47 protein-coding genes, 1 pseudogene and 1 CRISPR repeat array are annotated in these 53598 nt (G+C 64.1%); of the genes and pseudogenes, 29 read left to right on the forward strand and 19 right to left on the reverse strand.

The genetic code is table 11. The annotated features are described in order from the left end of the window. Window positions 1-227 precede the first annotated feature (227 nt). From hemW to M2320_RS19005, 3 genes are all read left to right on the forward strand, one after another. Window positions 228-1394, forward strand: a complete 1167-nt coding sequence (gene hemW, locus M2320_RS18995; RefSeq protein ID WP_264598632.1) for a radical SAM family heme chaperone HemW — start codon at window positions 228-230, stop codon at window positions 1392-1394. 67 nt (window positions 1395-1461) lie between these two features. Further along, on the forward strand, window positions 1462-2820 hold the full coding sequence (locus tag M2320_RS19000; RefSeq protein ID WP_264598633.1) for a TAXI family TRAP transporter solute-binding subunit: 1359 nt from the start codon (window positions 1462-1464) through the stop codon (window positions 2818-2820). 69 nt (window positions 2821-2889) lie between these two features. Continuing rightward, complete coding sequence (locus tag M2320_RS19005) at window positions 2890-4368, forward strand: amino acid permease (protein WP_264598634.1); 1479 nt, start codon at window positions 2890-2892, stop codon at window positions 4366-4368. A 20-nt stretch (window positions 4369-4388) separates the two neighbouring features. On the opposite strand, the gene M2320_RS19010 is transcribed toward M2320_RS19005, so the two are convergent. Next, entirely contained in the window at window positions 4389-4844 is a 456-nt protein-coding gene (locus M2320_RS19010; RefSeq protein WP_264598635.1) for a YaiI/YqxD family protein, read from the reverse strand. A gap of 325 nt (window positions 4845-5169) precedes the next feature. On the opposite strand from M2320_RS19010, the gene M2320_RS19015 reads away from it, so the two are divergent. Next, a complete protein-coding gene (locus tag M2320_RS19015; protein ID WP_264598636.1) occupies window positions 5170-5694 on the forward strand; it encodes a CYTH domain-containing protein in 525 nt (174 codons plus the stop codon). Between the two features lie 161 nt (window positions 5695-5855). On the opposite strand, the gene M2320_RS19020 is transcribed toward M2320_RS19015, so the two are convergent. Continuing rightward, window positions 5856-6593 (reverse strand): DUF2076 domain-containing protein, encoded by a 738-nt coding sequence (locus M2320_RS19020; protein ID WP_319801452.1) that lies wholly within the window; start codon window positions 6591-6593, stop codon window positions 5856-5858. A 42-nt stretch (window positions 6594-6635) separates the two neighbouring features. On the opposite strand from M2320_RS19020, the gene M2320_RS19025 reads away from it, so the two are divergent. After that, the gene (locus M2320_RS19025) at window positions 6636-6797 is read left to right on the forward strand and encodes a hypothetical protein (RefSeq protein ID WP_264598637.1); all 162 of its coding nucleotides are present in this window, start codon (window positions 6636-6638) and stop codon (window positions 6795-6797) included. Window positions 6798-6938: 141 nt separating this feature from the next. Here the strand turns inward: M2320_RS19025 and M2320_RS19030 are convergent, their stop codons facing one another. Further along, window positions 6939-7256, reverse strand: coding sequence for a hypothetical protein (locus M2320_RS19030; protein ID WP_264598638.1), 318 nt, complete (start codon window positions 7254-7256; stop codon window positions 6939-6941). Between M2320_RS19030 and M2320_RS19035 the strand changes: the two genes are divergently transcribed. After that, window positions 7228-8283, forward strand: coding sequence for a L,D-transpeptidase family protein (locus M2320_RS19035; RefSeq protein WP_264598639.1), 1056 nt, complete (start codon window positions 7228-7230; stop codon window positions 8281-8283). The genes M2320_RS19030 and M2320_RS19035 overlap by 29 nt on opposite strands. Before the next feature lie 80 nt (window positions 8284-8363). On the opposite strand, the gene dnaA is transcribed toward M2320_RS19035, so the two are convergent. After that, on the reverse strand, window positions 8364-9791 hold the full coding sequence (gene dnaA / locus M2320_RS19040; protein WP_264598640.1) for a chromosomal replication initiator protein DnaA: 1428 nt from the start codon (window positions 9789-9791) through the stop codon (window positions 8364-8366). Between the two features lie 741 nt (window positions 9792-10532). Further along, window positions 10533-11042: an iron response transcriptional regulator IrrA gene (irrA, locus tag M2320_RS19045; RefSeq protein WP_264598673.1), complete on the reverse strand. Its 510-nt coding sequence runs from the start codon at window positions 11040-11042 to the stop codon at window positions 10533-10535. A gap of 182 nt (window positions 11043-11224) precedes the next feature. Here irrA and fabA point away from each other — a divergent pair, with 182 nt between their 5' ends. The 4 genes from fabA (at window position 11225) to M2320_RS19065 (ending at window position 14909) form a co-directional block, all read left to right on the forward strand. Next, the gene (gene fabA / locus M2320_RS19050) at window positions 11225-11737 is read left to right on the forward strand and encodes a 3-hydroxyacyl-[acyl-carrier-protein] dehydratase FabA (RefSeq protein WP_184427033.1); all 513 of its coding nucleotides are present in this window, start codon (window positions 11225-11227) and stop codon (window positions 11735-11737) included. Between the two features lie 87 nt (window positions 11738-11824). After that, window positions 11825-13045 carry a beta-ketoacyl-ACP synthase I gene (fabB, locus tag M2320_RS19055; protein WP_264598641.1) on the forward strand — a complete coding sequence of 407 codons (1221 nt, stop codon included), beginning with the start codon at window positions 11825-11827 and terminating at the stop codon, window positions 13043-13045. A 9-nt stretch (window positions 13046-13054) separates the two neighbouring features. Beyond that, window positions 13055-13876 carry an enoyl-ACP reductase FabI gene (gene fabI / locus M2320_RS19060; protein WP_184427035.1) on the forward strand — a complete coding sequence of 274 codons (822 nt, stop codon included), beginning with the start codon at window positions 13055-13057 and terminating at the stop codon, window positions 13874-13876. Between the two features lies 1 nt (window position 13877). Then, window positions 13878-14909: an NAD-dependent epimerase/dehydratase family protein gene (locus M2320_RS19065; RefSeq protein ID WP_264598642.1), complete on the forward strand. Its 1032-nt coding sequence runs from the start codon at window positions 13878-13880 to the stop codon at window positions 14907-14909. A gap of 2 nt (window positions 14910-14911) precedes the next feature. Here the strand turns inward: M2320_RS19065 and polA are convergent, their stop codons facing one another. Continuing rightward, window positions 14912-17866 (reverse strand): DNA polymerase I, encoded by a 2955-nt coding sequence (polA, locus tag M2320_RS19070; protein WP_264598643.1) that lies wholly within the window; start codon window positions 17864-17866, stop codon window positions 14912-14914. Window positions 17867-18005: 139 nt separating this feature from the next. Beyond that, window positions 18006-20579: an outer membrane beta-barrel protein gene (locus M2320_RS19075; RefSeq protein WP_264598644.1), complete on the reverse strand. Its 2574-nt coding sequence runs from the start codon at window positions 20577-20579 to the stop codon at window positions 18006-18008. 480 nt (window positions 20580-21059) lie between these two features. On the opposite strand from M2320_RS19075, the gene M2320_RS19080 reads away from it, so the two are divergent. Both M2320_RS19080 and M2320_RS19085 read left to right on the forward strand, forming a co-directional pair. Then, window positions 21060-21506, forward strand: coding sequence for a response regulator (locus M2320_RS19080; protein ID WP_264598645.1), 447 nt, complete (start codon window positions 21060-21062; stop codon window positions 21504-21506). Beyond that, window positions 21452-22192, forward strand: a complete 741-nt coding sequence (locus M2320_RS19085; RefSeq protein WP_264598646.1) for an HD-GYP domain-containing protein — start codon at window positions 21452-21454, stop codon at window positions 22190-22192. Before M2320_RS19080 ends, M2320_RS19085 begins: the two co-directional genes overlap by 55 nt. 114 nt (window positions 22193-22306) lie before the next feature. Here the strand turns inward: M2320_RS19085 and M2320_RS19090 are convergent, their stop codons facing one another. The 9 genes from M2320_RS19090 to M2320_RS19130 all read right to left on the reverse strand — a co-directional run bounded on the left by M2320_RS19090 (window position 22307) and on the right by M2320_RS19130 (window position 31928). Beyond that, the gene (locus M2320_RS19090; RefSeq protein ID WP_264598647.1) at window positions 22307-23413 is read right to left on the reverse strand and encodes a protein-glutamate methylesterase/protein-glutamine glutaminase; all 1107 of its coding nucleotides are present in this window, start codon (window positions 23411-23413) and stop codon (window positions 22307-22309) included. A 7-nt stretch (window positions 23414-23420) separates the two neighbouring features. Continuing rightward, the gene (locus tag M2320_RS19095) at window positions 23421-24260 is read right to left on the reverse strand and encodes a CheR family methyltransferase (RefSeq protein ID WP_264598648.1); all 840 of its coding nucleotides are present in this window, start codon (window positions 24258-24260) and stop codon (window positions 23421-23423) included. 43 nt (window positions 24261-24303) lie between these two features. Beyond that, the gene (locus M2320_RS19100; RefSeq protein WP_264598649.1) at window positions 24304-24795 is read right to left on the reverse strand and encodes a chemotaxis protein CheW; all 492 of its coding nucleotides are present in this window, start codon (window positions 24793-24795) and stop codon (window positions 24304-24306) included. 2 nt (window positions 24796-24797) lie between these two features. Next, complete coding sequence (locus M2320_RS19105) at window positions 24798-26636, reverse strand: methyl-accepting chemotaxis protein (protein WP_264598650.1); 1839 nt, start codon at window positions 26634-26636, stop codon at window positions 24798-24800. Between the two features lie 39 nt (window positions 26637-26675). Next, entirely contained in the window at window positions 26676-27194 is a 519-nt protein-coding gene (locus M2320_RS19110) for a chemotaxis protein CheW (RefSeq protein WP_264598651.1), read from the reverse strand. Then, window positions 27191-29275 (reverse strand): chemotaxis protein CheA, encoded by a 2085-nt coding sequence (locus tag M2320_RS19115; protein ID WP_264598652.1) that lies wholly within the window; start codon window positions 29273-29275, stop codon window positions 27191-27193. The genes M2320_RS19110 and M2320_RS19115 overlap by 4 nt, the downstream gene beginning before the upstream one ends. Further along, window positions 29272-29640 carry a response regulator gene (locus M2320_RS19120; RefSeq protein WP_184427042.1) on the reverse strand — a complete coding sequence of 123 codons (369 nt, stop codon included), beginning with the start codon at window positions 29638-29640 and terminating at the stop codon, window positions 29272-29274. The genes M2320_RS19115 and M2320_RS19120 overlap by 4 nt, the downstream gene beginning before the upstream one ends. Then, the gene (locus M2320_RS19125) at window positions 29640-29957 is read right to left on the reverse strand and encodes an STAS domain-containing protein (RefSeq protein ID WP_264598653.1); all 318 of its coding nucleotides are present in this window, start codon (window positions 29955-29957) and stop codon (window positions 29640-29642) included. The genes M2320_RS19120 and M2320_RS19125 overlap by 1 nt, the downstream gene beginning before the upstream one ends. A 228-nt stretch (window positions 29958-30185) precedes the next feature. Then, the gene (locus M2320_RS19130; protein ID WP_264598654.1) at window positions 30186-31928 is read right to left on the reverse strand and encodes a hypothetical protein; all 1743 of its coding nucleotides are present in this window, start codon (window positions 31926-31928) and stop codon (window positions 30186-30188) included. Between the two features lie 548 nt (window positions 31929-32476). Here M2320_RS19130 and M2320_RS19135 point away from each other — a divergent pair. Then, entirely contained in the window at window positions 32477-32908 is a 432-nt protein-coding gene (locus M2320_RS19135) for a hypothetical protein (protein ID WP_184427039.1), read from the forward strand. A 235-nt stretch (window positions 32909-33143) separates the two neighbouring features. After that, the gene (locus M2320_RS19140) at window positions 33144-35336 is read left to right on the forward strand and encodes a hypothetical protein (protein ID WP_264598655.1); all 2193 of its coding nucleotides are present in this window, start codon (window positions 33144-33146) and stop codon (window positions 35334-35336) included. A 275-nt stretch (window positions 35337-35611) separates the two neighbouring features. Here M2320_RS19140 and M2320_RS19145 read toward each other — a convergent pair. Beyond that, window positions 35612-35914: pseudogene (locus tag M2320_RS19145) on the reverse strand (transposase); the annotation flags it as partial. A 291-nt stretch (window positions 35915-36205) separates the two neighbouring features. On the opposite strand from M2320_RS19145, the gene M2320_RS19150 reads away from it, so the two are divergent. The 12 genes from M2320_RS19150 (at window position 36206) to M2320_RS19205 (ending at window position 48274) form a co-directional block, all read left to right on the forward strand. Beyond that, window positions 36206-36622 carry a hypothetical protein gene (locus M2320_RS19150; RefSeq protein WP_264598656.1) on the forward strand — a complete coding sequence of 139 codons (417 nt, stop codon included), beginning with the start codon at window positions 36206-36208 and terminating at the stop codon, window positions 36620-36622. Window positions 36623-36914: 292 nt separating this feature from the next. Then, the gene (locus M2320_RS19155) at window positions 36915-37436 is read left to right on the forward strand and encodes a terminase small subunit (RefSeq protein WP_264598657.1); all 522 of its coding nucleotides are present in this window, start codon (window positions 36915-36917) and stop codon (window positions 37434-37436) included. A gap of 39 nt (window positions 37437-37475) precedes the next feature. Then, window positions 37476-37811, forward strand: a complete 336-nt coding sequence (locus M2320_RS23395) for a hypothetical protein (protein ID WP_425540694.1) — start codon at window positions 37476-37478, stop codon at window positions 37809-37811. After that, on the forward strand, window positions 37748-40231 hold the full coding sequence (cas3, locus tag M2320_RS19165; protein ID WP_425540695.1) for a CRISPR-associated helicase Cas3': 2484 nt from the start codon (window positions 37748-37750) through the stop codon (window positions 40229-40231). The genes M2320_RS23395 and cas3 overlap by 64 nt, the downstream gene beginning before the upstream one ends. Beyond that, window positions 40228-41835 carry a hypothetical protein gene (locus M2320_RS19170; RefSeq protein WP_264598659.1) on the forward strand — a complete coding sequence of 536 codons (1608 nt, stop codon included), beginning with the start codon at window positions 40228-40230 and terminating at the stop codon, window positions 41833-41835. The genes cas3 and M2320_RS19170 overlap by 4 nt, the downstream gene beginning before the upstream one ends. Further along, a complete protein-coding gene (locus M2320_RS19175; protein WP_264598660.1) occupies window positions 41825-42385 on the forward strand; it encodes a type I-E CRISPR-associated protein Cse2/CasB in 561 nt (186 codons plus the stop codon). Before M2320_RS19170 ends, M2320_RS19175 begins: the two co-directional genes overlap by 11 nt. Continuing rightward, on the forward strand, window positions 42382-43509 hold the full coding sequence (cas7e, locus tag M2320_RS19180; RefSeq protein WP_264598661.1) for a type I-E CRISPR-associated protein Cas7/Cse4/CasC: 1128 nt from the start codon (window positions 42382-42384) through the stop codon (window positions 43507-43509). The genes M2320_RS19175 and cas7e overlap by 4 nt, the downstream gene beginning before the upstream one ends. After that, window positions 43502-44224, forward strand: a complete 723-nt coding sequence (gene cas5e, locus M2320_RS19185) for a type I-E CRISPR-associated protein Cas5/CasD (RefSeq protein ID WP_264598662.1) — start codon at window positions 43502-43504, stop codon at window positions 44222-44224. The genes cas7e and cas5e overlap by 8 nt, the downstream gene beginning before the upstream one ends. Then, a complete protein-coding gene (locus M2320_RS19190; protein WP_264598663.1) occupies window positions 44221-44940 on the forward strand; it encodes a type I-E CRISPR-associated protein Cas6/Cse3/CasE in 720 nt (239 codons plus the stop codon). Before cas5e ends, M2320_RS19190 begins: the two co-directional genes overlap by 4 nt. Window positions 44941-44952: 12 nt before the next feature. After that, window positions 44953-45843, forward strand: coding sequence for a type I-E CRISPR-associated endonuclease Cas1e (cas1e, locus tag M2320_RS19195; RefSeq protein WP_264598664.1), 891 nt, complete (start codon window positions 44953-44955; stop codon window positions 45841-45843). Further along, on the forward strand, window positions 45843-46154 hold the full coding sequence (gene cas2e, locus M2320_RS19200; protein ID WP_264598665.1) for a type I-E CRISPR-associated endoribonuclease Cas2e: 312 nt from the start codon (window positions 45843-45845) through the stop codon (window positions 46152-46154). The genes cas1e and cas2e overlap by 1 nt, the downstream gene beginning before the upstream one ends. A gap of 53 nt (window positions 46155-46207) precedes the next feature. Next, window positions 46208-47822: direct repeats of the CRISPR family, unit length 29 nt; unit sequence GGTTCCCCCGCACACGCGGGGATAGGCCC. Window positions 47823-47896: 74 nt separating this feature from the next. Continuing rightward, on the forward strand, window positions 47897-48274 hold the full coding sequence (locus tag M2320_RS19205; RefSeq protein ID WP_264598666.1) for a hypothetical protein: 378 nt from the start codon (window positions 47897-47899) through the stop codon (window positions 48272-48274). 400 nt (window positions 48275-48674) lie between these two features. Here M2320_RS19205 and M2320_RS19210 read toward each other — a convergent pair whose 3' ends face one another. Beyond that, window positions 48675-49793 carry a hypothetical protein gene (locus M2320_RS19210; RefSeq protein ID WP_264598667.1) on the reverse strand — a complete coding sequence of 373 codons (1119 nt, stop codon included), beginning with the start codon at window positions 49791-49793 and terminating at the stop codon, window positions 48675-48677. On the opposite strand from M2320_RS19210, the gene M2320_RS19215 reads away from it, so the two are divergent. Further along, window positions 49776-50069, forward strand: coding sequence for a hypothetical protein (locus tag M2320_RS19215; RefSeq protein ID WP_264598668.1), 294 nt, complete (start codon window positions 49776-49778; stop codon window positions 50067-50069). The two genes, M2320_RS19210 and M2320_RS19215, sit on opposite strands and share 18 nt — an antisense overlap. A 1008-nt stretch (window positions 50070-51077) precedes the next feature. On the opposite strand, the gene M2320_RS19220 is transcribed toward M2320_RS19215, so the two are convergent. Further along, window positions 51078-51548, reverse strand: a complete 471-nt coding sequence (locus M2320_RS19220) for a MarR family winged helix-turn-helix transcriptional regulator (protein ID WP_264598669.1) — start codon at window positions 51546-51548, stop codon at window positions 51078-51080. A gap of 146 nt (window positions 51549-51694) precedes the next feature. On the opposite strand from M2320_RS19220, the gene M2320_RS19225 reads away from it, so the two are divergent. Together M2320_RS19225 and M2320_RS19230 are read left to right on the forward strand one after the other, a co-directional pair. Then, entirely contained in the window at window positions 51695-52486 is a 792-nt protein-coding gene (locus tag M2320_RS19225) for a DUF3450 domain-containing protein (RefSeq protein ID WP_264598670.1), read from the forward strand. Window positions 52487-52917: 431 nt separating this feature from the next. Further along, complete coding sequence (locus tag M2320_RS19230; protein ID WP_264598671.1) at window positions 52918-53355, forward strand: hypothetical protein; 438 nt, start codon at window positions 52918-52920, stop codon at window positions 53353-53355. The last annotated feature ends 243 nt before the right edge of the window (window positions 53356-53598 follow it).

Consider the following 53598-nt stretch of genomic DNA (forward strand, 5'->3'; position numbering starts at 1 on the left):
GACAAGAGGGACCCCGCAAGCACGCTGGTTGTCCCCACACCCAACTCATCAGACAAGCGAAGGGACAGAGATTAAGTCACAGCCTCTGAGGAGGCGCGAAGCGCCGTCTCGAAGGGCGAGGGCGGCCCATGGGCGTCTCACCGATCGCGTTAACCCCTTCGCAAGCAAGGTGAACAATTCGTAAAGCCTGCGCGTGACCGGGGCGGCGCTCCATGGCATAAGACGGCATGGCTTCGATCGCACCTCAGGACCCCGGATTCGGCGTTTACGTCCATTGGCCCTTCTGTCTGGCCAAATGCCCCTATTGCGACTTCAACAGCCATGTGCGGCGCGGCTCCTACGAGGAAGACCGCTATCTCAACGCGATTCTCATCGAGCTGAAACATCGCGCCGCCCTGACCAAGGGGCGCGTGGTGCGCTCGATCTTTTTTGGCGGCGGCACGCCTTCGCTGATGTCGCCCGACACCGTCGCGCGGATCATCGAGGCGATCGGAAAGAACTGGAAGCTCGATCCCCAGGCGGAAATCACCCTGGAGGCCAATCCGACCAGCGTCGAGGCCAGCCGATTCGCCGGCTATCGGGCGGCCGGGGTCAATCGCGTCTCCGTGGGCGTGCAGGCCCTCAACGACGCCGATCTGAAGATGCTGGGGCGGATGCACAGCGTCGACGAGGCGATGCGCGCGCTCGATGTCGCCACCAAGACTTTTTCGCGCGCTTCGTTCGACCTGATTTACGCTCGGCCCGGCCAGAGCCCGCAGGCCTGGGCCGCCGAACTCACCGAGGCCTTGAGGCGCGCGCCCGAACATTTGTCGCTCTATCAGCTCACCATCGAGCCCGACACGATGTTCGAGCGGCTGTTCGAGGCGGGCAAGCTGAAAACGCCCACGCCCGACGCCGCCCGCGCTTTGTGGGACGTGACCCAGGAATTGACGGAGAAGGCGGGAATGCCCGCTTATGAAATCTCCAATCACGCGCGGCCCGGCTGCGAGAGCCGCCACAATCTGATCTACTGGCGCTATGGCGAATATGCCGGCGTCGGCCCCGGCGCCCATGGCCGCATCGTTTCGGCGCGCGGCGGCCGGCGCGCCCAGGCCACCGAGCCGCATCCGGAAATGTGGCTTACCGTGGTCGAAGCCGAGGGAAACGGACTCATCGAGGACGAGGCGCTTTCGACCGAAGCGCAGGGCGACGAATTCCTGCTGATGGGCCTGCGGCTCGCCGAGGGCATCGATCCCGCGCGCTTCCAAACCCTGACGGGCAAGCGTTTCGAAGCCTCGCGCGTCGCCGACCTGATCGCCCATGGCATGGTCGAATATACCCGCCAGGGCCGCATCCGCGTGACTTCAGAAGGATTTCCGGTGCTGGACGCCGTGGTCGCCGACCTCGCCGCGTAATCCTTCGCTTTGGACTTCGACGCGTTCTTAACGAAGCGCGTCCATGCTCAGGCGAAAGGAGACGCGCATGTTTGGCTTGTTCCGTTTCCGGCCGGTCGCCCTGGCGGCGGCGGGGCTGCTGCTCATCGCCGGCGTGATTCTTTCCGCGCTCTATGTCTGGTCGCCCCAGGCGACGCTGCGCATCACCACGGGCGTGTCGGGAACCCCGGCGAACCGCTTCGTCGGGGCTTTCGCCAAGGTTCTGACCGCCAAACATCCGCGCGTGCGCTTCGACTTCGTTCCCGTCAGCAGCCTCGCCGAGAGCGCCCAGGCGATGGAGAACGGCAAGGTCGATCTCGCGTTGGTGCGCAGCGACGTGTCGCCCCCGACCAATGGGCGCACCATCGCCATCATGCGCCGCGACGTTCTCGCCATTTTCCTGCCGGATGGATCGCCGATCGACGATGTCTCGAAACTCGTCGGCAAGACCGTGGCGATTCCGCAGGGGCCGACGCAGGAGAACAATTCAAAGGCGCTCGACGCCATCCTCACCTATTTCGACATTGCGCCGGACAAGGTGAAGCGCCTCTTCCTCCCCGTCGACGCGATCGGTCCGGCCATCCATCGCAAACAGGCGTCGGCGGCGCTCGCCGTGGGGCCGATCGGGCCCGGCGACGCCGTTGCGGTCGCCGCCTCGATCTACCGGGCGACCAAGGCCGCGCCCGATCTGCTGGCGATCGATCAGGCCGACGCGATCGTCAAGCGTTTTCCCGGTTTCGAATCCATCGACGTTCCCGAGGGCGCGTTCAAGGGCAAGCCGCCGACTCCCGACGATTCCACCACCTGCCTCGCCGTGACCTACCGGCTGGTCGTTCCCGAAACCATGCTCAATGTGGTCGCGGGCCTGATCGGCCGCGCCGTGCTCAACACCAAGGAAAAACTGATCACGGCCGATCCGCTGGCCAGCCAGATTGAAACGCCCGACGCCGACGACACCAGTCCGGTCCTGCCGATCCATCCCGGCTTCTCCGCCTATCTCAGCAGCGGCGACCAGAGCCTGCTCGATGCGCTCCAGCAATATCTCTACGTGATCGGCATTCCCGCGAGCCTGTTGGGATCGCTGATCGCCCTCGGGTGGAGTCGGTGGCGCAACCGCAAGCTGGTGGATGTCGAGCAGCAGGCCTACCAGCTGCTGGTCATCGCCGACGCGGCGCGCCGGGCCGACAGCGCGGAATTGGAGCGGCTGGACGACGAACTCGACGAGTTGATCCGTATCTGCGTCAATCATATGACCGCCGGGACGGCCGATGTCGCGCAGGCGCCGATCACGACCCTGGCGATCGATCACGCGCGCCGCGCCATCGAACGGCGGCGCAAGGACCTGGCCGCGGCGCCGCCGCCGCAGAGCCCAGGCCCCGCCGAGGCGCCCGCCGCGCTGTCGAATTAGGCTTTTGCACGGGATATGCGCATCCTTTGAGCGCGCGCCGGCTTGATGGTCCTTCGCGGCGCACATACGATGACGCCGGAAGACATCGGCGAGGCCGCCTTGACCCAGAGCTATCTCACGCGAAAAACCATTGATGACGCCAATGGCGACGCGCCCAACGAAACCTTTCGCAGGAGCCTCGGGCCGTTCTCGCTGACGGCGCTCGGCGTGGGGGCGATCATCGGCGCCGGCATTTTCGTCCTCACCGGCGCGGCGGCGGCGCGCTATGCCGGGCCCGCCGTCATCCTGTCCTTCGCGCTCGCCGGTCTCGCCTGCGCCATTGTCGCGCTGTGCTATGCGGAGCTGGCGGCGCTGATCCCTGTTTCCGGCAGCACCTATTCCTATGTCTATATCGCGCTCGGTGAGATTTTCGCCTGGGTCATCGGCTGGGATCTGGTGCTGGAATACGCCATGGGCGCGGCGACCGTCGCGGTGGGATGGTCGGGTTATCTGACGAGCCTGCTGGCGAGCCTCGGGCTGCATCTGCCGGCCGAGCTGACGGCGCCGTCCGGGGCCGTCCTTCGACTATTGGACGCGCCCGGCGCGGCGACCGCCACCGGGCTGTTCAACGCGCCGGCGGCGGCGGTGGTGCTGGTCATCACCGGCCTGCTCATGCTCGGCACCCGCGAATCCGCGCGGGTTAACAATGTCATGGTCGGCTTCAAGCTCGCCGTGGTGGCGGTGGTGATCGTCGCCGGCGGGCTGCATGTCGTCCCCGCCAACTGGACGCCCTTTTTACCGGAAAATGCCGGGGAATTCGGCCATTTCGGCTGGAGCGGGGTTTTACGCGGGGCCGCCGTGGTGTTTTTCGCTTACATAGGCTTTGACGCGGTGTCGACGGCGGCGCAGGAGGCGCACGAGCCGCGGCGCACCATTCCGATCGGCCTGATCGCTTCGCTCACCATCTGCACCGCGCTTTATATCGGGGTCTCCGCGGTGCTGACCGGCGTCGTGCCGTTTGAAAAACTCGACCGGCCCGATCCGATTTCGGCGGTGATCGACGCCATCGGCCTGCCCTGGCTGGCGGTGGTGGTGAAATTCGCGGCGCTCGCCGGCCTGACCACGGTCATTCTGGTGCTGCTGTTCGGCCAGGCGCGCATCATGTTCGCCATGGCCAAGGACGGCTTGCTGCCGGGCTTTTTCGGCCGGATCAGCGCGCGCTCGCGCACGCCCGCCCTGAGCCAGGGGCTGATCGGCCTCATCGTCGCGACCATCGCCGCCGTGTTCCCCATCGACGTGCTCGGCGAAATGGTGAGCATCGGCACGCTCGCCGCCTTCGCGCTGGTCTGCGTCGCCGTCATGTATCTGCGCCACAGCCATCCGGAGACCCCGCGCCCGTTCCGCGTGCCCGGCTCGCCGGCGCTGCCGACTCTCGGCGTGGTCGCCTGCCTCGGCTTGATGGCCGGCCTGCCCTGGGAAACCTGGGCGCGGCTGCTGCTCTGGCTGGTGCTGGGCATGGGCTTTTATTTCGTCTACGGCCACCGCAACGCCCGCAAGGTCGGGCGCTGACGCGCTCAGGCGCTGACACGCTAGTCTTGGCGCCGGCGCGCCTGCTGGACGCCGCGCTCCAGCGCCGAGAGGAAGGCCGAGCGGTCGCGCGGCGAAAACCCCTTGGGTCCGCCCGACACGGCGCCCGTGGCGCGCAAATCCTCCATCAGGTCGCGCATGGCCAGCGCCATGCCGATCGAGGCGTCGTCGAAAACCTTGCCATTGGGCGCGACGACGAAGGCGCCCGCCTTGACGCAGCGCGCCGCCAGCGGAATGTCCGCGGTCACCACGATGGTTCCGGGTTCGGCGCGCTCGGCGATCCAGTCGTCGGCCGCATCCGGCCCCTGCGGCACGAGGACGCGCTCGATCATCGGGTGGCGCGGCGCCTGCAGCAGCCGATTGGCGACGACGAACACCTTGAGATCGTGCCGGGCGGCGACCTTGTAGCATTCGTCCTTCACCGGACAGGCGTCGGCGTCGATCAGGATTTTCGGCATGCGTCCTCCGGCGCGACCGGTCGCGGTCGTGGCGCCGAGTTTCGCAGGCCGCGCGCATCGGGGGCAAGGAGGATGGCGCGGGCGCCGAGCGGAATCCTTAAAATTCCTGACGAAGATCACAGATTGATGACACAGGGGCGTTTTCCCCCGCCTTCGCCTCCCGGCTGCGATCAGGCGGCATGGAAAGCGGGCAGGGTGACTATAAAATGACCAAAAGGCGTATGCGCCGGTTTCGCGTGATCCCGCGATACTGCGTCAACCCATTGAAACCCTCGGCAATACAGTTTATCAATCCCAGACTACTCCGGTGGCCCGAGCCTGTTGCATGAACATCGAGATCGAACGCAAATTCCTGCTTCGGAACGAGGGCTGGCGTGACGAGGCGCTGGGCGTTGAACGCTTGCGCGACGGCCTGGTCAGCGAGTCCGGCGGCGGCAAGGTTCGCGTGCGGCTGGGGGAGAGGCAGGCCTCGCTGGCCGTGAAGACCAATTCCGTCGGCCTCGCGCGCTGGGAGTTCGAATATTGCATTCCGCCCGCCGACGCCGAGATGATGTTGGCGACCATGTGCGGCGACATGGTGGTGGAGAAATTGCGCTATCGCGTGGTGCACGCCGGTTTCGAATGGGCGGTCGATCTCTATGAGAAGCGTCTGGCCGGCATCGCCATTGCGGAGATCGAACTCGCCCATGCCGACCAGCGCGTTCCGCTTCCGCCCTGGGTCGGCCGCGAAGTGACGGCGGACGAGCGGTTTCGCAAGCGCAATATGGCGCGCCTGTCGCTGGCGTCGGAGGCGCCGCTCACCGTGGCGCACCTGCTGGCCTTGCCCGTTCGCGAGTTCGCGTCCGTCTGACCGTCTCATTGAAAAGCCGCCCCACGGGGGCGCGTGGGGCGGCTTGAGTCGATGATTAAGGCTTGCGTTTCGAGGCCATGGTTCGAAACGGCCCTCTTCACCACATGTGGTTATTATGTCCGGGCCGTCCCGCGCGGGCGCGGGACGGCGATTGTCTGGGATCAGGCGTCGTAACTGTCGTCGCCGGAATAGCCGTCGTCCTGGTAGTCGGCGTCCTGATAGCCGGGGTCCGGGTCATTGCCGCCGCCGCGCTGCTGGTCGTCGCCGTAATAATTGTTGACGATGGTCTCGCCGCCGCCGCCGAGTCCGGCATTGCCAAACCCGCCGGCGCCAAGACCGCCCGCTCCGCCGCCGTGACCGCCGCCGAACACGCCCTTCAGCGTGTCCGCGAGCAGCACGCCGCCGGCGACGCCGGCCGCCGCGCCGAGCGCGCCCTTAAGAAAACTGTTGCCGCCGCCCTGGGCCTGAGGTGCGCCGCCCCAGGGCCCGGGCTGCTGCGGGGCCTGCTGGCCCCAGGGGCCGCCCTGCTGCGGCGGGGGCGCAGGCTGATTGGCCTGGCCCCACGGCGAGGGCGGGGCCTGGCGCGGCGCGGGAGCGCCGGCGCCGCCGAACAGGCCCCCGAGGAAGCCGCCGCTGCGCGGCTGCTCCTGCGCGGCCTGAGCCGCCTGTTCGGCCTGGGCGAGACGGCTCTCGAGCTCGCGAATCCTCTGGTCGGCGCCCTTGAGCGCCTGTTCCTGGACCAGGACGGCCTGGGCGAGGAGATAGGGGGCGTAGGGCTGGGCGCGGACGGCGTCCGCGATCAATGCTTCCGCATCTTGTTCGCGCGGCGCGCCGGCCTGGCTGCGCACGCGTTCGAACAATTGGGTCAGCATCTGACGTTCTTCGGGCGACATAGGCATGACGCTTTATTCCTTGGTTGTCGTCGGCGCTGGGCCGGACGCATGGAATATGTGCTCGGGCTGCGACAAAGCAAAGACCGCTTCTGCATGAAATTTCCGTCATCTTGCGGCAAGGCGCCGCCGCAAAAAGGTCACAGCGGCGCCGGAAAGGTTTTTGCGCGCGACAAACATCTGGTGTTCCGCGCGGCAGCGGCTTTAAGCTGAACATTAAGGTTTGGAAGGATCGGGATTGGCGATTATGCGCATTGGCTGGATGGGACTGTTGACCTTGGCGGCCCTGGCCGTTCCGCTGGAGGCGACCGCGCAGGTCGCGGAGCCGAGCCCGCTGTCGCCGGCGCCGACCCTTCAGACGCCGCCCGCCGCGCCCGCAAGTCCCACGTCAGCAAGTCCCACGCCCGCAAGCCCGGCGCCGGCGAGTCCTGCGCCCGCAAGCCCCGCGCCGGCCAGCCCCGCGCCTTCCAGCTCGGCGCCAGCCCCCGTGTCTCCCGCGCCGGCCGCATCCGCGCCAGCGCCCGCCGATCCCGCGGCGACGCCCGCGCCGGCCGCGAGCGCGACGCCTGCGCCCGCGCCGAAGCCAAAGCCCAAGCCGGTGGCGCCGCCGCGCGAAATGGCCCTGTCGGACGATCCGACGCCGGTGCTGCAGCCCGAGACCTTCTTCGCCACGGCGCTGGCCTCCGAACGCTATGCGGCGATCGCCGACGCCGGCGGCTGGCCGAGTGTTTCGGCGCTTTCGCCCGGCGCCAAGGGCCCTGCCGTCGCCGCGCTGCGCAAGCGGCTGTCGCTCGAGGGCGATCTGGTCGGCGCCGAGGCGAGCGGGACCAATTGGAGCCCGGCGCTCACCGCCGGGATCAAGCGTTTCCAATTCCGCAACGGCCTGCGCCAGACCGGCGTGGTCGCGGGCGCCACGCTCAAGGCGCTGAACGTGCCGGCGCGCATGCGCTTCAAGCAATTGGCCTCCTCGGCCAACAGGCTCGCCGGCCTGTCCTTCCCCTTCGGCGACAAATATGTGGTGGTCAACCTGCCTTCGACCGCCGTGGACGCCGTGGAAAATGGCCATGTCGCGCATCGTTATGTGGCGATCGTCGGCGGCCCCGACCATCATTCGCCGCAGATCTCGGCGAAAATCGTCGCCGTCAATCTCAACCCGACCTGGACCGTACCGGAATCGATCATCAAGAACGAGATCATTCCGAAAATGCGCTCCCAGCCCAATTATCTGTCGCGCGCAAGAATCCGAATCCTCAACAACAAGGGCCAGGAAATCAATCCCGGCTCGATCAACTGGAATTCCGAGCAGGCCAAGAATTACACGCTGCGGCAGGATTCCGGCGCCGGCAATTCGCTCGGCCTGATCCGCATCGCCATGCCCAATCCCGACGCGGTCTATATGCACGACACGCCGTCGCGCAACCTGTTCGCCAATGATTACCGCTTCCTGTCGCATGGCTGCGTGCGCGTGCAGGGCGTCTACGATCTCGCCGCCTGGCTGCTGCGCGAGACGCCCGCGCCGAACGGCGGCGTCTGGACCGGCCAGCTGATCCAGGACCGGATCAAGACCGGCGCGCGCGAGGACGTCAAGCTGACCGCGCCCGTGCCGGTGATCTGGGTCTATATGACCGGCTGGGCCTCGGCCGACGGCACCGTGCATTTCCGCGACGACGTCTACAATGTCGACACCGTGGGCGATTGAGCGCCTGAAGGCCTGAACGGATAAAAAAAGTCCGGCGAACTTCTGGTTCGCCGGACTTTTTTGATGCGGTGGCCTCGGCCTCAATCCTCGAGCAATTGCTTCAGCAGCTCCAGCTCGCGCTTGAGCGCGCCGTCCTTCGCCACCAGCGCGTCGATCTTGCGCACCGCATGCAGGACGGTAGTGTGATCGCGGCCGCCAAAGCGCCGGCCGATCTCCGGAAGCGAGCGCGGCGTCAGGATTTTCGCCAGATACATGGCGATCTGGCGCGGCTTCACCACATTGGCGGTGCGGCGCGAGGACAGGATGTCGGCGCGGCTCACATTGAAATGGGTCGCCACCAGCTTCTGAATGTCTTCGATCTTGATGCGCTTGGCTTCGCGGTGGCGGATCAGGTCGCGGATGGCGTTTTCCGCCTGTTCGACCGTCAGGACGGAGCCGACCAGCGTGGTGTGGGCCAGCAGGCGGTTGACGGCGCCGTCGAGGTCGCGGCCATTGGTGCGGATCATGCTCGCCACCATGGAGACGACGGAGGGCGCGACCTCGAAGCTCGGCTGCACGATCTGGGTGGCGGCGATGCGCGCCTCGACGATCCGCAGCCGCAACTCCTCGTCCAGTGGATGGATTTCGACGCACAGGCCGCCAGCGAGCCGCGAGCGGATCCGCTCGTCGAGATTTTCCAGATCGTTCGGCACGCGGTCGCAGGCGATGACCACCTGGCGCCCATTGTCGATCAGCGCGTTGATCGTGTGGCAGAACTCCTGCTGAACCGCCTTGCCCTGCAGGAATTGCACGTCGTCGACAATGAGGAGGTCGATGCCGCGCAGGGAATCCTTGAAGGACAGGGAATTCTGCGACTTCAGCGCCGAAACGAAGCTGTACATGAACTTTTCGGCGGTGAGATAGAGCGCGTTGCGCCCCGCCGCCGTCGCGGCCTGGGCGATGGCCTGGACCAGATGCGTCTTGCCGAGGCCGACGCCGGCATGGATGTAGAGCGGATTGTAGATCGACGAGGACCGGCTGATTTCCTGGGCGGCGGAAAAGGCCAGCTGGTTGGACTTGCTGACCAGGAAGCTCGCGAAGGTCATGCGCGTGTCGAGCGCCGAGGTCTCGACGCCAGCGCCTGAAACCTCGCGCGGCGCGGCCGCGACGGGCGCGGGGCCCCGGGGGGCGGCGCGGGCCTCGGTCGCAGGCTCGGTTTCGGCGGCGACGACGCTGAACGAGGCGCTGCGCACGGACAGGCAGATCTCGGAAACGCCAGGCAATTGCGCCACGGCGATCGCCCGGAGCTTTTCGTAATAATGCGCGCAGATCCAGCTCTTCAGGAACTTGGTCGGGACGGACAGATAGGCGCAGCCGTCGGCGATACGGTCAAGCTCAAGGCGGGTGAACCAGGACGAATAGATGGCGTCACCCAGTTCAGCCCGCAGCACCGTGCAGAATTTCACCAATTCATCCGCGCGTGAATAGGCGTCGCCGTTCAGAGCTTTCTGAGTGTTCGCTTTTGACATTTCTTGTCTTCTTGTCTTTTGCCGGGTTTTCGTTGTCGATTTTCTTGTTTTGTCGAATTCACGACCGTTGGGAACGCGAACGCATACTTCTGGCGATTTGGATCGCCAGACCGTCAGGCGCGACATCGAAGACATTTAGAGAGGCACAGCGCTGCTCCGGTCACGTGGTTTCTTGGACAAAAACGCATTTATCTAGTAACAAATTCGCCCAAAAAAAGCAACCGAAATTTTATCATTTCGCGCCAACGAGCAACGCTTATCGCTGGGGCAGGTATCGGCGTCAATTAATTTATTTATCGAACATTCTATAGTTAGTCTTTTCGTGGTTAAGTCCGATTTATACATTATTCTTAACCTGATGCCCGACGATACACGCCAGCGGTTGGCCGTGCAATGGCCAAACTACGATTTTTGGGCGGCGCAACGGCGGCGCCGGGCGGCGCGATTTCTACCTTGGACGGAGGCGCCCGGGATGCCGATGAGTCAGAGCAAAAACTGAAACCGCGTCCGGTGCGAAAAAAAATACGTCCGTGAATTTTGCCTCGATTCGGAGCCTGCCAGGAGGCGAGTCAAGCGCATACCGATGCGCTTCCCCAGCGCATTTTGCGCCTAACCGACGAAAAACAATGGAGATCGGCCAACCGCGGGTTTTGGCGCCCACGAAAATTTTGTCGGGATGTGCGCTTGGGCCACAGTCGCGCCGCAACGCCTGGGGCGACCGCCGGTCGTGTGTTGCGCGCGTCAGTTGGAGGGGGCGGCGTCCTTCCGGCGCAGCCGCACCACCACGTCGATGCGCGCGATCTCCATGCCTTCGGGCGGCTCGGGAAGGGCGCGGAAGTCGATCAGCTCCTTGGGGAGATCAACCAGAAGATGCGCCTCCTCGGTGAGGAAATGCTGATGGTCGTCAATATTGGTGTCGAAATAGGTGCGGGTCCCGTCGATCGTCACCTCGCGCAGCATCCCGGCGGATTTGAACTGGTTGAGCGTGTTATAGACGGTGGCCAGCGACACATGGGCGCCCGCCGCCTGCGCTTCCTCGAACAGTTTTTCCGCGGTGACGTGGCGGTCGCCGCGCCCGAACAGCAGCCAGCCCAGGCGCATGCGCTGCTTGGTCGGCCGCAGGCCCGCGGCGTCGAGCTTTTCGCGCAGATCATGCAACGGGCAGCCGCTCAGATCACTGCTCAAATCGCCGCTCTGGTCGCCGCTTTTGCGCGCGGCGCGGGATTTCGCGGATGCTTGTGATTTCTCCATATGTCCTAAAACCCCCGCGATGTCGCGCTCAATATAGGATTTTGCCGGCGCGGCGACAACCGAGGCGGGCTGCGTCAGCTTGCCCATGACGCACAGTCTTTCGGCGCCGTTTGCGCTATGTTAGAAGGCGCGGTTTCTGAATCGCGGCGAAAGCCGCAAGGCAACCGGGGGAACGGCCTAAGATGGGCGAACGGCGCAACAGTTTCGATTATGAGGACCTGCTCTCCTGCGGGCGCGGCGAATTGTTCGGCCCCGGCAATGCGCAATTGCCGCTGCCGCCCATGCTGATGTTCGACCGCATTGTCGAGATCACCGAAGAGGGCGGCGCCAATGGCAAGGGCCATGTCCGCGCCGAATTCGACATCAAGCCCGATCTTTGGTTCTTCGGCTGCCATTTCCAGGGCGATCCCGTCATGCCTGGCTGCCTCGGCCTCGATGCGCTCTGGCAGCTCACCGGTTTCTTTCTCGGCTGGCTCGGCCTGCCCGGCCGCGGCCGCGCGCTCGGCGTCGGCGAGGTGAAATTCGCCGACCAGGTGTTGCCGACCGTCAAGAAGGTGGTCTATGGCGTCGACTTCAAGCGCGTCATGAAGGGCAAGCTCAAGCTGGGCATCGCTGATGGCTGGCTCGAAGCCGACGGCAAGCGCATCTATGAAGTCAAGGACATGCGCGTCGGCCTGTTTCAGCCGGCCGTCTGACCTTCGGGCGAGCCTGATCTTCAGGCCAGTGGGGCAATGTTCGCCCGAGTGGCGCAAATATGCGCCGGGGGCGCGGGAGTTTTGAGCATGAGGCGCGTCGTCGTCACGGGTTTGGGCATTGTCTCCTCCATTGGCGACAATGCGGGGGAAGTTCTCACCTCGTTGCGCGAGGCCCGGTCGGGCATCGTGCGGGCGGAAAAATATGCCGAACTCGGCTTTCGCTGCCAGGTTCACGGCGCGCCCAAGCTGAATCCGGCCGATGTGGTCGACCGCCGCGCCATGCGCTTCCACGCCGACGGCACCGGCTGGAACCATGTCGCCATGGAGCAGGCCATCGCCGATTCCGGCCTGGAGCTGGGCGACATTTCCAACCCGCGCACCGGCATCATCATGGGTTCGGGCGGTCCGTCCACCCGCACGGTGGTGGAATGCGCCGACATCACCCGGACCAAAGGTCCCAAGCGCGTCGGCCCCTTCGCCGTGCCGAAAAGCATGTCGTCGACGGCCTCGGCGACGCTCGCCACCTGGTTCAAGATCAAGGGGGTGAACTATTCGATCTCCTCGGCTTGCGCGACCTCCTCGCATTGCATCGGCAATGCCGCGGAAATGATTCAATATGGCAAGCAGGACGTGATGTTCGCTGGCGGCTGCGAAGAGCTGGACTGGACGCTCTCCGTCCTGTTCGACGCCATGGGCGCGATGTCCTCCGCTTATAACGACACGCCGGAAAAGGCGTCGCGCGCCTATGACGCGGATCGCGACGGTTTTGTCATCGCCGGCGGCGCCGGCGTGCTGGTGCTCGAGGAATATGAGCGGGCCAAGGCGCGCGGCGCGAAGATTTACGCCGAACTCGCCGGTTACGGCCTGACCTCGGATGGCCACGACATGGTCGCCCCCTCGGGCGAGGGCGCCGAGCGCTGCATGCGCATGGCGCTGGAAACCTGCAAAATCCCGATCGACTACATCAATCCGCACGCCACGGCGACGCCGGTCGGCGACGCCAAGGAGATCGAGGCGCTGCGAAAGGTGTTCGGCGCGGACAAGTGTCCGCCGATTTCGGCGACCAAGTCGCTCACCGGCCATTCGCTGGGCGCGGCCGGCGTGCAGGAGGCGATCTACTCGCTGCTGATGCAGCAGAACGGGTTCATCTGCGAAAGCGCCAATATCGTCAATCTCGATCCGGCCTTCGCGGACATGAACATTGTTCGCGCGCGGCAGGACGGCAAGCAGCTCGGCGCGGTGCTGTCCAATTCGTTCGGCTTTGGCGGCACCAACGCCACGCTGATTTTCAAGCACGTCGACGCCTGAGGTTTCCGGATGACCGTTTCCGCCAAGGGACTGATGACCGGCAAGCGCGGCCTGATCATGGGCGTCGCCAACAGTCATTCCATCGCCTGGGGCATCGCCCAGGCGCTCGCCGCCGAAGGCGCGCAGCTCGCCTTCACCTATCAGGGCGAGGCGCTGGGCAAGCGCGTCGCGCCGCTCGCCGAAAGCGTGGGGTCGAAACTGATTCTGCCCTGCGACGTCGAGGACATCGCCAGCCTCGACGCCGTGTTCGCCGCGCTGGAGAAGGAATGGGGCGCGCTGGATTTTGTCGTCCACGCCATCGGCTTCTCCGACAAGAACGAGCTGAAGGGCCGCTATATCGACGCCACCACGCGCGAGAATTTTTCGCGCACCATGGTGATCTCCGCCTATTCCTTCACCGAAGTCGCCCAGCGCGCGCAAAAGCTGATGACGCTCGGCGGTTCGCTGCTGACCTTGACCTATGGCGGCTCCACCCGGGTGATGCCCAATTACAATGTGATGGGCGTGGCCAAGGCGGCGCTTGAGGCCAGTGTGCGCTATCTCGCCTCTGATCTCGGCGAGCAGGGGGTGCGCGTCAACGCCATTTCCGCCGGGCCGATCCGCACCTTGGCTGGCGCCGGCATCGCCGACGCGCGCTTCATGTTCAATTTCCAGCGCGAGCACGCGCCGCTGCGCCGCACCGTCACCATCGAGGATGTCGGCGGTTCCGCGCTCTATCTGCTGTCCGACCTGTCGGCCGGCGTGACCGGCGAAATCCATTATGTCGACGCCGGCTACAACATCATCTCCATGCCGCAGCCGGGCAGCCTGAAGGACAGCGGCGGCGAATAAGGTGCTGGCCCGCGACATCGACGAGGTTTTGGCGGCCGCAGCCGCTGATCTCGAGACGTTGCGGGGACGCTCGATCTATATGACCGGCGGCACCGGCTTCATCGGCGCGACGATGCTGGAAATCATCGTCGCGGCCAATGCGCGCCTCGGTCTTGGGGCGCGCGTCGTCGCGCTGTCGCGCGACCCCCAGAAATTTGCCGAACGCTTGCCGCATCTGGCCGCGGCGCCTGGGATCACGCTGGTTCAGGGCGATGTGCGCGTGGCTGCGGTCGAGGGCCGCTATGACATCGTCATCGCCGGCGCCGCCGACGCCAGCGCCCAGCTCAACCGCGACAATCCCCTCGGCATGATCGACACGATCGTCGAGGGCACGCGGCGCACGCTGGAACTGGCGCGCGACTCCGGCGCCAAGCGCATGCTGCTGATGAGTTCGGGCGCGGTCTATGGCCGGTTTCCCCCGGGCGTCAGCCTCATCGAGGAAACCGCGACCAGCGCGCCCGACTGCCTCGATCCCTATTATGCCTATGCCGAGGCCAAGCGCATGGCGGAGCTTTTGTGCGCGCTTTCCGCGGCGCGCGATGGGATTGAAATTCCCGTGGCGCGCATTTTCACGCTGGTCGGGCCGCTTCTGCCGCTCGACGCCCATTTCGCCATCGGCAATTTTTTGCGCGACGCGCTGAACGGCGGTCCGGTGCGGGTTGGCGGCGACGGGACGGCGGTGCGCTCCTACCTGCATTCCGTCGATCTTTGCGTCTGGATGTTCGCGCTGCTGGCGCGCGGCTGCTCAGGTCGCGCCTATAATGTCGGCTCGGATCAGGCGGTCAGCATCAAGACGTTGGCCGAAACGGTGGCGGCGGCGGCGCCGAGGCCCTGCGGCGTGACCATCGCTGGACGCGCCGACGCCTCCAATCCGATCAACCATTATGCGCCCGACATTTTGCGCGCCCGGAGCGAGCTCGGCCTGAAGGTCACCATCCCGCTGGACGAAGCCATTTCGCGGACCATGGCCTGGCATTTGGGCCAGCGCGCTTAAAGTTAGTGCGCCTCGTCCCAGTTGTCGGCGGCTCGCGCCTCCACCAGCAAGGGAACGGACAGGTCCGCCGCCGGCAGCGCCGCGCCCTCCATCACTTTTCGCACCACTTTTATCGTCGCCTCGACCTCGGCCGCGGGCGCCTCGAACACCAGTTCGTCATGCACCTGCAACAGCATTTGCGCCGAAAGTTTTGCGGCGGCGAGCGCGTCGTCCATGCGGATCATCGCGCGGCGGATGATGTCGGCCGCCGCACCCTGGATCGGCGCGTTGATCGCGGCGCGCTCGTTGAAGGCGCGCTCCGATGCATTGCTCGCCGTAATGCGCGGATAATGGCATTTGCGCCCGAACAGGGTGCTGACAAAGCCCTGGTCGCGGCACAGCTTTTTCGTGCGGTCCATATAGGCGCGGATGCCGGGAAAACGCTCGAAATAGAGTTTGATATAGGCGCCGGCCTCCTCGCGGGAAATGCCGAGCTGGTTGGCGAGGCCGAAGGCGGAAATGCCATAGACGATGCCGAAATTGATCGCTTTGGCGCGCCGGCGGATTTCGCCCGGCATGCCCTCGACGGGCACGCCAAAAATCTCCGACGCGGTGCGCGCGTGAATGTCCTGCCCCTCGGCAAAAGCCTGTTTGAGCTGGGGAATGTCGGCGATATGGGCGAGCAGCCGCAGCTCGATCTGCGAATAATCCGCCGAAATCAATTTTTGTCCGGGCGCGGCGATGAAGGCGCGGCGGATCTTGCGGCCGGCCTCGTTGCGCACCGGAATGTTTTGCAGATTGGGTTCGGACGACGACAGCCGCCCGGTCGAGGTCGCCGCCAGCGCGTAAGAGGTATGAACGCGCCCTGTCAGGGGATTGATATAGCGCGGCAGGTTTTCCGCATAGGTCGAGCGCAGTTTCTGCACCTGCCGCCAGTCCAGCAATTTGCGCGCGAGTTCGTTGCCTTGTTCGGCGAGATCGTCGAGCACGCTGGCCGAGGTGGACCAGGCGCCTGTCGCAGTCTTTTTCGCCCCGGGCAGGCCGAATTTGCCAAACAGAATGTCGCCGACCTGCTTGGGCGAGCCGAGATTGAAGGCCTCGCCCGCCATTACATGCGCCTCCGCCTCCAGCCGCGCCATGTCCTGGGCGAATTCGCCGGAGAGACGCGACAGGATGGCGCGGTCGACACAGATGCCGCGCCGCTCCATTTTGGCCAGCACCAGCGGCATGGGCCGCTCCAGGGTCTCGTAAACGCTGGTCATGCCTTCCGCGGCGAGACGGGGCTGCAACACGTTCCAAAGCCGAAGCGTGACATCCGCGTCCTCGGCGGAATATTCCGTGGCCTTGTCGAGCGCGACCCGCGCAAAACCGATAAAACTTTTGCCCTGACCGGCGACCTCGCCGAACTGGATGGGGCGATGTTCCAAAAATTTGAGCGACAGCTCGTCCATGCCGTGGCCGTTGAGACCGGCGTCGAGCGTGTAGGAGGCGAGCATTGTGTCCTGGACCGGCGCGACCTCGATGCCGTGCTGGGCCAGCACCAGCCAGTCATATTTGACGTTCTGCGCGATCTTGATCACCGACGGCGCGGTCAGCAGCGGTTTGAGCAGGTCGAGCGTGTCGCGCAGCGGCAGTTGGTCCGGCAAAAAATCGGCGCCGAACAGGTCTTCGGCGCCGGCCTTGTGGCCGAATGGGATGTAGCAGGCGCGGTTGGGACCGAGCGCCAGCGAAATGCCGACCAGATTGGCCTGCATGGCGTCGAGCGAATCGGTTTCGGTGTCGAAGCAGACGAAGCCGGCTTCGAGCGCGGCCTCCACCCAGGCCCGCACCTGATCGAGCGACGACAGGCAAACATATTTGTCGCGTTCGACCGGGATTTTCGCCGCATTGCTGCGCGCGATGGCGAGCGCCTGCGGACCGGCAATGTCCGCCGTCGCCTTGGGTTCGGCCGGCTCCGGGGCAGGGCGCTCAAAAACCGCGCCGTCGCGGCCGCGCCAGCCGCCGGGGCCGACAAAGGCGGGGTCGGGGTCGATGGCGCCCGCATCGACTTCGAACATTTCGGCGACGCGGCGGGTGATGGTAGTGAATTCCATCGCCTTGAGGAAGGCGACCAGGGTCTTGCCGTCGGGCTGCTGCAAGCGCAGGTCCGACAGCGGCGTCGTCACCGCGACATCGTCGACCAAAGCGACCAGCTTTTTCGACAGCCGGACCTTTTCGACGACCTCTGGATTGGTGAGGGTTTCACGGCGCTTGTTCTGCTTGATCTCGCCGGCGCGGGCGAGCAGCGTGTCGAGATCGCCATAGTCGCCGATCAGTTGCGCGGCGGTCTTGACGCCGATTCCCGGCGCGCCCGGCACATTGTCGGTGGAATCGCCGGCGAGCGCCTGGATGTCGACCACCTTTTCCGGCGGCGCGCCAAAATAGGCGACGACCTCGTCGCGCCCGATGCGGCGCTCCTCGCGCTCGCCTGACGCGGGGTCGTACATGGAGACGCAGGGGCGAACCAACTGCATCAAATCCTTGTCGGCGGAGACGATGGTGACGTCCGCCCCCGCTTCCGCCGCCTGCCGCGCATAGGTGGCGATCAGATCGTCGGCCTCGTAAACGTCCTGCTCGACCGGCTCGAGCCCGAAGGCGCGCACGGCCGCGCGGAACAGCGGGAATTGCGGCACGAGATCTTCGGGCGGCGCCGAACGGTTGGCCTTGTATTCCGGATAAATCTCTTTTCGGAACGAGTTCTCGCTCTTGTCGAAAATGATGGCGAGATGGGTGGGTTTTATGCCCGCCGCGCCCTCGCGGACGAATTGCAGCAGCTTGGCGCAGAACAGCCGCACCGCGCCGGTGGGCAGGCGGTCGGCGCGGTAATTGTATTTCTGGTCCTGGCGGATCGACTGGAAATAGGCGCGAAAAATGAAGTTCGACCCGTCGACGAGAAAGACGTGATCGCCGGGCGAGAGTTTTGGAGTGTTTTGAGTCATCCGCTTCGTGGACCAGACCGATGGGGTGGACAACTCATACACGAAAGGGAAGGCGTAAGGGAATCCATGAAGCCGGCGCCAAAGCAAACGGGCAGCCTCTTGGGCCGCCCGCGTTCGTTTGACGAGGTTTGCGCAGATCTCAGTACTTCGCCACCACGGCGGCGGGCTCCGTCCCGAACTTGTAGGAGACGCCGATCAGTCCCGTCAGGGTCTGAGGCCGCACGCTGCTCGTGACTTCGTCAGTCGTTCCGGCGAAGAACTTGTTGGCGTAGTTGCCGTAATCCGCATAGCGCGCTTCAGCCTTGCCCACCCAATTTCCAGTGAGCAGCGCTTCCACGCCCAGACCGGCCGTCCAGCCCAAGCGAACAGAAGTGAACGTCTGGGTGCGCGGACCGCCAACACACCAGGAAGCGGGCGAGCCGTTGCAATTTGCCGATACGGACACCTGTTGGAAAGCGGCGCCGCCAGTTCCATAGACCAAGACGGCCGGCGTCACGAGCACGCCCACCTTGCCGCGGAACGCGCCATCCCATCCCAGCTTGACGCTGGTCGAGTCGGCGCCTTCAGCCTCAATTCCGCGCAAGTAGATGTAGGTCGCATTGTCGCCATTGCCGAAGGCGCCCGGAATGCCGGCTCTGGTCATCTTGCTGTCGCCGTTGCCCACATCGCCGACAATGCCGACGACCCATTGGGATGACGCCTGCAAATCGTAGCCGACGGAGAGTCGAGCCTGGGCATTGGCGCTATAGAAGGACGCCGGCGTTGTGGTCGGGTCGGGCGGGATGGCTCCAGCCACAAGCGATGGTGTCTCCCACCGAGCGGAGGACAAGCGGTCCGCAACCGCGACGCCGAGATAGGGACCGGTCCAATCGACCGGGGCGGCGGCCGGCGCGGTCGCAACCGCATCCTCGTGGTTGAAGTGATAGTTCAAGCCAAATTTCACTTGGTTGAACGCTTGCTTGAAGTTGACCACCGAAGCGTCGGGCAGAACCACATTTCTGGAGCCGAAATTCATGTAGTCATATTCGGCCTTCGCCGACCAGGCGGATGTCAGCGCGAGTTCGAAGCCGGCGCCAACCGTCCAGCCGGCCTGGCTTGTGGTCGTCGCCAGATTCTGCGCGGCGTAGCCGGCGGCCGTCATGCAGCCGAGACCCCAGAACTTGGCGTCCGCGTTGCAGGACACGTCGATCTTGGTTTCGGTAAAGGCGGCGCCCACTTTGCCGTACGCCATCACGCGATCCCAGGCATAGCCGAACTTGCCCGTCGTCGTCGCGACCCACGTCTGGTCGTTGTTGCAGTTCTGCGAGGGCAAGTACTGCGAGTTGGCGAAGTTGTTGATGCAGCCGGCGCCGCCCTTCGCATGGGTGGCGGCCGCATCGCCTTCGACGCCGAGGACCCAGGCGCCGAACTGCTGGTTGTACCCGACGGAGCCGCCGAGAAGCGCGCCCGCATTCCGGGGACTCGTTCCGGTCCCGATCGCCGGGAAGTTCCAGGTGTTTTGGCCCCAGCCCATGCCGGAAAGGGCGCCGACATAGAAACCGCTCCAGTCGTAAGCCGCCGCCGGCTGCTCAGGACCCTTGAAGACGCCGACCCTCTTGAGAGGCCCGGATGTCGGATCGAAGTTGTAGCGAAGGCCGCCGCTGAAGCCGATCGCCTCGATATTTCCACCGGTGCGATAATCGATACGCGCATATCCAACCAGAGGTGAGCCAACCGCCTGCGCGGCGACGCCGGCGCTGAACTGACCGTAGGTCTGGATGCGGCTGTTGCTGATCACGCCTGTCGCTGAAAGCGGGTTCAGCGAAACCGGAGCATCATACGTCGCCGTCGTGTTGCCAGCGAATTCATGCCAGACGCTCGCGGTCGCAAAAGGCTGCCAATTTATGTTCTGCGCGCTGATGGACGTTCCCACGCGCGCGCCGAGTCGACCGAGAATGCTCTCGTTGGGCGACATGGACAGCGTCGCCGGCGGCAAGAAGAACTGGTTGTTCGAGTTCCCGAACCCGCCGGGCAGGCTGAGCGTGTTGAGGGTCAACCTGGAGTAGATGAAGCTGCCGGACGGCTCGACAAACCAGTTGTTTCCGAGGTCGAAGCGATAGCCGGCCGAGGTCGAAACGGTGCCCGCGAGACCGTTCAGCCGCTGGTTCTGCAGCGCGGCGTCCGGCGACGTCAGGCTCGTCTGGTAGAAATCGCTGCGCACCAGAAGGTCGGCGAAGAACGGGCCGTTCATATAGGCCGCATAGAGGCCGGCGAACGGGACTTCGAAATTGCCGGTGAAGTTGGAGACGCCGCGATCTTGGGCATTGGCTTCGAGCGCGCCGCCGGTGACCCCGATATGAACGGAGCCGCCGTCGCCGCCAATGTTCAGCCGGGCGATGTCCTGGCCCAGCTGGAAGCCGCCGTAGCCCAGGCGGACGTTGGAATTGCAGGAGATCTGAGCCGGGGCGCCGCCAATCGTTCCGTTGAAGGTTCCGGTTGCGTTGGTCGCCACGTTGCCGCCGATCACGCGGCCCCATGTTCCTCCCGAGGTTTGGTCGGGCGCCGGGTTCGGCAAGCCGCCGACAAAGGCGTTGCCCTGGGCGATGAACGAGGTGTTCACCGTGTCGATGACCGCGCCGAGCGCGTTGGAGGCGCCGACCACGCCGCCAATGACTTGCGGATAGCCTTGGGTTCCGCATGATTGCGCCGACGCCGCCGTCGAGCCGAGAGTCACGCAAAGCGCCGCGAAGGCGGCGCCTGCTCCGATGCGACCTGCTCCTCCGAATTCCTGCATCGAAATCACTCCAATTCCAAATCAAAATTCACTGTAACTGGTAAGACCTCGCCTTCGGGCTTGACAATAAAGATTTGATCCTGATGGGGCTTCCGGGATCGAATTGCGGGGGGTGTTGTTCGCCGGCAACTACGTGATTGCCGTAACTGGCTGCTTTTGTGACTGTTTTTACTATAAAAAATTCTTTATATAACGCTGAGTAAAGAAGTTTTGGTCGAGTCTGATTGTGTTGGTTATTTGATAATTGAATTTGGAAGACCGAAAGGGCGCCAGAGAAAGGGAAAGATTCCCGTCCTGGCGTCTCAGACGGCTATTGATAATTTTAATACTTCGTGGCGCATAATGGCGGACTGCTCCGAATTCATTTTCATGTGCCGATACATATTCAGAACATCGCATTCGGGCCGAGAGGAAGCGCAGATGCTCGTCAAGATCGAAGAATTGAACAGGAACGAAGAGGAGTTTTTCGTCCTGGCGGTCGATGACAGCCAGTCCATGCGCGCAATCCTGGAGACCACCATCCGAAAAATTCCGGGTCTGCAGATCGACACCTGTGGGAACCCCCTGGACGCGATCAAACAATGCGAGGGGTTCCAATTTGACCTCATCATCATCGATTATCTGATGCCTGAAATGAACGGGATCGAGCTGCTGAAGCATTTGCGTCGGCTGGAAACCTGCCGGGACATTCCCATCATCATGCTCACCCGGAGGGTGATCGCGAAATTCGCAGGGGCGCGCTGTCGGGGGGCGTCAACGATTTCCTCAACAAGCCCTTCGATCCCGTGGAGTTCCGGGCGCGAATCGCCAACATGCTGGCCTTGCGGACGGCGCGGAAGAAGCAGGACCGGCTGGTCGCCTATCTGACCAATGACGTGCAGACCGCGATGCGCGATCTCGCCCTGCGGGAAATGGAAATCATCTGGCGGCTGGCGCTCGCCGTGGAAGCGCGCGATGGCGGGATGGGGTCGCATATCGCCAATGTCGCCGCGATCAGCCGGCGGCTGGCGCTGGGCCTGGGGCTGGACCGGGAGCGCGCCGAACTGATCTATCTGGCGGCGGCCCTGCACGATGTCGGCAAGATCGGCATTCCCGACACGGTCCTGCAAAAGACGGGCGTGCTCACGCCCGAGGAAGCGGAGATCATGCGCCGGCATGTCGAGCATGGCGTCAGGATCGTTCGCGATGGCGTGACGGACGTGCTCAAGGCGGCGGCGACGATCATCGGCGGCCATCACGAGCGCTGGGACGGCTCCGGCTATCCCGCCGGGCTTTCCGGGGAGGATATTCCCATCGAGGCGCGCATCGTCGCGGTGGCCGACGTGTTCGACGCGCTGTGCTCCGAGCGTCCCTACAAGGCCGGCATGCCGTTCGAGGACGCTTTCGCCGAGATCGTCGCCGGCGCCGGCAGCCAGTTCGACCCCGCCTGCGTCGACGTGTTCAAGCAGCTCAAAAGTGAAATTCGCGCGATGCCGGCGGCCGCCGCGGACAACCAGTTTTTTGCCGCAGCCGATCCGGGGGCTTTTTCCAGCGCTTTTCGCCCGCGGCATTGAATCAGGTGGAGCGCCCCCATTGGGGGCGCGCGCAAACAGGGGTTAGAATAAGGCGAGAGCGCGTTCGGGGCCAGATCCCCGAACGCGCTCTCGCCTGTGCGTGTAAAATTCGACTTAAGAGCGCGCCTGCGCCCACAGCACCTGGTGCGCGATGTCGTCGAGGCCGACGATACGGTCGACGCCGCCCAGGTTGATCGCTTCCTTCGGCATGCCGAACACCACGCAGCTCGCTTCGTCCTGGGCGATGGTGAAGGCGCCCGCCTGCTTCATCTCGAGCATGCCGCGCGCGCCGTCGTCGCCCATGCCGGTCATGATCACGCCCACCGCATTCGGGCCCGCCGCGCGGGCCGCGGAGCGGAACAGCACGTCCACCGACGGGCGGTGGCGCGACACCAGCGGCCCCTCGCGCACGCTGACGTGATAGCGGGCGCCCCGGCGCTCCAGCAGCGTGTGGCGGCCGCCCGGCGCGATCAGCACATGGCCGCGCAGCACCGGGTCGCCGTCCTCCGCCTCTTTCACCGAAACCTCGCAAAGTCCGTCGAGACGCTTGGCGAAGGCTGCTGTGAATTTTTCCGGCATGTGCTGGACGATGACGATGCCGGGCGCATTGGCGGGCAGCGCCATGAGAAAGTCCTTCAGCGCCTCGGTGCCGCCGGTGGAGGCGCCGATGCAGGCCACGATTTCCGTTGTCTTGGCCATGGCGCCGGCGGGGCGGCGCGCCGGCGGCAGCATGGCGTCGGCGGTCAGTTTCGGCGCCGGCTCGGCGCAGGGCGCGCTGGCCCGCGCGGGCTTGCGCGCGCCGCCGGGGCGGGGGCGCGCCTTGGCGGCGGCCTTGACGACGTCGCAAATCGTCACCGCGCTTTCCGCCAGCGCATCGGCGGCGGCGATCTTCGGCTTGACGATAATATCGACGGCGCCGGCTTCGAGCGCCTGCATCAGCGTCTCCGACCCGTCCGTGGTCAGCGAGGAGCACATCACCACCGGCACCGGGTGCTGCGCCATCAGTTTCTTCAGGAAGGTGATGCCGTCCATATGCGGCATTTCGACGTCGAGCGTGATCACGTCGGGCGTCTCATCCATGATGCGGCGCGCCGCGACATAGGGGTCGGAGGCGGCCGCCATCACCTCGATGTCCGGGTCGTGCGAGAGGATCTGGGTGAGCGTCTGCCGGACGCTGGCGGAATCGTCGACGATCAGCACGCGAATGGGTTTTGCCGCCATGGGACCCTCATGTTTTCTGCAGGATGCTGCCGCCGAGGGCGCGCAGGGGAAGATCGAAACCGGTGATCGTTTCGGAATGGCCGAGGAACAGGTAGCCGCCGGGTTCGAGCTGGCGGCACAGGCGGTCGAGCACGCGCAATTGCGTCTCCTTGTCGAAATAGATCAGCACATTGCGACAGAAGATCATCTGCATGGGATCGCCGACCGGATAGGCTGAATCCATCAGGTTGAGCCGGGCGAAGCCGACCATCGCGCGCAGCTCGGGAACGATGCGCGCCTTGGAGCCGTCGCGGGCGCCATAGCGCACATAGCGCCGCCGCATTTCATGGGGCACCGGCGCGAGCATCTCCGCCGGGAAGACGCCGTGCCGGGCGGCGCGCAACACATCGGTGCTGAGATCCGTGGCGAGAATGAAGGCGCTCAGCGCGCCCTCCTTGGCCGCGTGATCGGCGCAGACCATGGCGATCGTATAGGGCTCCGCGCCGATCGAGCAGGCCGCGCTCCAGATGCGCAGGCTGGTATGGCCGCGCCGGCGCATTTCGGGAAGCGCCGTCTTGGCCATGAAGTCGAAATGCTTGGGCTCGCGGAAGAAATCCGTCTTGTTGGTGGTGACCGCGTCGATCAGAAAGACCGCCTCGCTCTCCAGCCCGTCGCCGTCGAACAGATGCGCGCAATATTCGGCGAAGCTGACGAAGCCCGTGGCGCGCAGGCGACGGCGCAGACGTCCCTCGAGCATGGTCCGCTTGCTGTCCGGCATTTTGATGCCGCTGTAAGCGTTGATGAACTCGGAGAGACGCCGGAAGTCGCTGCGCGACAGGCGGTCGTCCGCGTCCTGGGCTTCGGCCATGGCTGGAATCACGTGGTCCCTTTCCTTGGAAAAGCGCCGCCTGTCAGGCGGCGCGTCCTTTCCTGGGCGCCTCTTCGAGCGCCGCCGCCTCGCCTTCCGACAGCAGGCGGGCGAGATCGATGATGACGACGAAACTCTGGCCGCGGCGCACCACGCCCTCGATATAGTCGCTCGCCCATCTCGTCCCGATGTCGGGGGCGGCCTCGATCTCGGCCCTGGGGGCCGAGGTCACTTCGAAGACGCGGTCGACGACGATGCCGAGCGTCAGCGGGCGCGCGCCGACCACGATGTCCACCACGAGCACGCGGGTGTTGGACGTCGGCTCGGTCGGGGGCAGGCCGAGCCTGGCGCGCAGGTCGATCACCGCGACCCCCTGTCCGCGCACATTGCACAGGCCGAGCAGATGGTTCGGCCCGTTGGGGATGCGGAAGGCGGGTTCGTGATCGAGGATTTCACGCACGACGCGGACGGGAAGCGCGAAGCATTCCGCATCGAGCGCGAAGGTCACGAGTTGGAGGTCGTCCTGCGCGCTCATGGTCAGGCGCTTTCGCGGAAGTCGTGGTCGTGCTCGTCGCGCCCGCCCATCGACAGGTCAAGCGCAAAGCCCTTGACGCGTTCCTGCTGGGCGCGCACCGGCTGGGCGGCGGCGGCCGCCGGCTTCTTCGCCGCCGCGGGACGCGGCTGGGACGAGGCGGCGCGCGGCTGGGAGCCGGTGGCCCTGGCCTTGGCCTGAGCCATGACGGCGCGGCGCTCGCTGTCGGCCTCGACCTTGAAGAAGGCGATCGAGTTCTGCAGCTCTTCGGCCTGAGAGGCGAGCTCCACCGAGGTCGCGGACATTTCTTCCGAGGCGCCGGCGTTCTGCTGGGTGACCTGGTCGAGCTGCTGGATGGCCTGGTTGATCTGGGAGGCCCCGATGTCCTGTTCGCGGCAGGCGGCGGAGATTTCCGAAATCAGTTCGGCGGTCTTGCGGATGTCGGGCACCAGGCGGTTCAGCATTTCGCCGGCTTCCTGCGCCGATTTCACGGTGTCGCCGGACATGTCCGAGATTTCCGCGGCGGCGGCCTGCGACCGTTCCGCGAGCTTGCGCACTTCCGAGGCGACAACCGCAAAACCCTTGCCGTGTTCGCCGGCCCGCGCCGCTTCGACCGCCGCATTGAGGGCGAGCAGGTCGGTCTGGCGGGCGATTTCCTGGACGATGGTGATCTTCTGCGCGATCGTGCTCATCGCCTCCACGGCGCGGACCACGGCCTCGCCGGAGAGTTCGGCGTCCTTGGACGACTGGCGCGCGATCTTCTCGGTCTGCGCGGCATTGTCGGCGTTCTGCTTGATGTTGGCGGCCATTTCCTCCATGGCGGCGGAAGCTTCCTCGGCGGCGGAGGCCTGTTCCGTCGCGCCCTGGGCGATCTGTTCGGAGGCGGAGGACAATTGCTCGCTGCCGGACGACACATTGCTGGAGGCCAGCAGGGCGTCGGTGACGACGGCGCGCAGGCGCTCCACCATCCGGGTCAGCGACAGGCCGAGCGTATCCTTGTCGGAGAGCGGCTTGGGCGAGACCATCAGGTCGCCGTCGGCGATTTTTTCGGCGACGGCGGCGGTGGCGCGCAGGTTGGAGGTCATGCGGCCGAGGGCGGACATGAGGTCGCCGATCTCGTCATTGGCCTTGTAGCTGACATTGGCGTTCAGGTCGCCGATGGCGACGGCTTCCGCGGTCTCGATGCCGCGGCGCAGGCCGCGCCCGATGCCGAGCGACATCCACACCGCCACGGCGATGGCGAACAGGGTGGCGACGGCGATGAAGGACAAAAGCACCGTGCGCGAGGTTTCGTACTGACGGTTGGTCGCCTCTGCGGTCACGGCCATGGCGGCGATGGCCTTGTCCGAGAGGGCGGAGATGGCGGTGATGATCTTGCTGTTCAACTCGGCGCCCACGTGCAGGCTCAGGTCCGCCGCCTTGGCGTTGGATTCGGCGGTGTTCTCGATGCCAAGGTCCACAATCTTCTTGCGGGTGGGCAGCAGCTGCTCCAGCATCGCGTCAATGTCGCGCGTATCCTTGGCGATTTCGGGATTGCTGGAGGTCTTCAGCTTTGCGGAATAGGCGACCACTTCCTCGGAGGCCTTGGCCTCCATTTTCTGGAATTTGACGACGTCCTCCTTCTCGGTGCTGATGACGATGTTCTTCTCGTGGCGCACGCTGTTGAGGAAGGCCGTGCTGAGGCCGCGCACGTTGTTGAGATCGTTCGCCGGGCCTTGCACCAGATTGGTGATCGAGGTCTGCAACCCTGAGAGATTGGAGATCGCCAGCATTCCCATGCCGCCGATCAGGACGACGAGAAAGCCGAAGGCTAGCGCAAGTTTGAGTTTTATTGTCAGACGCATGACGGGGTCCTCTACAAACGAATTCGCGACGGTGTTGGCTCAGGGTTTGGGGTAGCGGATGATTTCGCCGTCCGGCTTGCTGCGGCCGGCGTCGAACAGGGCTTGCAGGTCGGGGAAGATGATGACCGCCCCGTCCTGCTTGATCAGGCATTCGACCAGTTCGGGACGCCATTTCATGCCGACGCGCGGCGGCGGCTCGGCATTCTCCCTGGCGAGGGTGCGCACCTCGTTGACCTTGTCGGCGCGCAGGCCGACCAGGCAGGGCGCGCCCTCGAATTCGATCTCGACGACGATGATGCGGCTGTCGATGGTCGGTTCGGCGCGCGCCATGCCGAAGGCGAAGCGAATGTCGGCGAGCGGAATGATCCGGCCGCGGAAATTGACCAGCGCGCCGACGAAGGGGCGGGCGCCGGGCACGTTGGTTTCCGGGAGAAGATCGAGGATTTCGCGCACGATCGAGGCCTCGAGCGCAAAGGTCTCGCCGGAGACGTCGAAGGTGAGCGCCTCCATCTGGTCGGCTTGCGCCCAGGCGGTGGATGTTCGTAACGCTGTCGTCATGCGATCGCGCGCATTTGCGCCTCCTGGTCCTGGCGCACGGCCACGAGATTGACGATGTCGAGGATCAGGGCGACGCTGCCGTCGCCGAGGATGGTCGCGCCCGAAAAGGTCTCGACGTCCTCATGCAGTTTCGACATGGATTTGATCACGGTCTGGTGGTCGCCGATGATCTGGTCGACCACGAGGCCGACGCGTTCGGCGCCGGTCGCGACCACCACGACCTTCTGGTGGGGATCGGGCGGCGAGCCCGTCTGGAAGATCTCCCGCAGCCGCAGGAACGGCACCAGACTGCCGCGCAGCGACAGCAGGCTGCGTCCGCGCGATTTTGCGTCATCCTCAAGCGAAAGCTCGAGACATTCCTCGACCGCCGCCAGCGGGATGACATAGCGGGCGCCGCCGACGCGGACCAGCAGGCCGTCGATGATCGCCAGGGTTAGCGGAATGCGCAGCCCGATTTCCGAGCCCTCGCCCGGCCAGCTCTCGACGTCGATGGCGCCGCGCAAGGATTCGATGGTCTTTTTCACCACATCCATGCCCACGCCGCGCCCCGAAAGGTTTGTCACCTTGGCGGCGGTCGAAAAACCCGGCTGGAAGATCATGTGCAGCGCTTCCTTCTCGGACAGGACCTGTCCGGGCGCCACCAGGCCGTTGGCCTCGGCCTTGGCGCGCACGCGGGCGCAGTCGATCCCGCGCCCGTCGTCGCTGACCGAAATGATCACCTCGCCGCCGGACTGGCGCGCCGCCAGGGTGATGCGCCCGGCCGGGGGCTTGCCGGCGGCCTGCCGCTCTTCCGGCGTCTCAAGGCCGTGGTCGGCGGAATTGCGGATGATGTGGACGAGCGGGTCGGCGAGGCGCTCGATCACCGTCTTGTCCATTTCGGTGCTCTCGCCTTCGGTCACCAGCTCGATCTGCTTGCCGGTCTCGCGCTGCAGATCATGGGCGAGCCTGCGGAACCGCTCGAACAGGGTGCCGACCGGAACCATGCGCAGCACCATCATGGTGCCGCGCAATTCGTTGGAGAGATTCTCGATCTCCTCGCTGACGGCGCGCAGCTCCTCGTTGAGGCCGGCCGCCGCGATCTGCGACAGCCGGGACTGGGCGATCACCAATTCGCCGACGCGGTCCATCAGTTCGTCGAGCCGGTCGGCGGGGACGCGCACGCTCTCGACCGAGCGGCGCGCGGTCTTGGGCGGCGTCGCCGCCGCTTGCGGCGCGGCGGTTTTGGGGGAGGTGGGTTGCGCGGCGGCTTGCTGCGGCGTCGCCGGCGCTTCTGCTTTGCTTTCGACCGGCGCGGGGGCGGGGGACAAGGCCTCCAGCGGCCAGGCGCCCATTTCGTCGATTTCCAGAACCATGTCGTCGACGACGAACAGGAACACGTCCTCGATCTCGGAGCGGCCGTGCTCGGTCTCGAGGCGCACCGTCCATTGCAGATGCAGGGCGGTGGGGTCGAGCTGGTCGAGCGGGGGCACGGCGCTGTCGTCGATAGAGACCTCGCACGCGCCCAATTCGCGCAACTCGTCGAGATAGGCGAGGGGATTGACCCCGTTGACCATCGCGTTCGGCGGCAGGGCGAAGCGAATGCGCCATTGCCGCGCCGCGGTATCCGCGGTCGCGGGCGGCGGCTCCGGCGTCGCTTGCGGCTTCGCGCCGGCCTGGGGCGCATCGACTCGGGTGGCGCCGGCTTGGGTGGCCCCGACTTGGATCGCGCCGACTTGGATCGCCGCGTGGAGCTGGGAGAGCAAAGCGGTCTCCTGGCCGGCGTAATCGCCGCTGGGATCTTCCACCAGCGCCCGCATGTGGTCCCGGGCCGCGAGCACCGCCGCCACCAGTTCGCGGGTCGCCGGCGCATGGCCCTTGCGCACCTGGTCGAAGGCGGTTTCGCAATGATGGGTGAAGGCCGCGAGCGCGTCGAAGCCGAACATCGCGCCCGAGCCCTTCAGCGTATGCAGGCCGCGGAACACGGAATCGATCTGTTCGCGGTCGTCGAGCCGCTGATCGAGGTCGAGCAGCCCCTGCTCGATCTGCTCGAGCAGTTCGGCGGCTTCGACACGAAAGATTTCGACGGGATCGAGCGCGCTCATTTGGTCAAGACCTTCGACATGACTTTCAGAAGCTGGGCGGCGTCGAAGGGCTTGGTCAGCCAGGCCGTCGCGCCCGCCGCCTTGGCGCGGGCCTTCATCTCGGGGTCGGATTCCGTGGTGAGGAACACGATGGGCACGCCGAGCTGGTTGGGCAGGCGGCGCAATTCCTCGATCATGCGCAAGCCGTCCATGCGCGGCATGTTGATGTCGGTGAGAATGGCGTCGAAACGGCGGGTCTTGGCCTTTTCCAGACCGTCGAGCCCGTCGACGGCTTCCGTCACGGCGTAGCCGGCGCCGGACAGGGCGAGGCGCGTCGTCATGCGCAGGGAGGCGGAATCGTCGACGGTCAGGATGTTCGCGCTCATCAGGCGTGCTCCTCGTGAAGCCAGAAACGGGCGGCGTCGGGCGTCGGACGCGACAGCGCGCCGGCGCGTTCGAGCACGCGGCGAAGATTGCCGGCGGCCGGACGGGCGAGGCGCACCGTCTTGCCCTGGCTTTGCGCGTAAGGGCGCGCCGCCATGAGCAGTTGCACGAAACTCAGATCGACCTTGGCCTCGTCCTCGACGACCAGCTCAAGCGAGTCCTGGCCGGCGAGGCGCTCCAGCAGGTCGCGCTGGACGTTCTGAATGTTCCGGATGGTCAAATCCTCCGAAAGACAGACACTTGCATTTCCAGAATTCATTTCCGAGCCGCCATATGCGATTGATGGGAACACAGGCGACAGTATTGTTGGCGCTCAATGAAAATAGACTTAATTCAGAACGAAGCCTGGGGTGTTCTTTCGTCTCAAATGGGCGTGTGGTTAAAGATGACGCTGGCAACTATGCTTACGTTGTTCTTTACGTGAACTAAGCTTGTATTTTAAAAAGACTATTCGGGCCGTCAGGCGCGGCGCGTCCGCGCGCAACGCTCAGAGGAAGCAATCGTCGAGGTCGTCGCCCGAAGCCGGGGCGGGGCGTTGCGGCGCGCCGCCGCTTTCGCCCTGCGCCCGCGCCTCCGGAAACACGGCGCAATGCAGCTCGCGCTCGCTTTGCATGGTGTAGCGCGCATAGGCCGCGTCGGAAAACGCCGCCGCCGTCTCGGGGCGGTCGCCGCCGACGGTCCTGGCGTTGGCCGCGGCCCGCCGCAGGTCCGCCGCGCAGGCCGCGAGGCGTTCGCCCAAATGTCCGCTGAAGTCGAGGCCGCGCACCGCCGCCTCGATGCCTTCCGCGATCGTCTCGCCTTCAGTCGCGATCAGATCGACGCTGCCGCCGGCCTCGCGGTCCATGTCCTGGAGCGCCGCGCCGACCTTGTCGAGGTCGGCGACCAGATCCCCGTCCTCTTCGGCGTGCGCCTCCTCGGCGGCCATGAGCGCGGCGAGGGTTTGCAGAATGATGTTGGCGCTGCGGCCGAGCTTGTCGCCTTCCAGGTTGATCTCGGTGGCGATCGCCGCAATGGTGCGCCCGAGGTCGCCCATGCGCGCGCCATGGAGATGGGCGTTGATGGCGAGCAGGCGAATGTCGCCCTGAACGCGGCGCAAATTGCCGATGTCGCCGCGGGTGTCGAGCAGTTCCGCGGCAAGCCGCCGGATGGTCGCGTCGACGTCGTTCGAGCGCCGGTCCGCCTCCTCGATGTCGGCGACCAGCCCGCGCATGGCGCCGAGACGCGTGGCGACGATGTCATGGGTGCGGTCGGAGCCGCCGGAAAAATTGCGCACCAGCTGGAAAATGTCGCGGGCGTCGCCGGCCACGCCTTTCAAGGCGTCGACCACCTTGCGGGCGTCCACGTCGAAGTCCTGCGACAGCGCCGCGGTCAGGACGTCGAACAGGCGCAGGGCCGGGACGCTGGGCGCGCCCTCCGGGTCGCGCCGCATCATGTCGAGCAGCATGTGCATGGCCTCCTGCACATGCTCGATCCGCTGGCGGGTGGAATCGCCCACTTGCAGCGCGGACAGGGCGCCGGAGAATTTGTCGCCCGCGGCGCGCATCACCGGCGCGGCGCGGCTCGCCAGCTTTTCCAGATCGGCGCGGTGGCGGTCGATGGTTTTCGCGGCCTCGATCAGCTGCGGCGCGGCGGCGCCGGCGCCGGCGCCCACGACTTCGACCACGCGTTTGTGCTCTGCGTCGAGGCCCTCGAGTTCGGTCGCCATCTGCGCGACTTTTTTCGAAAAGCCCAAAACCTCGCGCTCGGCGTTGCGGACGTAATTGGCGATCTCGTTGGCGAAGGCCATGAACTTGTCATTGCCGGCGGCGGCGACGCGCGTCGACACCGCGCAGGTCGCGAGATAGGCCAGAATGCTGCGGATGCGGGCGACTTCCTCCTGGATCGTCGCCAGTTTCTGCGCCACCGCGCCAAGCTCCTGGGAGCGGCGGGTTTCGCGCCCAATCCGGCTTTGCAGCCGCGCGATCGCGTCCTGCAAGGCGCCGATGGTCTGATCGGCCCGTTTGGCGTTGAACGCGCCCGAGATCCGATCGAGCGCCTGGATCAGGATCTGGATGTGCTCCTGCGCCTCGATGAGCACGCTGCCGGCGCTCAGGAAGCGCTTTTCGATCTCGCGACGCGCCTGTTCGAGCCGGTCGTGAACGTCCTGCAGAAACGCCGGATTTGCGGCGCCATGTGGCTCCGGCGTCGCGTCGCATGCGAGAGCGGAGGAGGTCATGGCAGGCGTGGGCATGAGGCGCTTCCGAACGATTCTGAATTCGCGGGCGCGCGACGCGCCATGACGGGGGAGGGCGCCAAAGGTTTTCCGCGCGGCGCGGCGGTCGAGTGGCAAAAGGCTGACGATCTGTTTTTCTTCAACAAAATCCGCATATACGGTGCTGTGTTCATGTTGTGCCTCATTTTCTGGCGCATATGCTCTCTTTTTGCGCAGTCTAGTGACGTTACGTAAGCATATTACGCGAGTAAATGAAGGTTATGTCCTGTTTTTTATTAGCTTGTATCGGTGAATGAACGATAAATTTTCTTGGAGGCAGCGCGTGGAAACAGTACGTGCTGCCCGGCAAAATGCTTTTTGCAGACTGCCAAGCGAAATTTATTGACCGACGCGTCAGTCAATGGAATAAATCCTTGCACAACAGAAGCCACGCCCAAGCTCGCCTACGATCGCACCGGGACGAGCGGACGTTTCGATGCGTCTGGCCGATCCGCAAGGCCTGCGCCGTCGATCCACCCCGGCTCCCGCTCCTTGAGCCGGAGACGTCTCGCGCAGGAGACAAGACCATGGACGCTGCTTGGCTCACCGCCATTTCCGCGCTGCTCGGCTCCGCGATCGGCGCCTTCGCCTCGATCGTCACGACCTGGCTGACCCAGCACAATCAGGCTCAGGTCAAGGAACGCGCCAACAACCAGGCGCGCCTGGAGCGGATCTACCTCGAATTCATCGAGCAGGCCTCCGCCGTCATGGCCGACGCCCTGCTCGAAACCGCCTTGAAGGATCCGAAAAAGATCATGCCGCTCTATGCCGCGCTCGGCAAATTGCGCCTGTTCGCGTCGGACGGCACGCTGGCGGCGGCGGAGCTCGCCTTGGACAAGATCATCGCAACCTATTACGACCCGTGCATGGATTTTGGCGCCAAGCCTGAAAATCCGGACGAATTCGATCTGCTTCGTCCGTTCGAGGCGGCGTGCCGAGAGGAATTGCGCGGCGCATGACCACGGCGGCGACAGCTGTCTGCCGCGACAGCTGACGCGCTTGCTCGCGGTGATCTGCGCTTCGGACAGATCGCCCGACCCGCCGGCCGTCGATGGTGTTCACGTCCCGCCCCGGCTCGGTCGCGCCGGGGCCGCTGCGGCGGGCTCTGACGTTCCCGCACCCGCCGGGCCCAGGCGGACGGCAGACAAGGCGCGCGTCATCGCGTCGCGCCGGCGAGTGAGGAGCTCTGTTGACATGTCGGCGCAGCTGGAAGATTTCCTGCCTGCGCAGTTGAAGGTGACGACGATGCGGGCCGACGACCTTTTCGCAGAAGCCATTCGCGTTCGAGACCAGGGACAATATGCCGACGCAGAGGCTCTGTTCCGCACCGGAATGGAGCGCTTCCCTTCCGATCTCGACCGCTTTGGCCATCCGAGGTTTCGCAAGGAACTCATCCGGATGCTCCTCAGGCTTCGACAATGGGATCAAGCGGCTTCGCTCTATCCGGCCTCCGGTGGACCCGGCGGGGATCATTGGCCCGATACCCTGTTCGCTCGCGCGTACGGCGCCGCCCGAGAGCACGACCTGGAAGCCCATTGGTGGCTCCGGGTCGGCGAAAGGCAACCTGGCGACGAAGAATTCCGCACGTTCCTCCGAAACTGGGCGGAGCGTGATCCCGCCCAAGCCCTGGGCTGGTTGCGTCGCTCGCGAACAAGCCGCCGAGGCCACCGGTTGTCTCAATTGGCGCTTGCCTACCGGCTCTTCTTGCTGCGGTGCGAGGGCGCGATAGACCTGCTGGACGAAATCGCCGGGCAGCGCTTCGAGCAGCGCGTCACCCGCATCGAAGTCCCTGCAAGTGTCGACGGTGCTGCCGGAACCGATGATTCTTCGCCGTTGGAAACTTTGCGCTGTATCTTGCGCGATCTCAATTTGAAGACGGTTCTGCTGACCAATACAAATTTTTCCTATTGGGCCGGAAGCCAGGTGGTCACTCGGGATCTTGCTCTCCTCTTTCTCGAGGCGGGCGCGACAGATGTTCGCGTGTTGACGGATGCAGTGGATGGAGACATTGTATTCGACGCCCAAGAGAGGGGCATCCGGTTCGTCAACTTGCTCGAGGACGGCTGGACGGAGGCGCTTCCCGAGCAACCTGATTTGGTCTGGGCCCACCACTGGCCGCTCTTGGGAGCGGCGGTTCATGTCCGCAAGTTGGCCTTCCGTTATCTGGTGGTTTCCAGCCTGTCCCACTATGAACCTCTGGAAGCCCTGGCGCTGGGAACCGAATTCGCGGATGCGATCCTGGTTCATTCAGAGGAGAACCGGCAGGCACAGCTTCCATCGTTGTCGCCGACCGCCCGGGACCGATTTTTCGTGTTGCCAAACAGTATCCCATCGCGTTGGTTTCAAGGCTCGGCGGCTCCCATTTCGCTTAAACGACTGCTGGTGGTTTCAAACCATCCCCCGCCCGAGTTGCTGCAAGCAGCCACGATTCTTTCTGAGCGGGGCATCTCGGTCGAGGTGATCGGCTTGACGGCCCGTCCGCGTGAAGTCGATGCGGTTCTGATTGATGCCGCAGACGCCATTGTCACCATCGGACACTCGGTGCAAAAAGGGTTGGCGCGTCGCCGTCCCGTCTATGTTTACGATCGATTTGGCGGTTCCGGGTGGTTGTCGTCTGGCGACGTGGACGCCTCGGAGCGCACCAACCATTCGGGGCGGCGGATGGGACGGCGATTGCCCGCAAGCAAGATCGCAGAGACGATCCTGGAAGGATATTCCGCCGCCCTGGCGCAGGTCGAAATATTGCATGCCGAATCGATGCGCCGGTACACGCTCGAGACGAACATTGCGCGTCTCCTTGGCGGCTTGGAAAAGGGGAAAAGCGTACGTCAGCCGGCGATGACGGGCGACCGTTCGCACAGCATGGTGACCCTGACCTACTGGGCGGGACGTGGGCGATCGCTGCGCGACCCGACGCTTAACGCGGGCGAGGAACGCTTGCTGCGGCGGGAGATCGCGTGTGAAGCGACGGTCAACGACAGCGTCTGCTATCTGGGCGTTTGGATTGACGGGCAGCGGGGCCCCGTTCTGGCGCAGCCCCCCGAGGATGTCGATTGCGTGCGACTGACGGGAACTTTGGTGTTCTCTGACGGCGCCGCGGCGGCCGTGACGGTCGAGCGTGACGACGGGCTGGTCTGGACGGCGAATCGAACCGCGCCGGGGACAAGTTCCGCAGCGCTTGGGAATGCGGGCATTGATCTCAACGGACCTGTGAATTTTTTCGCGACAATGGTCGCCTTGGCCCGAGAGACCCGCACTCTGAAACTTCGGGCGAATCATCCCGTGTTGGGTTCCGTGGCGCTCTGCCGCTTGGCGATCAGCGCCGCGTCTGAACCTCCCTCGCTCGACAACGAGCAAGTGCTCGAGAGGATGGCGCGCGAGCTGTGAGCAGCAGTCCTCTATGTACGACATCGACAGCGTTCAGCATGTGCTCCAAGCCTCTTGGTGGTCACTTTTGTAAACGCTAGGTCGTGCATGACGAATCGCTTTAACGACGTTCTGTCGCTCCGGATATCTCCTCACTCGACATCGACTTCGTGCTGCCGCGCCCACGCCACAGTGTCGCTCTTGCGTGTGAAGGTCTGGGTGAGAGCGGGGTGCCCATACAGGCGAAACTAGGCTCCGGACTCATAACCAGTAGCTGACGGTCGCGGCGAGGCAGAAGCTTTCACGGCAGAACTGTCGATCAGGACTTCCGCGGCTGGCCCGCCGGCCCGCGCCAACTCTTCGAAAAGCGTCGTCCAGACGCCTTTCGCCGCCCACCGGACGAAACGGTTGTAGAGCGTCTTCCGAGGACCGTAATCCGGCGGCGCGTCCACCCAGCGCCCGCCAGATTTCAGCACATGCACGATACCGCTGATCACGCGGAGATCATCAACCCGCTCCTTGCCGCGCGTGTCGGTCGGAAGATGAGGTTGGATCTTGGAAAACTGCTCGTCCGTGAGCCAGAACTGATCTCGATTCATGCCCGCTTCCTTTCGGAAGCCCTGAATCATAACCCGCTGCTCAGGCCAAGCGATTTATGGGTCCGGAGCCTAAGCCTGCTGGTGTTCACCGCGCTTCTTGATCGTTGCCACAACATCCGTCCTGAAATTTGGACAGACTGATTTCAGTGGTTATCGGAGGGGGAACACCAAGTTCTCAAACCATGGTTTTGCGACCGCCGCGACATTGCGGGAAATGCTGGGCTTCACCACCATTGCCGCATTCACGGCCGGCAACCTCGCATCCGCCGCGCTCGCAGCGCGCCGTTCAGTTTGCAGTTCGTGAAGCTCGGCGAGGATGAGGACGGCGACCCGTTCGGCGCTTGCTACGTTGAGCCGGGCAAGCCGGAGGACGCGGTCCTAACGGTCAAGCGCCCGAAGGAGAAGGGGCCTCCAGGTCACGCCAAGGCCGATCTCGACGCGCTCGGCGTCGTGATCGGCGACAAGGGCCATAAGGTGCGGCCGTTCGGAACAGAGGGGCCGGAAGTCACTGCCGTCGATCGCGAGACGATCCGCGAGGAGTTCAACCGCGTTTGGGCGGCGGATGGCGCTGACGAGAAGGCGCGCAGCGACGCCAAGCGCAAAGCGTTCAAGCGGGGTGAGGAGTGGGCGTCGAGCCGTCGCCTCACGGCCTCACGCGAGGTTGGGCGGCAGCATCTGGTTTGGCTTCTTAAGGACGCCGACCCATGAGTTTCCAAATGACCCGGACAGCCATCCGGAAGCGGACATGGGGGACATATTCTATGTCCCCATGTCCGGCGTGTCCGGCTCTTGGCCCGGACTCGAAGGACATATGTCCGGCATGTCCGGCATGTCTGCTCAATCCCAGAAATCAGCAAACAGGGAGCTACGCGGCTATGAGCCACAACTGCCAAATCACCACTCAGGCCCTCGCCGCCCACGCCGTCGCCGAGCGGCTTGAAGTGGACGCGGCGCGCTCCGCCATCGCCAAAAGCCGACACTGAAGGAAGAGGATGAGAATATGGAACGGAAAAAGCAACTCACCCCTAAACAGCAGCGCTTCGTCGAGGAGTACGCCATCGACGCGAACGCAACGCAGGCAGCTATTCGGGCCGGATACAGCCCGAGGACGGCGGGACAAATCGGCGAGAGGCTGTTGAAAAAAGTTGAAATCGCCGCTGCCGTCTCGAAAGCCCAGAAAACCCGCTCCGAGCGCACGGAAATCACGGCGGATCGCATCGCCGAAGAACTGGCGCAAATCGCGTTCGCAAACGTTGGCGATTATTTCGAGTGGGGACCGGATGGCATCACGGTTTGCGACAAGGGCGAGCTCACCCGCGAGCAGCAATCCGCCGTCGCCGAAGTCGCGCAGACCTTCACGAAGGACGGCGGCTCGATCCGCGTGAAGCTGCACGACAAGCTCGGCGCGCTCGACAAACTGACGAAGCTCCTTGGCTACGACAAGCAGCGGGGTAGCGCCGAGAACCCGTTGCACCTGCTTGTGCAGCAGCTTCAGGGCAACGCTCTTCCGGTTAAGCCCTGACCAATCACCTTCATCCCCAAACCCAAGAGGAAAACGATCATGCGCAAAATACACGGAGGGACCATCTATGGCGAAGCTGCCGAAACGAAGCTCCTGGCCGGCATCCTGCCCAAGCGCGGCGTTCACGCGCTGACCGGTTCTGATGCTTCCATCAACCGCTCCAGTTCGACGCGGACGAGTGTTAGAATAGACTTTGTTTCAATTTCGATGATTCGCAAGCTCTTCCGAGGGCGCAAGTGTTTGAGCAACGGGCAATTACTTTTCCCTGGGGCAAAGCGCAAGACGGTGGCGTCCACCGCCTCTCGCACCACATGGCGGATGTCGCCGCCTGTTTCGAGACTCTTTGCACTTTGCCCGTCATCCGCGACAGAATGAAGCGCGCGGCCGGCGGGCGTCTGGCCGAGACAGCCGTCGCTCGCCTCGCCGTCCTCGCCTTTCTTCACGACTGCGGGAAGCTGCATCCTGGATTTCAAGCCAAGGGATGGCCTGGAAAATCATGGAGCGGTCCCCTTCATGGTCATGTGGCGGAGGGGGGCGCGATTTTCTCGGAAGCGGCGCTGGCGCCAATTGCGTTCAATTTGCACCTGGACGCGCTGATCTCCTGGGGCGTCGATGAACATCTCCTTTTCGCGTCGCTGGCGCATCATGGCCGCCCGTTCGCTTCCTCCAGCCAGGCGAGCGAGCGTTGGGCCGCTTTCGCCGGCTATGACGCGAAAACCGCTTCCGCTGAAATCGGGACATTGATGCGCGCGTGGTTTCCCGCCGCATTTGCGCTTGATTCGGCGCCGCTGCCTGCGACGCCTGACTTTCCCCATCTGTTTTGCGGACTGGTTTCCTTGGCCGATTGGCTTGGCTCGGACCGGCGCAATTTCGCTTATATGGACGCGCTCGATCTGGCCTATATGGTCAAGGCGCGAGATTTGGCGCGCGAAGCTTTCCGCCGCGTCGGGCTCGATACCCGCTCCTTTCACGCCGCTGCGCAAGGTCGCGCGCGCTTCGACGTCCTGACGGGCTTGCGCGAGCCTCGCCTGCAACAGCGACTTGCAGCCGAACATCCGCTCGATGATCGTCTCGTGATCCTCGAAGCCGAGACCGGGTCTGGCAAGACCGAGGCGGCGCTTTGGCGGTTCGCTCGACTGTTTGAGGCTGGGCTGGTCGATGCGCTTTATTTCGCGCTGCCGACCCGCGCAGCGGCCATTCAGATCCATGGGCGTGTGAACAGAGCGATGGCGCGTTTGTTCGGCGCCGGCGCGCCCGAGGCCGTGCTTGCGGTTCCCGGTTACATCAAGGCGGGTGATGCGCCGGGGCAATCGTTGCCCGACTGGCGCGTGCGATGGGACGACAATCCAGACGAAGAGAAGCTTTTGTCGCGATGGGCGGCGGAGAGCGCCAAGCGCAGCCTGGCGGCGACCATCGCCGTTGGCACGGTCGATCAGGCCATGCTCGCCGCCTTGCAAGTCAAGCACGCGCATCTGCGTGCGGCGGCCCTGTCGCGCAGCTTTCTGGTGATCGACGAGGTGCATGCTTCCGACCGCTACATGACGGAAGTCCAGGGGCATTTGCTCGACATGCATCTGCGACGCGGCGGACACGCGATGCTGATGTCGGCCACACTCGGCTCCGTGGCGCGGGTCAAATGGCTGGGCGAAAGAAGCGCGCCGGATTTTGAGCGAGCCGTCGCCGCGCCCTATCCGGCGATCTGGGGGCGGCGAGACGCACAGCCGCATGGCGTGCAAGGCTCGCAACGGGAAAAGACGGTCGCCATGGAATTGGCGCCCACAATGGCCGCCGCAGAAGCGGCCCGTCTGGCGATCACAGCCGCGACCCAAGGCGCCCGGGTTCTGGTCATTCGCAATACGGTGACGGCGGCGGTCGCGACCTGGGCGGACATTCGCGCGAACGGTCAAGACGGCCTGTTGCTTCAGGTCGGCGGCGAACCGGCGCTTCACCACAGCCGCTTCGCGCCGGAGGATCGCGCCTTGCTGGATGAAGCGGTGGAGCAGGCGCTTTCGCCCGATTCAGAGAAAAGGCGAGACGGCGGCGTCATCGTCATCGGCACCCAGACGCTGGAACAAAGCCTCGATATCGACGCCGATCTGCTGGTGACCGATCTCTGCCCGGTGGATGTGCTGTTGCAGCGCATCGGTCGCCTGCATCGCCACGATTTGCCGCGACCGACAGGTTTTGGCGAGCCGCGCTGCATCGTGCTGACGCCCGAGAAGGGGTTAGCGGCCTTGCTCACGCCGGCGTTCGAGAATGGCCTGGGTGGATGGGTGAGCAATGGCGTGTTGCTGGGCGTCTATCGCGATCTCTCCATCCTGGAACTGACGCGCCGGCTGGTCCAGTCGCATCCGCAATGGACCATTCCTGCGATGAACCGCTGGCTGGTTGAAAGCGCCACCCATACCGACAAGATCGACGCGCTCAATGTAGAAATGGGCGCGGCCTGGGCGCGCTACTGGAACGATGTCTATGGCAAGGATATCGCCGACGCCGGCGCGGCAAGGCGGATCGTTCTGCCGGTCGATCAGCCCTTCGCCGAGGTCAAATTTGTGTCCGATGAGGAAAAAATCCGCACCCGACTGGGCGGCGAAGGGGTGCGGCTGGAGTTTGCGGCGATCGAAGGACCGTTCGGCCAGATTATTCGCAGCATCACCCTGCCCGAGCATTGGTCACGCGGAATCGACGCCGGGGCGCCGATGGCGGAAGCGATCGAGGGCGGCTTGCACATCTCCGCCGGCGCCAGCTCCCGTTTCGTCTACGACCGCCGAGGGCTGAGCAAGGACAAGCCATGACCGATGCGACGAATCTCCTCACCCAGCCGCTGATTGCCGCCGCGCCGTTCGGCCTGCTTTCCCTTCCCGGCGTGCTCGCCGCGCTTGCCCGCGACGAAGTTGAAAGTTTCCCCGCCTTGCGCCCGCATCAGGCGCCGGCCTGGCATATGTTTCTCGTGCAGCTCGGCGCGCTGGCGCTCCATCGCGGCGGCCGAACCGAAATTCCAGGAGACGAAAGCGATTGGCGCGAGCTGCTGCGCGGCCTGACGCCGGATTTTGCCGATGACGCGCCCTGGAGCCTCGTCGTCGAGGATTGGTCAAAACCCGCCTTTCTCCAGCCGCCGGTTCCCAAGGCGATCAAACTGGAAAAGGCGATCAAACTGGAAAATGCGGTTCCCACGCCCGATGCGCTCGATCTGCTGATCACCGCGAAAAACCACGATCTGAAACAGGCGGTGGCGCAGGACGCGGCGGCGGAAGACTGGGTGTTCGCGCTGGTGTCGCTGCAAACGGGCGAGGGATATGGCGGGCGATCCAATTACGGCATTGCCAGAATGAATGGCGGCTCATCGTCACGCCCCCTGGTGACGCTGGCGCCTCTCCCCGATGGCGGCAAAACCATGACGCCGCGCCTCGGCGCCTGGTTTCTTCGCAACGTTCGCGCCTTGCTGGAAACCCGCGACGCCGAATTGCAGAGCAACGCGCATATCTCCTATCCCGAAACGGGCGGGCTTGGCCTGATCTGGCTTGCGCCCTGGCCGGACGACGAGCAACTGCGCCTGCGCGAACTCGACATCTGGTTCATCGAAATCTGCCGCCGAATCCGGCTTTCCGCCCATGGTGAGACGATTTCCGCCGTCAAGGGCATCTCGAAAGCGACGCGCATCGACGCAAAAGCCTTCAACGGCGCCTTGGGCGATCCTTTCGCGCCGGTCCACAGGACCGAAAACAAAAGCCTGACGCTCGGCGACGGTGATTTCGACTATAGCCGCCTGACCGCGCTGCTGCTTTCCGGCGATTGGGCCTTGCCGGTTTTGGCGTCGCCGGCTCCTTTTGAGCGCGCCGGCGACGCCATGGCCCTGGTTTGCATGGCCCTGGCGCGCGGCAACAGCCGGACCGATGGTTTCAAGTCGCGCATCCTGCCGCTCCACGGCCGCAAGGCGCACACGCTCGGGGCGCGTCGGCAAGCCTTGTTCGAATTGGCGCAGGCGCAGATGCGCGACATAGACATGTTCGACAAGGCGCTTGGCTATGCCCTAGCGATCGTCGCGGCTGGCGGCGACCGCGACAAGATCAAGAAGGACCATTATCGCCACGCCGGCCCCGCCCGCGCCGCATTCGACCGCGCTGTGGACGCCATTTTCTTCGATCACCTCTGGGCGCGCGACGCCGCGCAGCAGCAGGACCCCGAGGCGCTGAAGGCCGAACAAACCGAATTCCGCCGCGCGCTCCTCAAAAATGCCGAAGCCGCGTTCGACGCCGCCATTTCTTCCGTTCCTTGCGCCAGCCTGTTCCGACCGCGCGCGGAAGCGCGGGCGCGCAGCGCCTTTGCCGGCCGGCTCCGCCACGACTTTCCCGACCTGTTCGCAAAGGCCGCCGCCGAGGACGCCGACCATGCCGCTTGATGAGACAATCGCCCTTTTATCGCAGCGCCTCCCGCGACTCGACGCCGGCGCGCTGGCCGAGCTTCGTCGGATGGACATCGGAGGCGTCGGGCCGCTGCCCTATTGGGCCCTGGCGGCGGAATGCGGTTTTCTCGACGAGACCGCCGCCGCCTGGATGCGCATCGTTCATATCCTCGCGCTGCTCACGCCCAAGGGCGAGCGCCAACCAACCGACCGCCTGCACGATCCCGAACGAAAGCTCGGGCGCGTGCTCTGTGACGGCGGCGATCCGAGCTGGCCCCCGGCCGGCGGCGATCCGCGACCCGTCGTTTCGGAGAGCCGCCTGGCGCGCCTCCTGACGACGCCCGCCGACCAGCGCGGCGAAGCTCTGACCCGTCTCGCCCGGATGCTGGCCGCCCGCCGCGACCGCGCCAGCGGCGTCAACTGCAAGGAGATCGCCGCGCTGCTGCTGTTCGAGGATGTCGAGCGCAACCTTCAGCAGATCGCGAAAGCCTATTACCGCCGGCTCGATTCCGCCACGCGCAAAGCCGAAAAAGAGGACGTTCAATGACCGCGCCCCGTTTCCTGCAAATCCATTCGCTGCATTCCTACGCGGCCGCTCTGCTCAACCGCGACGATTCCGGGCTCGCCAAACGCCTGACCTATGGCGGCGTGTCGCGCACGCGCATTTCGTCGCAATGCCTCAAGCGCCACTGGCGCCTGGCGGAGGACCCGCACGCGCTGAAAAACCTGAGCGGCTACGAGGATTCCGTGCGCTCGCGCGAACTCGTCACCGAAAAGGTGATCGCGCCGCTGCAAGGACGATTCGCCGACGACATTGTCGCGGCGCTGGAGCCTGAGTTCCAAAAACTGGTCTATGGCGACAAGGCCGACAAGGGCAAGAAAAGCCGCCAGACCCTGCTGCTTGGCAGGCCGGAGCTGGATTGGCTGGCGCGCGAGGCGGAGCGGCTTGCGGCGGAAGCGTCGGATGCCTCCGCCGCCAAGAAGGCGGTGGCGGAATGGGCCAAGACCAAGACCTACAAGGCGATGAGCGAAAATTCCGCGCTGCCTGGCGGCCTGGTCGCCGCCCTGTTCGGCCGCATGGTGACCTCCGATCCCGCCGCCAACATCGACGCCCCGGTTCACGTCGCCCACGCCTTCACTGTGCATGGCGAGGAATCCGAAAGCGATTATTTCACCGCCGTCGACGATCTGAAGCGCGACGAGGACGACAGCGGCGCCGACACGATCCAGGAAACCGAACTCACCTCCGGCCTGTTCTACGGCTATGTCGTCATCGACCTGCCGGCGCTGGTCGCCAATTGCGGCGGCGACACGGACCTCGCCGGACGCGTGGTCGATTCCCTCGTCCATCTCATCGCGGAAGTCTCGCCCGGCGCCAAGCTCGGCTCCACCGCGCCCTATGGCCGCGCCGGATTCATGCTGCTGGAGGCCGGCGACCGCCAGCCGCGCAGCCTCGCCGAAAGCTTTCGCAAGCCGTCCAGACCCGATCTCGACGCCGCCGTGGCGCAGCTTGGCAAGCAACTCGCCAAATTCGACCACGCCTATGCAACGGGCGAGCGGCGCATCTGCCTGAACCTGTCCGACGTGCAACTGGGCGGCTTGCCCGCCGGCTCGATCGCGGAGCTCGGCCAATGGGCGCAGGCCAAGGTCGCGGAGCTTGCCGATGCATGACTGGCTGATCCTTCGGCTGGAGGCGCCGCTGCTCGCCTTCGGCGGCGTCGCCATCGACCATATCGGCGTCACCCGCGATTTTCCGGCGCAATCCATGCTGGCCGGCCTGCTCGCCAATGCGCTGGGTTTTGAACGCACCCAATGGGAAAAAATCCAGAGCTTGCAGGACAGGCTGGTTTTCGCGGCGCGTCGGGATCGCGGCGATGAAACGGCGCCGCTGACCGACGTCCAGAACGCCTGGCTGGAGAAAAGCCCGGGCTGGACCACGCGCGGCGCGTTGGAGGGACGCGCCGAGGCGAACTATCCGCATCGCCGCCGCCGCGACTACCACATGGACGCCCGCATCATGGTCGCCCTGCGGCTGCGCCCGACAGACAAGCATCCAGATCTCGAGGCGCTTGCGGCGGCGCTGGAGCGGCCGGCGCGGCCGCTGTTCATTGGCCGCAAACCCTGTCTTCCCGCGACGCCCCTGCTGCTGCCGGGCCGCGGCGCCGCGCCCGACGCCTATTCCGCCTTGCGGGCCATCGCCGGGGAGCCCAACGCCGAGCCGAAAAAGATGCGCGCGCTCTGGCCGCATGGCGAAGGACCGGATGCCGGCGAAAATGTTTGGCGCGTGATTGACCTGCCTGATCTGCGCAACTGGCGCACCGGCCTGCATGGCGGAACGCGCCGCATTATCGAGGGAACCGTTTTCGCGTCCGAGTTGGCGGCATGAACGCGCTTCATCTCATCAGCCTGCCGCTCGACCTCGCGCCGCTGCGGCGATGGGCGGCGATGCGCGGTTTCGGCGCCGACGAAGGCCTCGCCCTGCATCACCTGCTGTCCGAAACTTTTGGCAAAGGCGCGACGCAGCCTTTTCGCCTGATGGCGGCACCCGGGGCGGCGCGCGCGACGCTTTACGCCTATGCGCGCAGCGACGAAACCAACCTCAGGCAAACCGCGCGAGAATGCGCCACACCGGACGCGCTGGCGGTCTGCGGTCTTGCTGGTCTCGCCGTGAAGGAAATGCCCGACACCTGGCGAAAAGGCCGGCGTCTGGCCTTCGATCTGCGGGCGCGGCCGACCAAAAGGCTGCTCAAGCCGGCGGGCGTTTTCCCCAAAGGCGCGGAGATCGACGCCTATCTGGCGGAGGTCTTGCGGCGCCATCCCGAGGGACGCCCGACGGAAAATCCGGTGGAGCGCGAAAACGTCTATCGCACCTGGCTGGCCGAGCGTCTCGGCGCGGCGGCGACGCTCGACGAGGCGCGCCTGATCCGTTTCGAGCGGCGTCCCGTCGTGAGGGGCAAGACCTCGCGGGAAGGGCCGGATGTGATCTGGCATGGCGCACTCACCGTCGAGGACGGCGCAGCCTTTTCCGCGCGACTGGCGAGCGGCGTCGGCCGCCATGCCGCCTTCGGCTACGGCATGCTGCTGTTGCGTCCGGCGCGATAGGAGGGGAAAAAAATGCTGTCGGGGCGGCTTGGACTGGAAAAGGCGCGCATCCCCCATGCGGATCGGCACGGGCTGGTCTGGCTCGATCGCGGCCGGCTCGATGTCGAAGACGGCTGTCTTCGTTTCGTCACCGCCGGCGGCGACCTCGCGGCGGGTTCTTACCAGATTCCGCACCAGGCGGTTTCCATCGTCCTGCTCGGACCGGGATCGAGCGTCACGCACGACGCGCTGCGCCTGCTGGCTCGCCATGGCTGCGCGCTGGCGGCCATCGGCGAAGGGGCGGTGCGGTTTTACACGGCGCCGCCCCTGCTGCCCGACACTTCGCAGGTCGCGCGGGCGCAAGTGAAGCTCTGGGCCGACCCGGAAAGCCGCATGGAGGTGGCGCGCGCCATGTACGCCATTCGCTTCGGTGAAATCGTCCGCACCCGCGACATCGAGGTCTTGCGCGGGCAGGAGGGCGCGCGGATCAAGCGCAGCTATCAACTCGCCGCCGAGCGCCACGGCATCGTCTGGCGTGGGCGCAATTACGACCGCGAAAACCCCACCGCCGGCGATCTGCCCAACCAGGCGATCAACCATGCGGCGACCGCCATGCGCGCGGCGGCCTGCGTCGCCGTCGCGGCGGTCGGCGCCATCCCGCAACTCGGTTTTGTTCATGAGGATTCAGGACAGGCGTTTCCACTCGACATCGCTGATCTCTATCGCCACGACGTCGTACTCGACATCGCTTTTGGGGCCGTCAGGGAGTCCGACAAAAGCGGCGACTCGATCGAGCGCGCGACCCGACGGCGCGCCGCGATTCTGATGCGGCAAAAATCCGTCATCCCCACCATGATCGATCGGATCAAATTGCTGCTGGGCGTCGAAAAGGAAGTCGTCGAGTCCGTCCAGGAGCCTGATTGATGCCAATGGTCGTCGTCATCACCCGCGATGTCGAACCGCGTTACCGCGGCTTTCTCGCCTCCGCCATGTTGGAGCTCGCGCCCGGCGTCTACGCCCAGCCGCGCATGAGCGCGGGCGTTCGCGCCCGCATCTGGGGGGTGCTGTCGGATTGGCACGCCACCCTGCGGCGCGGCGCGATCGTGATGACCTGGGCCGAGAGCGCGGCGAACGGCGGCCTAGGGTTGGCGACCCTCGGTGAACCGGCAAAGGACATCGTGGCCCACGACGCCATGCTTCTGGTGCGCCGCCCCCTTTCGCCGAACAACGGATAGTTGGCGCGCTGTTTGAAATCGTTTACAAGCAAATCAATGACTTCCGAGTCAGAGGTTCCCCCGCACACGCGGGGATAGGCCCGCTCCCGTCGCCGCTGATCTGGTCTCCATCGTGGTTCCCCCGCACACGCGGGGATAGGCCCGGTCCAGCTCGATGCCGAGCGCCTGGCGCATCGGTTCCCCCGCACACGCGGGGATAGGCCCCGAACCGCTGCCCCCCACGCATCCGCCGCTGCGGTTCCCCCGCACACGCGGGGATAGGCCCATCGAAGGATAGGTTTTCCTGCTTGCCCGTCTGGTTCCCCCGCACACGCGGGGATAGGCCCGATGTAGAGTTGATGATCGCTGAATTCGTGACGGTTCCCCCGCACACGCGGGGATAGGCCCGCTGATCAAGTTGGCTCCCGCCTCTGGTCTTAGGTTCCCCCGCACACGCGGGGATAGGCCCCGTTCCAAAGAGCAGCGTGCTAATCGGGTCCAGGTTCCCCCGCACACGCGGGGATAGGCCCCTGAGGCCGCTGAGCCGCCGACAAACGCTTACGGTTCCCCCGCACACGCGGGGATAGGCCCAACTCTCGTCTGGCGGAACCGCGCGGCTGTCCGGTTCCCCCGCACACGCGGGGATAGGCCCGGACCCGACGTCGATCACGTCGATCATCAACAGGTTCCCCCGCACACGCGGGGATAGGCCCAAAGCTGAAATCAGGGCGTGCGGCGAGGATGTGGTTCCCCCGCACACGCGGGGATAGGCCCCGGTTTTGGACGAGCTCGAACACCGGCTTGGCGGTTCCCCCGCACACGCGGGGATAGGCCCTTGATCAGGCAAAATTCGCCGCCGACGCCGTCGGTTCCCCCGCACACGCGGGGATAGGCCCAGACGATCAATAATGGCGAAACGGGCCAAGCCGGTTCCCCCGCACACGCGGGGATAGGCCCATTTAGATTGTCCTTGGGTTATTCAGCCGGCGGGTTCCCCCGCACACGCGGGGATAGGCCCCCGCGCTTCTGAATTGCGCTGGTAATCCCCCAGGTTCCCCCGCACACGCGGGGATAGGCCCCCTCCGCGAGCACATATCCGCCCTGCGCAGGGGGTTCCCCCGCACACGCGGGGATAGGCCCGAATTTGACCCGAATTGTCCGCATGGGCACCAGGTTCCCCCGCACACGCGGGGATAGGCCCCGTGCGCTCCTTGTAGATTTGCGACGCGATCAGGTTCCCCCGCACACGCGGGGATAGGCCCGGCGGGACGCCGACGACCACGGGCGCGACATCGGTTCCCCCGCACACGCGGGGATAGGCCCCTCATGAACAAGGCCGGCTGACGCCATGACTCGGTTCCCCCGCACACGCGGGGATAGGCCCGGCAATTGGAGCGGAACCGCGCTCGGCGTCACGGTTCCCCCGCACACGCGGGGATAGGCCCGCCATGGCGATCATGCTGGCGACGATGAGAGAGGTTCCCCCGCACACGCGGGGATAGGCCCAATCAGGTCTCGGTGACGATCGCGGCGAACCGGGTTCCCCCGCACACGCGGGGATAGGCCCAGGTTGTCGCCGTCGTCAACGGGCAGGGCCGGGGTTCCCCCGCACACGCGGGGATAGGCTCCTGGAAGGGCCAGGGCTGGGCCGGGGATATGTGGTTCCCCCGCACACGCGGGGATAGGCCCAAGACCAGCATTCAGCGGTTTGGCGACCCGGGCACACGCGGCGCATGTCAATAGGGTCACTGGAGTCTCGCCCGATGATCAGACTTGAAGACCGCCGCGCAGGCCTTGGTGCGTCATCGCGTCTCACCAAAGCTCATGCCGAAAGTGGGGCCTATAGTGGGGCCAATCGGGCAAAGGCATTCAAAACGCCTTTGTTTCCAGTTATTTGTGGAGTGGTCTTGGTGGAGCTGAGGGGAGCTTCCGCTGCTGTCCATGGGACTCTCGGCGCGATCAAGGTCGGTGTGGCGGACGATATAGGGAACGTTACCGCTGAATTGTTCGGTCATCAGGGGCCTCATGCTGTCCGGGAAATCGAGCGGGATGGCCAATCCAAACTTATAGAGCAGGCTCCGCATTTTGCGACACGAGATCGGATGTCCGCTCGTGGTCAAATCACCGGTTGGCTGCGTTGATGTCCTCGGCCATCTGGGCGTCGGTCGTCTTTGCAGTTTGCTTGATCTGGCTCACGAGGGGAATGGCCGGAGACTCGGCGACGAAGAACTGATCTCAATCACGAGCGGTATTTTGGCCGGCTCGCGCGGCGCAAGCGCGAGGCCGAGCAAAATGCACTCGTGATTGTTGGCCGAACGAGGCGCGCAGCAGCCGAGGTCGGGCACTGTATCACGCTTGACGAGATGTGTTCTGTTGAGCCGGAAGCTTCGCTTGGCGCGAGGCGCCAATCAAAGCTCCCGCCTGCAACGACTGGGCATGTCGTCTTCGCCGGGCAGGCCGACGAGACGACAAGCCAGTCGTTGTCACGAAAATAGCTTATATATAAAGGCATGTAATTGCGTGACATATCTGGCCGAGCGGTCATGTCGCCGCCTTTTGTCTGGCTCGTTGGGCGGCCTTTCGTTCTGCTGCTGATTTGGCCGCGCCCGTCGGTTTCCGCCCCGGCTTTTTCTTTGGTTGCGCGGCCAACAGATTTACCGGCGGCTCGTTCGCGACCTCGCCCCCCTGCAAGGGCTCGACGTGGCAACCCGGCAATTTCGTCTCAAGCCATTCCGCCGTGCCCTTGTCCATGACGAGGCATTCGACGGGCTCTTGTGAATCCGGAATCCGGAGATTGGAGCGATAGAGCCCTTGGTAGACCACGTCTCGATACATGTCGTTCTGCACCTCCTCCGCCGTGACGTGCAGAATGTCATTCAGGAATTTGAGATGCGCCGGGTCCGGGTTGATGGCCGCGAAGGCGGCGAAATGATGGATGTGGGTATAGGAGTTCAGGCCGTGCGGCGAACCGGGCAAGATCGTCGCGGTTTCCCAGTTTTTGAAATCCTTCGCCTTGTCCTTGTTGCGCATGACGAGGACGGGGTTGTCGCCGACGTGCTGCTTGACGGATTCGAGCGCGAATTTGCCGATGTTGATGTCTTTGCCTTCGACCGTGATGCAGCTATCGCGAAACGCCTTCGACCAGCCGTCTCGGTCGTAAACGTAGCGGATCGTCAGCCGCTCGCAGTTCTCGTGGGACGAAAACCGCAGCTTCATGCTGTCATCCGGGATGAATGTGACGCCCTCGTTCCGTTCCCAAGACTTCACCAGAATCTTCTCGTGGAAATTGGCTGAGGCCATGACCACCTTGCCGAAGCCCCTGAACAGGCTGGGGAGCAAGACCGACGTGGTCCGGAGGGTTCCTTCCTCGTTCATCTCGCAGTGAACCCGCCAGTGCTCGGACACGACGCGCGAGGCGACGCCTTGATAAACCTTCCAGACGGCGTCGCGCTTCTCGTTTTTGGCGAGCTTTTCGGGGTGAGCGTCGGGGCCTGTGCCGGGAACGAGGAGCCCGTCCTGCATCTCGAAGTGACGGAAGAAGGTCGCGCGCGTGTCGCGCTCGGGCAAGCGCAGTTCCTCGATCTTCACGTAATCGCTGGGAATCTCGTCAACGTAGACCGTCCAGCGGCCCGGCATGGGAACATGGCCCAGCCGCAGCATGGCGGCATGCGTCGTGAAGACGATCTCGCCGTGGGAATGGGTGTCGCGAAAATGCTGGGTCAGATCGGCGACCACCTTGGTGGTGGCGTCGCCGTGGAACCGCTCGACCTGAAAATCGGGGCCGACCTCCTCCGAGATCGTTTTTTCGATCAGTTCCTTCGTCGGCTGGACGATCAGGATTTTCTCGTTGTCGTCGGCGGCGGCGTGTTTGGCCTGCTCGGCGATGACGTGGGTTTTACCGGCGGAGCAAGGCGCGTCGCAGCAGTAGAGGTTTGAATTTTCCAAAAGTGATTGTTCCTACAATAAAAAAGCGAAGCCCTGCCTGCGTGTAGGAAGCCGCAGACAGGGCCATGCGACGGGGGAACCCCCTTCGAAATCGCTCAGACACAATTACTTCCTACGGTAATGTCTATCAACTATTTATATAGCATATTCAGAGCACGCGTTCCGACCGCAATAAAAATCGCGACACACCATCCTGTCATCGTTGCGCGCAGACATACCGGGTTGCTGGCGTCACTATTTTAATTTTGTTTGATGTGAAATTGTTTTGTTGAGGCCGACCGGGGCGAATTGGTAACGTAACAATACGGTGCGGCTTCTGCATTTTAAAGCCACCCCAAACATTCCGCCAAATGACCGCATACAATCCCAATCTGACTCTCGGCGCGCCCCTCTCGATCCCGGCGCCACCACCTCCACCCACTTCGTCCCCGTCCTGCCGCCAGCCGGGATCGCCGCACGCGCGCGCCAATGATCCGTGGCGCCGATCGTATCCGTGCCCAGCCAAGCCACGACCCGGAAAAATCCACTCTGGTGGAAAATTGCCGACCTCGGGCGCAGGTCGGGAGAACCCGGAAGGCGGGAACCGAAATCGCCACACGGATGAAATCCAACGTCGACGCCGTCGGACTAAGAATGTGTGAAGCCGCAGATCGCCAGATTTGTTGCACACTGAAGAACAGTTTTGGCGGCGACGCTGATGCCGATCCAGCCCTATGCTTCGTAGTCGCCGTCTCTTTTAACTACAGTCTAAAGAAAGCCCGGTGAGACGCCGAAAAATTTCTTACAAGGGTCGTCTTCAGGCTTCCAATACGGTATGATCCCGAAGTCTTAGGCCCTATCAAGACACGCGACGGGGAGAGGAATGGCGAAGGTTTAAGAGTCCCGTTCGTCGTCAGATTTATCTGACATGCGTGCAGCGAAGCTTCCGACCTGAATACAGCGGCGACATCCGCCAACAATCCACCTCAGTGGATTGTTGATAGGCGCGTCAATTTTGGTTCAATCTTGCGCTTCTGCGCGTTTGCTTACTTTTGCAACAGCAAGCAGCAGCAGAGCACCCTCGTCGTATGGCTCGAATGGCTCGCTGTTGCCGGGCGCGAGGTCGGCGAGAACTTGCTTGATCAAAGCCACGCCTTTCGTTGTGAGAAAATAGGGAGCCGCCCGACCCTCGAATAAAAACTCGCCGCTGGTGATGAGGCCCAGCCCTTTGCTGGTCTTAACGCCGTGAACACGCCCCCGCTCCGTCAGCACCTCAAGAATTCTGGTCGCACCAGATGCAGTGAGCCCGAATTCTTCCGCAATTTTTTTAACGGTCGGTATGCGCCGCCAGTCACGCGCCGCAGTCTCCCGCGCAATGAAGAGCAGCGCCAGAAAGCCGGGAAGCGTCAGTTCGGGGGCAGCTTTTCGGATTTTGTAAAAACACGCGTAGAGCGCGGCCAAACTAAGTTCATGAAATTTTTCGGCTTCCACACTCAACTCCTTACGTCCGATACAATTTGGATTATACCATATGGAGGCGATAAGCTCAAACGGATTTTTTATACTCATATGGATTGACTATCGACATATGTCGTATATATATGACCGCTATAACGTAAGCGCAAGGAATTTTTCCAATGACCGAACCATCGAGCATCGTCCCCCTTTTTGAAGCCTTGCCGCCCCGAGTGGAGGGCGACAAGGCTGCCATAGCGGAGCAATTGGCCAACGAGATCAGTGCTGCCGCCGCAACAGCCAAGAAGGCGTCGAAGGAGTCGCTGATTCACTACAGAACGATCGGCGACAAGCTCAACGAGGCCAAAGACCTTCTGGGTTACGGAGGATTCGGAACGTGGGCGGAAAGCCATGGATTCAAGCCCGAATGGCGCAGACTTCTGATGAAACTCGCCGAAAACTGGAGTGTGGTTGAAGCGTACTTGGAAACGAGCGACGAGCCGGACTTTGGTTACGGCGTCAGAGCGATTTGTAAACTCATCGACAGGCATTTAGCCCGGTGCGGAGCCAACGCGGACAACCAGCAAGTGCCCGCAGATGAGCAGGCAACAGTTCGGGAGAAGGCGCAAACCTCGCCTGCCGAACGGGTGTGCAGCAATAGGTCCGCCGCGATCGCCAGCGGCTACCGGCCTCACGCCGAACCTGAAGAGCCGTCACAGCCCGGAGCGCGCGAGGCGCAGCAATCGAGAGCAGCGATCCTCGCGGAAGAAAACGCGCGGCTCGCCGCAGACCTAACGGCGGCGAAAGAGCAGATCGAAGCTCTGCGGCGCGAACGCGATGAGTTGTCAGGGCGTTGCGATGCGCTGGAAGCGGAAGTCGCGGCGCTAAAGGCGAACGAGGCAAAATTCTTCACCGGTGAAATTTTGCCGCAGAACGCTCTCGATAGCAGCGCACAATTCCCCCCGACGCTTTGACGAGGCGTGGTGCCGCGCCAATCAGCGCAAAGTTAATTTTAGTTCATTTGGCGACTCCGCATTGGCTTAGAAAGGTTTTTCAAAATGGCGGCTGGACTTAGCAAGCGATTACAAAAGCTCTGGGATGACAACTCGTCAGCAACTGATTGGGAAACTAATTGGAAGGTGCGCAAGACGTTCCCCCACCAATTTGGTTTCCCCTTGACCACAAGTCCTGCTTACTTCGCCGACGCCCTCAAGATGTTCGGGACAGAATTCAGCCACGTTGGTTCTAAAATTACAGAAACAGGCCGATGGCATTTGTTAATAGATGACATTGACGAATTTCCGCTCTCGCGATCAGACGAGTTTTCGCGTCAGGGGCACTGAGGTTCTGGTGACTTGTGAGACGCGGACGCGGCTCCGCTTAAACGCTTATAGGATGCTTGCCTATGAAGAAAATCATCAGCACCGTGCTCAGTCTGTTGGTGTCAGGTCCTGCAATTGCGACTGAAATATCCCCTACACAGAAGATGTTGGCGGAAGCCAAGCGAATGAACAAAGTCAACTATCCGGACGCGGGTTCCGTATCCTTCGAATATCATTTCCGCGACATCGGTGGCCACGTCATGTGGTGCGCCTATGCGACTGGAGGAAACGGCAATTTTTGCGTGAAGATTACCCAAGAAATTGTTGCAAATACAGACCGAGCCGCCAGAGATTATTGTAAGACGGCTGACACAGACGAAGATACGCCACCGCACGCTGTCTATGGTGAACTGTGGGACTTGGACTACAAATGCAAGGGCGGAAGAATGTCGCGTCTTCCTCTCGAAATGGCTCTTGATAGCGAGGGCTTCGTGCGGAGCCAATGGAAACCGCTCCCATAGTTATTATAATTTTTGCCTACACTTTGCCGTGCCAGCGCTTCGCCAGCGCAAGGAGCGAAACTTTCTCTTTTTCACTCCTCGGCGCCGAGATCGAAAAGGCGCAGCTTTTCCGCATGATCCGGATCGTTGGCGACCGCGTTGACCAGCCCCTGGATTCCAGCGTGAAGCGCAACGTTTAAGCGAAGCGAATTTGGACGTCCTTCCCGAGTTCGGCAAGTATGGCCTGGAATGGGGTTCTGTAGG

Origin of the sequence: Rhodoblastus acidophilus, assembly GCF_025961575.1 — a bacterium.
Taxonomy (GTDB): Bacteria; Pseudomonadota; Alphaproteobacteria; order Rhizobiales; family Beijerinckiaceae; genus Rhodoblastus; species Rhodoblastus acidophilus_C.

Bases quoted from the DNA above. Each gene is read 5' to 3' on its own strand.
- M2320_RS19110 (WP_264598651.1), bottom strand. From the start codon at position 27,194: ATGACGACAGCGTTACGAACATCCACCGCCTGGGCGCAAGCCGACCAG.
- cas7e (WP_264598661.1), top strand. From the start codon at position 42,382: ATGACCGCGCCCCGTTTCCTGCAAATCCATTCGCTGCATTCCTACGCG.
- M2320_RS19120 (WP_184427042.1), bottom strand. From the start codon at position 29,640: ATGAGCGCGAACATCCTGACCGTCGACGATTCCGCCTCCCTGCGCATG.
- fabI (WP_184427035.1), top strand. From the start codon at position 13,055: ATGACCGTTTCCGCCAAGGGACTGATGACCGGCAAGCGCGGCCTGATC.
- cas2e (WP_264598665.1), top strand. From the start codon at position 45,843: ATGCCAATGGTCGTCGTCATCACCCGCGATGTCGAACCGCGTTACCGC.
- M2320_RS19155 (WP_264598657.1), top strand. From the start codon at position 36,915: ATGGAACGGAAAAAGCAACTCACCCCTAAACAGCAGCGCTTCGTCGAG.
- M2320_RS19190 (WP_264598663.1), top strand. From the start codon at position 44,221: ATGAACGCGCTTCATCTCATCAGCCTGCCGCTCGACCTCGCGCCGCTG.
- M2320_RS19005 (WP_264598634.1), top strand. From the start codon at position 2,890: ATGACGCCGGAAGACATCGGCGAGGCCGCCTTGACCCAGAGCTATCTC.
- M2320_RS19000 (WP_264598633.1), top strand. From the start codon at position 1,462: ATGTTTGGCTTGTTCCGTTTCCGGCCGGTCGCCCTGGCGGCGGCGGGG.
- fabB (WP_264598641.1), top strand. From the start codon at position 11,825: ATGAGGCGCGTCGTCGTCACGGGTTTGGGCATTGTCTCCTCCATTGGC.
- M2320_RS19115 (WP_264598652.1), bottom strand. From the start codon at position 29,275: ATGAGCGCGCTCGATCCCGTCGAAATCTTTCGTGTCGAAGCCGCCGAA.
- M2320_RS19020 (WP_319801452.1), bottom strand. From the start codon at position 6,593: ATGCCTATGTCGCCCGAAGAACGTCAGATGCTGACCCAATTGTTCGAA.
- dnaA (WP_264598640.1), bottom strand. From the start codon at position 9,791: ATGTCAAAAGCGAACACTCAGAAAGCTCTGAACGGCGACGCCTATTCA.
- M2320_RS19215 (WP_264598668.1), top strand. From the start codon at position 49,776: ATGGCCCAGCCGCAGCATGGCGGCATGCGTCGTGAAGACGATCTCGCC.
- fabA (WP_184427033.1), top strand. From the start codon at position 11,225: ATGGGCGAACGGCGCAACAGTTTCGATTATGAGGACCTGCTCTCCTGC.
- M2320_RS19080 (WP_264598645.1), top strand. From the start codon at position 21,060: ATGCTCGTCAAGATCGAAGAATTGAACAGGAACGAAGAGGAGTTTTTC.
- M2320_RS19125 (WP_264598653.1), bottom strand. From the start codon at position 29,957: ATGAATTCTGGAAATGCAAGTGTCTGTCTTTCGGAGGATTTGACCATC.
- M2320_RS23395 (WP_425540694.1), top strand. From the start codon at position 37,476: ATGCGCAAAATACACGGAGGGACCATCTATGGCGAAGCTGCCGAAACG.
- M2320_RS19025 (WP_264598637.1), top strand. From the start codon at position 6,636: ATGGAATATGTGCTCGGGCTGCGACAAAGCAAAGACCGCTTCTGCATG.
- M2320_RS19140 (WP_264598655.1), top strand. From the start codon at position 33,144: ATGTCGGCGCAGCTGGAAGATTTCCTGCCTGCGCAGTTGAAGGTGACG.
- M2320_RS19175 (WP_264598660.1), top strand. From the start codon at position 41,825: ATGCCGCTTGATGAGACAATCGCCCTTTTATCGCAGCGCCTCCCGCGA.
- M2320_RS19085 (WP_264598646.1), top strand. From the start codon at position 21,452: ATGCTGGCCTTGCGGACGGCGCGGAAGAAGCAGGACCGGCTGGTCGCC.
- M2320_RS19205 (WP_264598666.1), top strand. From the start codon at position 47,897: ATGATCAGACTTGAAGACCGCCGCGCAGGCCTTGGTGCGTCATCGCGT.
- M2320_RS19100 (WP_264598649.1), bottom strand. From the start codon at position 24,795: ATGAGCGCGCAGGACGACCTCCAACTCGTGACCTTCGCGCTCGATGCG.
- M2320_RS19135 (WP_184427039.1), top strand. From the start codon at position 32,477: ATGGACGCTGCTTGGCTCACCGCCATTTCCGCGCTGCTCGGCTCCGCG.
- M2320_RS19225 (WP_264598670.1), top strand. From the start codon at position 51,695: ATGACCGAACCATCGAGCATCGTCCCCCTTTTTGAAGCCTTGCCGCCC.
- cas3 (WP_425540695.1), top strand. From the start codon at position 37,748: ATGGCGGATGTCGCCGCCTGTTTCGAGACTCTTTGCACTTTGCCCGTC.
- M2320_RS19210 (WP_264598667.1), bottom strand. From the start codon at position 49,793: ATGCTGCGGCTGGGCCATGTTCCCATGCCGGGCCGCTGGACGGTCTAC.
- M2320_RS19170 (WP_264598659.1), top strand. From the start codon at position 40,228: ATGACCGATGCGACGAATCTCCTCACCCAGCCGCTGATTGCCGCCGCG.
- M2320_RS19015 (WP_264598636.1), top strand. From the start codon at position 5,170: ATGAACATCGAGATCGAACGCAAATTCCTGCTTCGGAACGAGGGCTGG.
- cas5e (WP_264598662.1), top strand. From the start codon at position 43,502: ATGCATGACTGGCTGATCCTTCGGCTGGAGGCGCCGCTGCTCGCCTTC.
- hemW (WP_264598632.1), top strand. From the start codon at position 228: ATGGCTTCGATCGCACCTCAGGACCCCGGATTCGGCGTTTACGTCCAT.
- M2320_RS19130 (WP_264598654.1), bottom strand. From the start codon at position 31,928: ATGCCCACGCCTGCCATGACCTCCTCCGCTCTCGCATGCGACGCGACG.
- cas1e (WP_264598664.1), top strand. From the start codon at position 44,953: ATGCTGTCGGGGCGGCTTGGACTGGAAAAGGCGCGCATCCCCCATGCG.
- M2320_RS19090 (WP_264598647.1), bottom strand. From the start codon at position 23,413: ATGGCGGCAAAACCCATTCGCGTGCTGATCGTCGACGATTCCGCCAGC.
- M2320_RS19010 (WP_264598635.1), bottom strand. From the start codon at position 4,844: ATGCCGAAAATCCTGATCGACGCCGACGCCTGTCCGGTGAAGGACGAA.
- M2320_RS19230 (WP_264598671.1), top strand. From the start codon at position 52,918: ATGAAGAAAATCATCAGCACCGTGCTCAGTCTGTTGGTGTCAGGTCCT.
- polA (WP_264598643.1), bottom strand. From the start codon at position 17,866: ATGACTCAAAACACTCCAAAACTCTCGCCCGGCGATCACGTCTTTCTC.
- irrA (WP_264598673.1), bottom strand. From the start codon at position 11,042: ATGGAGAAATCACAAGCATCCGCGAAATCCCGCGCCGCGCGCAAAAGC.
- M2320_RS19095 (WP_264598648.1), bottom strand. From the start codon at position 24,260: ATGGCCGAAGCCCAGGACGCGGACGACCGCCTGTCGCGCAGCGACTTC.
- M2320_RS19105 (WP_264598650.1), bottom strand. From the start codon at position 26,636: ATGCGTCTGACAATAAAACTCAAACTTGCGCTAGCCTTCGGCTTTCTC.